This window comes from Citrobacter sp. VF227, from assembly GCF_052950715.1.
The window spans coordinates 746992-804662 of the sequence record NZ_JBRFVF010000001.1 but is presented as its reverse complement, the minus strand read 5'-3'; the positions used below and the strand labels follow the sequence as shown (position 1 = coordinate 804662).

At 52.4% G+C, this 57671-nt stretch carries 56 protein-coding genes (2 of these 56 only partly in view); 35 read left to right on the top strand and 21 right to left on the bottom strand.

Features of this window, described 5'->3' with window-relative positions:
* Window positions 1-125: the 3' end of a chemotaxis protein CheW gene (gene cheW / locus ACU8YC_RS03970; RefSeq protein WP_080858824.1), read on the top strand. It extends 379 nt beyond the left edge of the window; only the last 125 of its 504 coding nucleotides appear in the window; its start codon lies off the left edge, out of view; the stop codon is at window positions 123-125.
* 69 nt (window positions 126-194) lie between these two features.
* Here cheW and ACU8YC_RS03965 read toward each other — a convergent pair whose 3' ends face one another.
* Window positions 195-1454: a dicarboxylate/amino acid:cation symporter gene (locus tag ACU8YC_RS03965; protein WP_446895019.1), complete on the bottom strand. Its 1260-nt coding sequence runs from the start codon at window positions 1452-1454 to the stop codon at window positions 195-197.
* A gap of 404 nt (window positions 1455-1858) precedes the next feature.
* Here ACU8YC_RS03965 and tar point away from each other — a divergent pair, with 404 nt between their 5' ends.
* The 11 genes from tar (at window position 1859) to bglB (ending at window position 14926) form a co-directional block, all read left to right on the top strand.
* The gene (tar, locus tag ACU8YC_RS03960) at window positions 1859-3514 is read left to right on the top strand and encodes a methyl-accepting chemotaxis protein II (protein WP_151218860.1); all 1656 of its coding nucleotides are present in this window, start codon (window positions 1859-1861) and stop codon (window positions 3512-3514) included.
* 43 nt (window positions 3515-3557) lie between these two features.
* Window positions 3558-5159, top strand: a complete 1602-nt coding sequence (gene tap, locus ACU8YC_RS03955; protein WP_210905220.1) for a methyl-accepting chemotaxis protein IV — start codon at window positions 3558-3560, stop codon at window positions 5157-5159.
* 19 nt (window positions 5160-5178) lie between these two features.
* Window positions 5179-6051: a protein-glutamate O-methyltransferase CheR gene (gene cheR, locus ACU8YC_RS03950; protein WP_187252260.1), complete on the top strand. Its 873-nt coding sequence runs from the start codon at window positions 5179-5181 to the stop codon at window positions 6049-6051.
* Window positions 6048-7097 carry a protein-glutamate methylesterase/protein-glutamine glutaminase gene (locus ACU8YC_RS03945; protein WP_038641470.1) on the top strand — a complete coding sequence of 350 codons (1050 nt, stop codon included), beginning with the start codon at window positions 6048-6050 and terminating at the stop codon, window positions 7095-7097. The genes cheR and ACU8YC_RS03945 overlap by 4 nt, the downstream gene beginning before the upstream one ends.
* Before the next feature lie 19 nt (window positions 7098-7116).
* Window positions 7117-7506, top strand: coding sequence for a chemotaxis response regulator CheY (gene cheY, locus ACU8YC_RS03940; protein WP_042307777.1), 390 nt, complete (start codon window positions 7117-7119; stop codon window positions 7504-7506).
* Between the two features lie 13 nt (window positions 7507-7519).
* Window positions 7520-8164: a protein phosphatase CheZ gene (cheZ, locus tag ACU8YC_RS03935; protein ID WP_029139578.1), complete on the top strand. Its 645-nt coding sequence runs from the start codon at window positions 7520-7522 to the stop codon at window positions 8162-8164.
* 158 nt (window positions 8165-8322) lie between these two features.
* On the top strand, window positions 8323-9474 hold the full coding sequence (gene flhB, locus ACU8YC_RS03930; protein WP_446895018.1) for a flagellar biosynthesis protein FlhB: 1152 nt from the start codon (window positions 8323-8325) through the stop codon (window positions 9472-9474).
* On the top strand, window positions 9467-11545 hold the full coding sequence (flhA, locus tag ACU8YC_RS03925) for a flagellar biosynthesis protein FlhA (RefSeq protein ID WP_151225617.1): 2079 nt from the start codon (window positions 9467-9469) through the stop codon (window positions 11543-11545). Before flhB ends, flhA begins: the two co-directional genes overlap by 8 nt.
* Window positions 11545-11937, top strand: a complete 393-nt coding sequence (flhE, locus tag ACU8YC_RS03920; RefSeq protein WP_151218859.1) for a flagellar protein FlhE — start codon at window positions 11545-11547, stop codon at window positions 11935-11937. Before flhA ends, flhE begins: the two co-directional genes overlap by 1 nt.
* Before the next feature lie 262 nt (window positions 11938-12199).
* Window positions 12200-13786 carry an MFS transporter gene (locus tag ACU8YC_RS03915; RefSeq protein WP_370607488.1) on the top strand — a complete coding sequence of 529 codons (1587 nt, stop codon included), beginning with the start codon at window positions 12200-12202 and terminating at the stop codon, window positions 13784-13786.
* Window positions 13787-14926 carry a beta-galactosidase BglB gene (bglB, locus tag ACU8YC_RS03910; protein WP_151218858.1) on the top strand — a complete coding sequence of 380 codons (1140 nt, stop codon included), beginning with the start codon at window positions 13787-13789 and terminating at the stop codon, window positions 14924-14926.
* On the opposite strand, the gene mrdA is transcribed toward bglB, so the two are convergent.
* On the bottom strand, window positions 14898-16835 hold the full coding sequence (gene mrdA / locus ACU8YC_RS03905) for a penicillin-binding protein 2 (protein ID WP_151218857.1): 1938 nt from the start codon (window positions 16833-16835) through the stop codon (window positions 14898-14900). The genes bglB and mrdA overlap by 29 nt on opposite strands.
* 184 nt (window positions 16836-17019) lie before the next feature.
* On the bottom strand, window positions 17020-18753 hold the full coding sequence (gene argS, locus ACU8YC_RS03900) for an arginine--tRNA ligase (protein WP_101742217.1): 1734 nt from the start codon (window positions 18751-18753) through the stop codon (window positions 17020-17022).
* 238 nt (window positions 18754-18991) lie between these two features.
* On the opposite strand from argS, the gene ACU8YC_RS03895 reads away from it, so the two are divergent.
* Together ACU8YC_RS03895 and cutC are read left to right on the top strand one after the other, a co-directional pair.
* Window positions 18992-19558 carry a VOC family protein gene (locus ACU8YC_RS03895; protein ID WP_151225615.1) on the top strand — a complete coding sequence of 189 codons (567 nt, stop codon included), beginning with the start codon at window positions 18992-18994 and terminating at the stop codon, window positions 19556-19558.
* A 2-nt stretch (window positions 19559-19560) separates the two neighbouring features.
* Window positions 19561-20307 (top strand): copper homeostasis protein CutC, encoded by a 747-nt coding sequence (gene cutC, locus ACU8YC_RS03890; protein WP_446895017.1) that lies wholly within the window; start codon window positions 19561-19563, stop codon window positions 20305-20307.
* A gap of 181 nt (window positions 20308-20488) precedes the next feature.
* On the opposite strand, the gene cmoB is transcribed toward cutC, so the two are convergent.
* Genes cmoB through ACU8YC_RS03865 form a run of 5 tightly spaced genes read right to left on the bottom strand, consistent with a single transcriptional unit; the run spans window position 20489 to window position 24067 of the window.
* On the bottom strand, window positions 20489-21457 hold the full coding sequence (gene cmoB / locus ACU8YC_RS03885; RefSeq protein ID WP_151225614.1) for a tRNA 5-methoxyuridine(34)/uridine 5-oxyacetic acid(34) synthase CmoB: 969 nt from the start codon (window positions 21455-21457) through the stop codon (window positions 20489-20491).
* On the bottom strand, window positions 21454-22197 hold the full coding sequence (gene cmoA / locus ACU8YC_RS03880) for a carboxy-S-adenosyl-L-methionine synthase CmoA (protein WP_151218854.1): 744 nt from the start codon (window positions 22195-22197) through the stop codon (window positions 21454-21456). Before cmoA ends, cmoB begins: the two co-directional genes overlap by 4 nt.
* A 40-nt stretch (window positions 22198-22237) precedes the next feature.
* The gene (locus tag ACU8YC_RS03875; RefSeq protein WP_151218853.1) at window positions 22238-22633 is read right to left on the bottom strand and encodes an MAPEG family protein; all 396 of its coding nucleotides are present in this window, start codon (window positions 22631-22633) and stop codon (window positions 22238-22240) included.
* A gap of 52 nt (window positions 22634-22685) precedes the next feature.
* Window positions 22686-23504 (bottom strand): DUF72 domain-containing protein, encoded by an 819-nt coding sequence (locus ACU8YC_RS03870; RefSeq protein ID WP_210905213.1) that lies wholly within the window; start codon window positions 23502-23504, stop codon window positions 22686-22688.
* The gene (locus tag ACU8YC_RS03865; protein WP_187252267.1) at window positions 23501-24067 is read right to left on the bottom strand and encodes a hydrolase; all 567 of its coding nucleotides are present in this window, start codon (window positions 24065-24067) and stop codon (window positions 23501-23503) included. Before ACU8YC_RS03865 ends, ACU8YC_RS03870 begins: the two co-directional genes overlap by 4 nt.
* Before the next feature lie 263 nt (window positions 24068-24330).
* Between ACU8YC_RS03865 and aspS the strand changes: the two genes are divergently transcribed.
* The 6 genes from aspS (at window position 24331) to ruvB (ending at window position 29587) form a co-directional block, all read left to right on the top strand.
* Window positions 24331-26103 carry an aspartate--tRNA ligase gene (gene aspS, locus ACU8YC_RS03860; protein WP_151219489.1) on the top strand — a complete coding sequence of 591 codons (1773 nt, stop codon included), beginning with the start codon at window positions 24331-24333 and terminating at the stop codon, window positions 26101-26103.
* Window position 26104: 1 nt separating this feature from the next.
* Entirely contained in the window at window positions 26105-26548 is a 444-nt protein-coding gene (nudB, locus tag ACU8YC_RS03855) for a dihydroneopterin triphosphate diphosphatase (RefSeq protein ID WP_151219488.1), read from the top strand.
* 28 nt (window positions 26549-26576) lie between these two features.
* A complete protein-coding gene (locus ACU8YC_RS03850; protein WP_151219515.1) occupies window positions 26577-27320 on the top strand; it encodes a YebC/PmpR family DNA-binding transcriptional regulator in 744 nt (247 codons plus the stop codon).
* Between the two features lie 34 nt (window positions 27321-27354).
* Complete coding sequence (gene ruvC / locus ACU8YC_RS03845; protein ID WP_006176048.1) at window positions 27355-27876, top strand: crossover junction endodeoxyribonuclease RuvC; 522 nt, start codon at window positions 27355-27357, stop codon at window positions 27874-27876.
* 80 nt (window positions 27877-27956) lie between these two features.
* Complete coding sequence (gene ruvA / locus ACU8YC_RS03840) at window positions 27957-28568, top strand: Holliday junction branch migration protein RuvA (protein ID WP_005120694.1); 612 nt, start codon at window positions 27957-27959, stop codon at window positions 28566-28568.
* Between the two features lie 8 nt (window positions 28569-28576).
* The gene (gene ruvB, locus ACU8YC_RS03835) at window positions 28577-29587 is read left to right on the top strand and encodes a Holliday junction branch migration DNA helicase RuvB (protein ID WP_151219487.1); all 1011 of its coding nucleotides are present in this window, start codon (window positions 28577-28579) and stop codon (window positions 29585-29587) included.
* A gap of 44 nt (window positions 29588-29631) precedes the next feature.
* Here the strand turns inward: ruvB and znuB are convergent, their stop codons facing one another.
* Both znuB and znuC read right to left on the bottom strand, forming a co-directional pair.
* Entirely contained in the window at window positions 29632-30417 is a 786-nt protein-coding gene (gene znuB / locus ACU8YC_RS03830) for a zinc ABC transporter permease subunit ZnuB (RefSeq protein ID WP_003034874.1), read from the bottom strand.
* The gene (znuC, locus tag ACU8YC_RS03825; protein ID WP_006684140.1) at window positions 30414-31169 is read right to left on the bottom strand and encodes a zinc ABC transporter ATP-binding protein ZnuC; all 756 of its coding nucleotides are present in this window, start codon (window positions 31167-31169) and stop codon (window positions 30414-30416) included. Before znuC ends, znuB begins: the two co-directional genes overlap by 4 nt.
* A gap of 78 nt (window positions 31170-31247) precedes the next feature.
* Between znuC and znuA the strand changes: the two genes are divergently transcribed.
* From znuA to lpxM, 3 genes are all read left to right on the top strand, one after another.
* Window positions 31248-32192, top strand: coding sequence for a zinc ABC transporter substrate-binding protein ZnuA (gene znuA, locus ACU8YC_RS03820; RefSeq protein ID WP_151219486.1), 945 nt, complete (start codon window positions 31248-31250; stop codon window positions 32190-32192).
* 15 nt (window positions 32193-32207) lie between these two features.
* A complete protein-coding gene (mepM, locus tag ACU8YC_RS03815; protein ID WP_151219485.1) occupies window positions 32208-33527 on the top strand; it encodes a murein DD-endopeptidase MepM in 1320 nt (439 codons plus the stop codon).
* A 119-nt stretch (window positions 33528-33646) separates the two neighbouring features.
* The gene (gene lpxM, locus ACU8YC_RS03810) at window positions 33647-34618 is read left to right on the top strand and encodes a lauroyl-Kdo(2)-lipid IV(A) myristoyltransferase (protein ID WP_446895016.1); all 972 of its coding nucleotides are present in this window, start codon (window positions 33647-33649) and stop codon (window positions 34616-34618) included.
* Window positions 34619-34662: 44 nt separating this feature from the next.
* On the opposite strand, the gene pyk is transcribed toward lpxM, so the two are convergent.
* Complete coding sequence (pyk, locus tag ACU8YC_RS03805; RefSeq protein ID WP_003034890.1) at window positions 34663-36105, bottom strand: pyruvate kinase; 1443 nt, start codon at window positions 36103-36105, stop codon at window positions 34663-34665.
* Between the two features lie 119 nt (window positions 36106-36224).
* The gene (locus tag ACU8YC_RS03800) at window positions 36225-37094 is read right to left on the bottom strand and encodes a MurR/RpiR family transcriptional regulator (protein ID WP_151219514.1); all 870 of its coding nucleotides are present in this window, start codon (window positions 37092-37094) and stop codon (window positions 36225-36227) included.
* Window positions 37095-37461: 367 nt separating this feature from the next.
* Here ACU8YC_RS03800 and zwf point away from each other — a divergent pair, with 367 nt between their 5' ends.
* From zwf to kdgA, 3 genes are all read left to right on the top strand, one after another.
* Window positions 37462-38937: a glucose-6-phosphate dehydrogenase gene (gene zwf / locus ACU8YC_RS03795; protein ID WP_187252270.1), complete on the top strand. Its 1476-nt coding sequence runs from the start codon at window positions 37462-37464 to the stop codon at window positions 38935-38937.
* A 233-nt stretch (window positions 38938-39170) separates the two neighbouring features.
* Window positions 39171-40982, top strand: a complete 1812-nt coding sequence (gene edd / locus ACU8YC_RS03790; RefSeq protein ID WP_446895015.1) for a phosphogluconate dehydratase — start codon at window positions 39171-39173, stop codon at window positions 40980-40982.
* Between the two features lie 34 nt (window positions 40983-41016).
* Complete coding sequence (gene kdgA / locus ACU8YC_RS03785) at window positions 41017-41658, top strand: bifunctional 4-hydroxy-2-oxoglutarate aldolase/2-dehydro-3-deoxy-phosphogluconate aldolase (RefSeq protein WP_446895014.1); 642 nt, start codon at window positions 41017-41019, stop codon at window positions 41656-41658.
* A 67-nt stretch (window positions 41659-41725) separates the two neighbouring features.
* On the opposite strand, the gene purT is transcribed toward kdgA, so the two are convergent.
* Window positions 41726-42904: a formate-dependent phosphoribosylglycinamide formyltransferase gene (gene purT / locus ACU8YC_RS03780; protein ID WP_446895013.1), complete on the bottom strand. Its 1179-nt coding sequence runs from the start codon at window positions 42902-42904 to the stop codon at window positions 41726-41728.
* 132 nt (window positions 42905-43036) lie between these two features.
* Between purT and yebG the strand changes: the two genes are divergently transcribed.
* The 4 genes from yebG (at window position 43037) to ptrB (ending at window position 46691) form a co-directional block, all read left to right on the top strand.
* A complete protein-coding gene (yebG, locus tag ACU8YC_RS03775; protein ID WP_151219481.1) occupies window positions 43037-43327 on the top strand; it encodes a DNA damage-inducible protein YebG in 291 nt (96 codons plus the stop codon).
* 121 nt (window positions 43328-43448) lie between these two features.
* On the top strand, window positions 43449-43802 hold the full coding sequence (gene yebF, locus ACU8YC_RS03770; RefSeq protein ID WP_151219480.1) for a protein YebF: 354 nt from the start codon (window positions 43449-43451) through the stop codon (window positions 43800-43802).
* A gap of 94 nt (window positions 43803-43896) precedes the next feature.
* Complete coding sequence (locus ACU8YC_RS03765; protein WP_061068073.1) at window positions 43897-44556, top strand: tellurite resistance TerB family protein; 660 nt, start codon at window positions 43897-43899, stop codon at window positions 44554-44556.
* 86 nt (window positions 44557-44642) lie between these two features.
* Window positions 44643-46691: an oligopeptidase B gene (gene ptrB / locus ACU8YC_RS03760; RefSeq protein WP_446895012.1), complete on the top strand. Its 2049-nt coding sequence runs from the start codon at window positions 44643-44645 to the stop codon at window positions 46689-46691.
* A gap of 8 nt (window positions 46692-46699) precedes the next feature.
* On the opposite strand, the gene exoX is transcribed toward ptrB, so the two are convergent.
* From exoX to ACU8YC_RS03745, 3 genes are all read right to left on the bottom strand, one after another.
* Complete coding sequence (gene exoX, locus ACU8YC_RS03755) at window positions 46700-47362, bottom strand: exodeoxyribonuclease X (RefSeq protein WP_151225607.1); 663 nt, start codon at window positions 47360-47362, stop codon at window positions 46700-46702.
* A 23-nt stretch (window positions 47363-47385) separates the two neighbouring features.
* Entirely contained in the window at window positions 47386-48042 is a 657-nt protein-coding gene (locus ACU8YC_RS03750) for a nitrilase-related carbon-nitrogen hydrolase (protein WP_151225606.1), read from the bottom strand.
* A gap of 106 nt (window positions 48043-48148) precedes the next feature.
* Entirely contained in the window at window positions 48149-48379 is a 231-nt protein-coding gene (locus tag ACU8YC_RS03745; protein ID WP_003034925.1) for a DNA polymerase III subunit theta, read from the bottom strand.
* A 143-nt stretch (window positions 48380-48522) separates the two neighbouring features.
* On the opposite strand from ACU8YC_RS03745, the gene yobA reads away from it, so the two are divergent.
* The 4 genes from yobA to pphA all read left to right on the top strand — a co-directional run bounded on the left by yobA (window position 48523) and on the right by pphA (window position 51201).
* Window positions 48523-48897 carry a CopC domain-containing protein YobA gene (gene yobA, locus ACU8YC_RS03740; protein WP_151219475.1) on the top strand — a complete coding sequence of 125 codons (375 nt, stop codon included), beginning with the start codon at window positions 48523-48525 and terminating at the stop codon, window positions 48895-48897.
* Between the two features lie 3 nt (window positions 48898-48900).
* Window positions 48901-49773, top strand: coding sequence for a copper homeostasis membrane protein CopD (copD, locus tag ACU8YC_RS03735; RefSeq protein ID WP_370620127.1), 873 nt, complete (start codon window positions 48901-48903; stop codon window positions 49771-49773).
* Window positions 49774-49793: 20 nt separating this feature from the next.
* Window positions 49794-50132, top strand: coding sequence for a YebY family protein (locus tag ACU8YC_RS03730; protein WP_003833793.1), 339 nt, complete (start codon window positions 49794-49796; stop codon window positions 50130-50132).
* Window positions 50133-50559: 427 nt separating this feature from the next.
* Entirely contained in the window at window positions 50560-51201 is a 642-nt protein-coding gene (gene pphA / locus ACU8YC_RS03725) for a protein-serine/threonine phosphatase (protein WP_151219474.1), read from the top strand.
* Here the strand turns inward: pphA and ACU8YC_RS03720 are convergent, their stop codons facing one another.
* The 5 genes from ACU8YC_RS03720 to yebS all read right to left on the bottom strand — a co-directional run bounded on the left by ACU8YC_RS03720 (window position 51202) and on the right by yebS (window position 57315).
* Window positions 51202-51393, bottom strand: a complete 192-nt coding sequence (locus tag ACU8YC_RS03720) for a YdfD/YebW family protein (protein WP_151219473.1) — start codon at window positions 51391-51393, stop codon at window positions 51202-51204.
* A 102-nt stretch (window positions 51394-51495) separates the two neighbouring features.
* Window positions 51496-51732 (bottom strand): YebV family protein, encoded by a 237-nt coding sequence (locus ACU8YC_RS03715; RefSeq protein ID WP_029139506.1) that lies wholly within the window; start codon window positions 51730-51732, stop codon window positions 51496-51498.
* 100 nt (window positions 51733-51832) lie between these two features.
* The gene (gene rsmF, locus ACU8YC_RS03710; protein ID WP_151219472.1) at window positions 51833-53254 is read right to left on the bottom strand and encodes a 16S rRNA (cytosine(1407)-C(5))-methyltransferase RsmF; all 1422 of its coding nucleotides are present in this window, start codon (window positions 53252-53254) and stop codon (window positions 51833-51835) included.
* A gap of 175 nt (window positions 53255-53429) precedes the next feature.
* Entirely contained in the window at window positions 53430-56063 is a 2634-nt protein-coding gene (locus ACU8YC_RS03705) for an MlaD family protein (RefSeq protein ID WP_446895011.1), read from the bottom strand.
* Window positions 56032-57315 carry a membrane integrity lipid transport subunit YebS gene (gene yebS, locus ACU8YC_RS03700; protein ID WP_446895010.1) on the bottom strand — a complete coding sequence of 428 codons (1284 nt, stop codon included), beginning with the start codon at window positions 57313-57315 and terminating at the stop codon, window positions 56032-56034. The genes ACU8YC_RS03705 and yebS overlap by 32 nt, the downstream gene beginning before the upstream one ends.
* Before the next feature lie 128 nt (window positions 57316-57443).
* Between yebS and ACU8YC_RS03695 the strand changes: the two genes are divergently transcribed.
* Window positions 57444-57671, top strand: the 5' end (the start) of a protein-coding gene (locus ACU8YC_RS03695) for a GAF domain-containing protein (RefSeq protein WP_151225567.1). The gene runs 270 nt beyond the window's last position; 228 of the gene's 498 nt are visible here — the first part of the coding sequence; the start codon lies at window positions 57444-57446; its stop codon lies beyond the right edge, outside the window.

Below are 57671 nucleotides of genomic sequence, written 5' to 3'. Positions count from 1 at the left end.
CGACGGAATACCTGACGGGGCTGGGGGCGTTGGGTGACCGGATGCTGATTCTGGTCAATATTGAGAAATTGCTAAACAGCGAAGAAATGGCGCTGCTGGATATTGCCGCGAGTCACGTAGCGTAACCGCTTCCGGCCTACAACGACGAACTTTGTAGGCCGGATAAGCATCGCGCCATCCGGCATTATTATCTTTTACGCTTCCCGCTCGACCAGTTCCGGTTCTTCTTCCAGTAAACCCTCATCTTGTGCCAACATTGCCGTTGCAATCCCGTTACCTAATACGTTGATTGCTGAACGTCCCATATCCAGGAAGTGGTCAATCCCCATCAGTAGCAGAATTCCGGCAACCGGAATATTGAAGCTCGGGATGGTCGCCGCCAGTACCACCAGCGCTGAACGCGGCACACCTGCAATTCCTTTAGACGCCAGCATCAGCGTCAGCATCAGGACGGTAATTTCGGCAAAGGAGAGGTGAATATTATAGGCCTGCGCGATAAACATAGAGGCGAAGGAACAGTAGACCATCGAGCCGACCAAGTTAAACGAATAACCTATAGGTAATACGAATGACACGATGTTGGGCGAACAGCCAAATTTGGTTAATTGCTCCAGCGTTTTCGGATAAGCGGCTTCAGAGCTGCTGGTCGTGAATGCCACCAGAACTGGATCCTTCAGCATGCTCACGAGGCGAAAAACCTCTTTTTTCAGCATGATATAACCCACTGCCAGTAGAACCAGGCAGGTCAGCAAAATAGCCACATAGTAGCCGCCGATGAACGACGCATAGTTGAGCAGGATCCCCAGACCCTGGGTGGAGATAACTGAGGAAATGGCGGCAAAAATGGCCAGTGGCGCAACGTACATCACGTAACCCGTCACCTTCAGCATTATGTGGGAGACCACATCCAGCGCGGCAACCAGTGGCGCGTTGAATTTTTCACCAAGCGATGCTCCTCCAATACCGAAGAACATTGAGAACACCACAATTTGCAGGATCTCATTGTTGGCCATCGCCTCAGCTATGCTGGTTGGGATGGTGTGAGTCAGAAAACCTTTCAGGCTCATGCCGCCTACGGCCAGGCCGGTATCAGTGGCTTCCTGCGGGATCGCCAGATTCAGTCCGCTGCCGGGTTGCTCAAGAGAAACCACAAACAGACCGACCAGAATAGACAGTATGGAAGAGCTGATAAACCAGATCATCGCTTTCCCACCTACGCGCCCGATGGTGGATGTTTCTCCCAGGCGCATAATGCCGACGGTCAGGGTGCTGAATACTAAAGGTGCGATCACCATTTTTATCAGGCGCAAAAAGATGTCGGTGAGAAGCGTAATATTATCGGCCCAGGCGGTCACAACGCCGGGAGAGGCATAAGAGTGGATCACCGCACCTGACAGGATCCCTGCCAGCATGAAGATCACGATAAACAACGTGAGTTTGTTTGCATTTGCCACTAAAAAGCCCTCAGTAAGGATTTAACATTTATTGATCGGTTACTCATTTTTTATACTTATTAAGTGGTAACGAAATATTCATCATATAAATTGAATTAAAGCGCCACCTGATACAACTTTTTTTAATTTTTTATTCATTTTGTTGTGGTATTTACGATGTGTATGTGTGATCTCAATCACATAAGGGTGGCTATTTCATCCAATCTGGGCATGTTCACAAAGGAATGAGCATGTTATATACATGATAATCATGATGTTTTTATGTGAATAATTTGTGGTTACCAAACCCTGTCTTACCGTCCTTCCGCCAGGCTTCCCGTCTCTCAGGATTTCCTTTTCGCAAACGTAAAGTTATCTCAGCCACTGCCGATAACGTTGATAACTCGTTTTCAGGAAGGTGCCTTATGTTTAACCGTATCCGCGTTGTCACAATGCTGATGATGGTGCTGGGGGTTTTCGCACTGCTACAGCTTGTTTCCGGTGGTCTGTTGTTTTCTTCATTGCAGCAGAATCAACAAAGTTTTGTTATCTCTAACGATTTACGACAGCAGCAAAGTGAACTCACCTCAACATGGGATCTGATGCTGCAAACACGAATCAATTTAAGCCGTTCTTCTGCACGCATGATGATGGATGCGTCTAACCAGCAGAGCAGCGCGAAAAACGATCTGCTGAAGAATGCGAAAGCCTCTCTGGCGCAGGCGGATACGCATTACGCAAATTTTAAAAACATCACCCCGTTACCGGAGATGGCTGAAGCCAGCGGCAATGTTGAGGAGAAATATCAGCAATACCATGCGGCTTTGACAGAACTGATTCAGTTTCTGGAGAACGGCAATATGGATGCCTATTTCGCGCAACCAACTCAGGGAATGCAAAATGCGCTCGGCGAGGCGCTGGGCAAGTACGCCAGCGTGAGCGAGAAGCTTTATGCTCAGGCATTTGATCAAAGCGCACGGGATTACCACTTCGCCCAATGGCAGCTTGGCGTGCTGGCCGTCGTGTTGGTACTGATTCTGGTGGTGGTGTGGTATGGCATTCGTCATACCTTGCTTAATCCTCTGGCTCGCGTCATTGCCCATATTCGGGAAATCGCCAGCGGTAACCTGACCGCGACTCTGGCCGTCAGCGGTCGTAACGAAATCGGCGAGCTGGCCAGTACGGTTGATCATATGCAGCGTTCGCTGACGGAAACCGTCACCCTGGTGCGTGAAGGCTCTGATGCGATTTATTCCGGGACCAGCGAAATTGCCAGCGGCAACACCGATCTTTCATCTCGTACTGAGCAGCAGGCATCTGCGCTGGAAGAAACCGCCGCCAGCATGGAACAACTGACCGCAACCGTGAAGCAAAATGCGGACAACGCGCGTCAGGCCTCGCAACTGGCGAAAAGCGCCTCCGATACTGCGCAGCATGGCGGCAAAGTGGTTGATAGCGTGGTGAACACCATGCACGAAATCGCCGATAGCTCGAAGAAAATTGCCGACATCATCAGCGTCATTGATGGGATTGCCTTTCAGACCAACATTCTCGCACTGAACGCGGCGGTTGAAGCGGCACGTGCCGGTGAGCAAGGTCGTGGTTTTGCCGTAGTTGCGGGCGAAGTGCGTAATCTGGCAAGCCGCAGTGCGCAGGCGGCGAAAGAGATCAAAGCGTTGATTGAAGATTCTGTTTCCCGCGTGGATACCGGTTCCGTACTGGTAGAAAGCGCAGGAGAAACGATGAACGACATCGTGAATGCCGTGACGCGGGTGACTGACATTATGGGCGAGATTGCCTCGGCCTCCGACGAGCAAAGCCGGGGGATTGATCAGGTTGCGCTCGCAGTCTCTGAGATGGATCGCGTTACGCAGCAGAATGCTTCTTTAGTACAGGAATCGGCCGCTGCGGCCGCTGCTCTTGAAGAACAGGCCAGCCGTCTGACGCAGTCGGTGTCGACTTTCCGTCTTGCGTCACGCCCTGCGCCGTCTAAGCCGCGTGATGCTCGATTACCTGCGGCGGTGAGCGCTTCTAACCCACGCCAGAACATTGAACAAGATACGAATTGGGAAACATTTTGACTGATAGTTAAACCGCGGCCAGTGCCGCCCGATGGGAGCGTTGATGTTTAATCGTATTCGAATTTCGACCACGCTGTTTTTGATTTTAATCCTCTGCGGTGTTTTGCAGATTGGCAGTAATGGCTTGTCCTTCTGGGCATTTCGGGACGGTTTTCAGAACCTGAATCAGGTCGAACGGAGTAATCAGCAACGCGCTGCGCTGGCCCAAACCCGCGCTGTGTTATTACAGGCCAGTACGGCCCTTAATAAGGCAGGGACGCTGACCGCCCTGAGCTATCCGCCAGAGGACATCAAAACCCTGATGACCCTCGCGCGCGATAGCCTGGCGCAGTCTGAATTGATGTTTAAACGCTTTATGGCGACGTCGGATACGACGGAACAAGGCAAGGCGCTGTTTAGCGCGACGGAGAAAAGTTTCAATCAGTGGCACAGCGATCTCGCGCATCAGGCCACCTGGCTTGAAAACAATCAGTTGTCAGATTTTCTGACCGCACCGGTGCAGGCGGCTCAAGATGCTTTTGATGCGAATGTGAATGCATGGCAGAGCAACATCGACCGCGTGTTGCAAACGGCAGGAGAGCAGAGCCAGAGAAATTACCATATGTCGGGGGTGATTTTCGCCACGATGGTGATACTGGCGGCGCTGTTAACCAGTGCGGCGTTGTACTGGTCGCGCAAGATGATTGTCCAGCCGCTGGCGATTATTGGCAGTCATTTCGACAGCATTGCCGCGGGTAATCTGGCCCGCCCGGTGGCGGTTTATGGGCGCAATGAGATCTCGGCCATTTTTGCCAGCCTGAAGAAGATGCAGCAGGCACTGCGTGAAACGGTAAGCGAAGTTCGCCAGGGCAGCTCAGCCATGCATCGCGGCATTTCAGAAATCGCGATGGGCAACAACGATTTGTCCTCCCGGACTGAACAGCAGGCGGCGGCGCTGGCGCAAACGGCGGCCAGCATGGAACAACTGACCGCAACCGTCGGGCAGAATGCTGATAACGCGCGCCAGGCGTCAGGAATTGCCAAAAGTGCGGCCGATACCGCGCATAAAGGCGGCGAACAGACGTCCCGGGTCGCCAGCACCATGCATGAGATTTCCGCCAGCTCGCAGAAAATTGGCGACATTATCGGCGTGATTGACAGCATTGCCTTTCAGACCAATATCCTCGCGCTGAATGCGGCGGTCGAGGCCGCTCGCGCGGGTGAGCAGGGGCGCGGTTTTGCCGTCGTCGCCGGAGAGGTACGCAATCTGGCAAGTCGTAGCGCGCAGGCGGCGAAAGAAATAAAAGGGCTCATTGAGGAGTCTGTCACCCGAGTGCATCAGGGATCGCGGTTGGTTGATATGGCAGCGCGGACCATGACTGAAATCGTCAGCTCGATTACCCGGGTTAACGACATTATGGGCGAGATTGCCTCAGCTTCTGATGAACAGCGTAAAGGCATTGAGCAGGTGGCGCAGGCCGTCAGCCAGATGGACTCAGTGACGCAGCAAAACGCCGGGCTGGTGGAAGAAGCCGCGTCCGCCACCGGACAACTCGCCACCCAGGCCGATAATCTTTCAGCCTGTGTCGCATTTTTTAAGCTTGAAGAGCAAACCGTAGCAAAACAAGAATTGGCGCAGCCGCAGGTTGTGCCCGTTGTATCCTGAATGTGATTGAGAAGGCGCTATGACATCATCTCTGCCCTCCGGGCAAACGTCATTATTGTTACAGATGACCCAGCGCCTCGCGCTGTCTGACGCGCATTTTCGTCGGATATGTCAATTAATCTACCAGCGTGCGGGGATCGTACTGGCCGACCATAAGCGGGACATGGTTTATAACCGTCTTGTTCGTCGTCTGCGTACCCTGGGGCTGGATGACTTTGGTCGCTATCTCAGCATGCTGGAAGCTAACCAGAACAGTGCTGAGTGGCAGGCCTTTATTAACTCCCTGACTACCAACCTGACCGCGTTTTTTCGTGAAGGGCACCATTTTCCGGTGCTGTCAGATCATGCGCGTCGGCGTAGCGGTGAATACCGCGTCTGGAGCGCTGCGGCGTCAACCGGAGAAGAGCCGTACAGCATTGCGATTACGCTCGCCGATACCTTAGGTATGGCCCCGGGTCGCTGGCGTGTTTTTGCCAGCGACATTGATACCGAAGTGCTGGAAAAAGCCAGAGCCGGTATTTACCGCCTCGATGAGCTAAAAACGCTGTCACCCCAGCAGTTGCAGCGCTATTTCATGCGTGGCACCGGCCCGCATGAGGGACTGGTACGCGTTCGGCAGGAACTGGCGGGACATGTTGAATTTTCCAGCGTGAATTTACTGGATAAACAGTATAACGTGCCAGGGCCATTCGATGCCATATTCTGCCGCAACGTGATGATCTATTTCGATAAAACGACGCAGCAGGACATTTTGCACCGTTTTGTTCCACTTCTTAAACCCGATGGGCTGCTGTTTGCAGGTCATTCAGAAAACTTTAGCAACCTCGTGCGCGAGTTTAGCCTGCGTGGACAGACCGTGTATGCGCATGCGCCAGGTAAGGATAAAGCATGAGTAAAATCAGGGTGTTGTCTGTCGATGATTCCGCGCTGATGCGTCAGATCATGACCGAAATAATTAACAGCCACAGTGATATGGAAATGGTGGCAACGGCGCCAGATCCGTTAGTCGCCCGGGATTTAATCAAAAAATACAATCCCGACGTCCTGACGCTGGATGTGGAAATGCCGCGTATGGATGGACTCGACTTTCTTGAGAAACTGATGCGCCTGCGCCCGATGCCGGTGGTTATGGTCTCTTCGCTGACCGGTAAAGGTTCCGAGGTCACGCTGCGGGCGCTGGAACTGGGGGCGATTGATTTTGTCACCAAGCCACAACTGGGGATCCGTGAAGGAATGTTGGCCTACAGCGAGATGATCGCTGAGAAGATCCGCACCGCGTCACGGGCAAAACTGGCGGCCCATAAACCCATGGCGGCTCCGACGACCTTGAAAGCGGGACCGTTACTCAGTTCGGAAAAACTGCTGGTGATTGGTGCCTCAACCGGAGGAACAGAGGCAATTCGGCATGTACTCCAGCCATTGCCGCTTTCAAGTCCCGGTATTCTTATTACCCAGCATATGCCGCCAGGATTTACCCGTTCATTCGCCGAACGTCTGAACAAACTGTGTCAGATAACCGTGAAAGAGGCTGAGGACGGGGAGCGTGTGCTGCCAGGGCATGCGTATATCGCGCCTGGCGATAAGCATATGGAACTGGCGCGCAGCGGGGCGAACTACCAGATCAAAATTCATGATGGTCCGCCGGTTAACCGGCATCGACCTTCAGTGGATGTGCTGTTCCATTCGGTGGCAAAACATGCGGGGCGTAATGCCGTGGGTGTGATCCTGACGGGTATGGGCAACGATGGTGCCGCCGGAATGTTAGCGATGAATCAGGCGGGTGCCTGGACCATTGCGCAAAACGAAGCTAGTTGTGTGGTGTTCGGCATGCCGCGCGAGGCCATCAATATGGGTGGCGTAAGCGAAGTGGTCGATCTTAGCCAGGTAAGCCAGCAAATGCTGGCGAAAATCAGTGCCGGACAGGCAATACGTATTTGAATCAGGAGTTTATTTTTTTATGGCGGACAAAGAGCTTAAGTTTTTAGTTGTGGATGACTTTTCCACCATGCGTCGCATCGTGCGTAACCTGCTCAAAGAGCTGGGATTCAACAATGTTGAAGAGGCTGAAGATGGCGTGGACGCGCTGAATAAGCTGCAGGCAGGTGGATTTGGTTTTGTCATTTCCGACTGGAACATGCCGAACATGGATGGTCTGGAACTACTGAAAACCATTCGTGCCGATGGCGGAATGTCATCCCTGCCGGTGCTGATGGTTACGGCGGAAGCGAAAAAAGAGAACATCATTGCGGCAGCACAGGCAGGTGCCAGTGGGTATGTCGTGAAACCGTTCACGGCAGCGACGCTGGAAGAGAAACTCAATAAAATCTTTGAGAAACTGGGCATGTGAGGGTGTGATAATGATGATGCAACCACAAATTAAACCTGCTGACGAACACTCAGCAGGGGACATCATCGCGCGCATCGGCAGTTTGACCCGAATGCTGCGCGACAGCCTGCGTGAACTGGGGCTGGATCAGGCTATTGCCGAAGCGGCAGAAGCGATTCCCGATGCCCGCGATCGTCTCGATTACGTTGTGCAGATGACCGCACAGGCGGCAGAGCGGGCGCTGAACAGCGTGGAAGCTTCGCAGCCGCACCAGGATGCGATGGAAAAAGGGGCCAAAGACCTGACCAAACGCTGGGATGAGTGGTTCGAAAATCCGATCGAGCTGTCTGACGCCCGTGAACTGGTCACTGATACCCGCCAGTTTCTTGGCGATGTCCCCGGTCATACCAGCTTTACCAACGCCCAACTGCTGGACATCATGATGGCGCAGGATTTCCAGGACCTCACCGGTCAGGTCATCAAGCGTATGATGGATGTTATTCAGGAGATTGAACGTCAGCTGCTGATGGTTCTGCTGGAAAATATTCCGGAGCAGGGCGCTCGTCCAAAACGTGAAAACGAAAGCTTGCTGAACGGCCCGCAGGTTGACACCTCAAAAGCCGGCGTGGTGGCAAGCCAGGATCAGGTTGATGACCTGCTGGATAGCCTCGGATTCTGATGGCTATTTGCCGGATGTGGGGCGCTGGCCTCTCATCCGGTTCTTACGCAATTCTGCTTAAAGCTATAAATCCCGTCTTTTTTACCGCTTACTCTTCCCATTGCTGGATGGCTGTTCTGGCATCATTCTCGCCTATATCTCTATCCAGGGTCTGATGCGTGGCAGAAGAAAGCGACGACGACAAAACAGAAGCCCCCACACCCCACCGACTTGAAAAAGCACGGGAAGAAGGGCAGATCCCCCGATCCAAAGAGCTGACCTCACTGCTTATTTTGCTGGTGGGCGTGTGCATTATCTGGATTGGTGGGGAGTCGCTTGCCCGCAGACTGGCCGGCATGCTGTCGGCCGGATTACGTTTTGACCACAGTATGGTCAACGACCCAAATCTGATCCTCAGCCAAATCATCCTGCTGATCAAAGACGCGATGATTGCGCTGTTACCTTTGATTACCGGCGTTGTTCTGGTGGCATTAATCTCCCCGGTGATGCTTGGCGGCTTAATTTTCAGCGGTAAATCTCTGCAGCCTAAGTTCTCAAAGCTGAATCCGTTGCCGGGCATAAAACGCATGTTTTCAGCGCAAACCGGGGCGGAACTGCTCAAAGCGATACTGAAGTCTACGCTGGTAGGCAGCGTGGCTGGATTTTACCTCTGGCACAAGTGGCCGGAGATGATGCGGTTAATGGCAGAATCACCAATTACGGCGATGGGCAATGCCCTCGATTTAGTCGGCATGTGCGCGCTGTTAGTGGTGCTTGGCGTCATTCCGATGGTGGGATTTGACGTTTTTTTTCAGATTTACAGCCACCTGAAAAAGCTGCGCATGTCGCGCCAGGATATCCGGGACGAATTTAAGCAAAGCGAAGGTGACCCGCACGTTAAGGGCAAAATACGCCAAATGCAGCGTGCGGCGGCACAACGTCGCATGATGGCGGATGTGCCGAAAGCGGACGTTATTGTTACCAACCCTACGCACTATTCGGTGGCCTTGAAGTATGACGAGAACAAAATGAGCGCACCAAAAGTTGTTGCCAAAGGCGCGGGTCTGGTGGCGCTGCGCATTCGTGAGATTGGCGCCGAGCATCGGGTCCCTACGTTAGAAGCGCCGCCACTGGCGCGTGCGCTGTATCGTCATGCTGAGATTGGTCAGCAAATACCGGGTCAATTATATGCCGCCGTTGCCGAAGTTCTGGCATGGGTATGGCAGCTCAAACGTTGGCGTCTCGCCGGCGGGAAGCGTCCACCACAACCTGAAAACCTTTCGGTGCCTGAAGCACTGGATTTTATGAACGAGAAGACTACTGATGGCTAATCTGGTCGCGATGCTGCGTCTGCCCAGCAACCTGAAATCCACGCAATGGCAAATCCTTGCCGGACCGATCCTCATCCTGCTGATCCTGTCGATGATGGTGCTGCCGCTGCCGGCTTTCGTCCTCGATTTGCTGTTCACGTTTAACATCGCGCTGTCGATTATGGTGCTGCTGGTGGCCATGTTCACCCAGCGTACGCTGGAGTTTGCCGCATTCCCGACGATTTTGCTGTTTACCACCTTATTACGCCTCGCGCTGAACGTCGCGTCTACGCGTATCATTTTGATGGAAGGACACACCGGTGCGGCGGCGGCGGGGAAGGTGGTTGAAGCTTTTGGTCACTTCCTGGTGGGCGGTAACTTTGCGATCGGTATCGTGGTCTTCGTCATTCTCGTCATCATTAACTTTATGGTAATCACCAAAGGTGCCGGGCGTATCGCCGAGGTTGGCGCACGCTTCGTGCTGGATGGTATGCCCGGCAAGCAGATGGCGATTGATGCGGATTTGAATGCCGGTCTGATTGGTGAAGATGAAGCCAAAAAGCGACGCGCAGAAGTGACCCAGGAAGCGGATTTCTACGGCTCTATGGACGGTGCGAGTAAATTCGTACGTGGTGATGCCATCGCCGGTATTTTGATCATGGTGATCAACGTGGTCGGCGGACTGTTGGTCGGGGTATTGCAGCATGGCATGAGCATGGGTAGCGCAGCGGAAAGTTATACCCTGCTGACTATCGGTGACGGGCTGGTGGCTCAAATTCCTGCACTGGTTATCTCCACTGCGGCGGGGGTTATCGTGACCCGCGTGAGTACCGACCAGGACGTCGGCGAACAGATGGTGACCCAGTTGTTCAGTAATCCCAGCGTCATGCTGCTCAGCGCGGCGGTGCTTGGACTTTTGGGTCTGGTTCCGGGCATGCCGAACCTGGTGTTTCTGATGTTTACCGCCGCGTTACTGGCTCTGGCCTGGTGGATGCGAGGTCGTGAACAAAAGGCCCCGGATGAACCGCAGCCGGTGAAAATGCCGGAAAATAACTCCGTGGTTGAAGCCACATGGAACGACGTACAGCTGGAGGATTCCCTGGGTATGGAGGTGGGTTATCGCCTGATCCCGATGGTGGACTTTCAGCAGGATGGCGAGTTACTGGGGCGAATTCGCAGTATTCGTAAGAAATTTGCTCAGGATATGGGCTTCCTGCCGCCAGTGGTACACATCCGTGACAATATGGATCTGCAGCCGGCCCGCTATCGTATTTTGATGAAAGGGGTGGAAATTGGCAGCGGTGACGCCTATCCGGGGCGTTGGCTGGCCATTAACCCGGGTACCGCCGCCGGGTCGCTGCCGGGGGAGAAAACGGTTGATCCGGCTTTCGGTCTGGACGCTATCTGGATTGAAAGCGCATTGAAGGAACAGGCGCAAATTCAGGGCTTTACGGTAGTTGAAGCCAGTACCGTTGTCGCCACGCATTTGAATCACCTGATTGGACAGTTCGCCGCTGAGCTATTTGGCCGTCAGGAGGCGCAACAGCTTCTCGATCGCGTCTCGCAGGAAATGCCAAAACTGACGGAAGATTTGGTCCCTGGTGTCGTGACGCTCACTACGCTGCATAAAGTGCTGCAGAACTTACTGGACGAGAAAGTCCCGATTCGCGACATGCGTACCATTCTCGAAACGCTGGCTGAACATGCGCCGCTGCAAAACGATCCGCATGAGCTTACTGCGGTGGTGCGTGTGGCGTTAGGACGCGCTATCACTCAGCAGTGGTTCCCGGGTAATGAAGAAGTTCAGGTTATCGGTCTTGATACCCCGCTCGAACGTTTGTTACTACAGGCGCTGCAGGGCGGTGGTGGGCTGGAGCCAGGATTGGCAGACCGACTACTGGCCCAGACTCAGGAAGCGCTTGCCCGTCAGGAAATGTTGGGTGCGCCGCCGGTCTTGTTGGTTAATCATGCCTTGCGTCCATTACTGGCACGCTTTTTACGCCGCAGCATACCGCAACTGGTGGTGTTATCTAACATGGAGCTTTCCGACAACCGCCATATCCGCATGACGGCGACAATTGGAGGCAAATAATGCGTAATTTACTGTGGTTGTTGTTTTTTCCTCTGGTGGTGCAGGCTGCCGGAGAAGGGGCCTGGCAGGCCAGCGGAATGGGAATTACGTTAAACTACCGTGGTCAGTCAGCCTCGTCTGCGCCACTGGTTCCCAGTCAGCCAGTCTCGGGGTTGATGACGCTGGTGGCCTGGCGTTATGAGCTTAATGGTCCAACGCCCGCGGGTTTACGGGTGCGTTTATGTTCTCAATCCCGCTGTGTTGAGCTGGACGGGCAAAGCGGGACCACGAACGGATTCAATAATGTTCCCGCCATTGAACCGATGCACTTTGTCTGGGAAGTGCCAGGTGGTGGTCGCCTGATCCCTGCCTTACAAGTTCAGCGCAATCAGGTAATTGTGAACTATCGTTAACGCTTTCCTTTATTCATGCCAGCAGCAGAAACTGCTGGCTGCTTCGCAATTTTAGCCCGCCTCTTTGATTAAATAGAAACGCTGTTTTATAAAATAGGTGACATACGTTGCCGGACTCTTTGTGCTGTTGCCATTTTGCGAATCCCCCTGGCAGAAATAGAAAGGTTTCACTTGCTGTTAGCTTTTACTGTGGCCCTGTAAGGATGCCCTATGTCAAAGCGAGGATTGTGGGGCCTCCCAATAATGTGCAGGGGTAACGGCAATGAAGACACGAAAAATTGGCCTGGTTAACTATTTTGCCTACGGTTCTGGCGATTTTTTAGGCGCAGGCACCACGGCATTAACCGCGGCCTGGCTGCTCTATTTCTACACCACGTTCTGTGGTCTGACGCCTATCGAAGCGACCTTTATTTTCGCTACCGCCAGGGTGCTGGATGCCATCGTGAGTCCGTTAATGGGTTTTTTAACCGATAACTTTGGCTCAACCTGGCTCGGTAAACGCTTTGGGCGTCGTAAGTTTTTTATTCTGTTGGGGATCCCTTGTGTCTTTAGTTACTCGCTAATGTGGGTGGGGGATATGGGATTCTGGTACTACCTACTCACCTATCTGATTTTTGACGTGGTTTACACCATGATTCTGGTGCCATACGAAACTCTGGTGCCTGAAATGACCGATGACTTTAAACAGAAAACCAAATTCTCCGGCGCGCGTATTTCGATGGCGCAAATGTCAGCCATTCTGGCCTCATTCTTACCCGGTGTTCTGCTGACGCTGTTTGGCAAAGACAATCCGATGTCTTTTTTCTACGCCAGTCTGGTGTTCTCAGTGCTGTGCGCACTGATGCTGACTTTCGTCTGGTTCTTTACCTGGGAACGCCCGCGGGAAGAGTGGACCCAGGCGGCCCTGCAAGCTGAAGAAGAGAAGAAAAGCCTGACCTTTAGCCAGAGTATGAACCGCTTGCTTGTTGAACTGAGTTCAACGCTACGTATCCGTATCTTTCGCCAACATTTAGGTATGTATCTTGGCGGCTATATTGCGCAGGACGTTTTCAACGCCGTCTTTACTTATTATGTGGTGTTTGTGCTGATGCAGGAAGCATCGATGGCGTCAAATCTGCTGGGTACGATGGCTATTTTCCAGTTTATTGCCGTTATCGCCATGATCCCATTGTGCATCCGTTTCGGACCCGCGCCGTCTTATCGCATGGTGGTGGTCCTGTTTGGCCTCAGTTCACTCTCCTACGCGGGGCTGTATTACGCCGGGCTCAGCGATGTTTATTCTCTGTTACTGCTGGTATCCGCCGTGGCGGGTCTGGGACGTGGCGGCATCAATTACGTTCCCTGGAATATCTACACCTATATCGCCGACGTTGACGAAGTGATTACCGGCCAGCGTCGCGAAGGGATCTTCGCCGGCATTATGACGTTAACACGTAAAGCGTCGCAGGCGGGGGCTGTGATGCTGGTGGGGATTGTTATGCAGTTGTCCGGTTTTGTCTCCGGTCAGGGCATGCAGCCTGCGGCAGTCAGCCATACCATCCTGTTAATTCTGAGCTGCGGCACGCTGATTGTTCTGGCACTGGGCTTCCTGGTTTCCCTGCGCTTTAAACTGAACCTGCAAACACACAGTACCCTGCGTGAAGAGACGGCAAAAATGCGTGAGTCTGGGCGACCTGTGCTGGAAGGACTTTCCACGAAAGGACGCGCCACCGTAGAGATGCTGTCGGGCATGCCATATGAATCACTTTGGGGTAACAACAATATTGGTTACCTGAATCGTAATAAACCCGCGGCTCCGAAGCTGGAAAAGGGTGCCGCATTGAATTCGACATTGACAGAGGTTAAGTAAATGATTGTTTACCCGGTTAAACACAGCCCATTGTTGCGTCAGCCAGAACATTTTATTGCCAGGGATGAATTAAAAGCGTTGATCAAAAAGGTGACGCATAACCTGGTCAATATTCATGATGAGACTGGCGAGTTCTTGTTACGCCTGGATGACGGGCGTGTTATCGATACCAAGGGCTGGGCGGGATGGGAGTGGACGCACGGCGTCGGCTTGTACGGAATGTATCAGTATTATCAACAAACCGGCGATGCAACGATGCGCGATATCATCGACAGCTGGTTTGCCGATCGCTTTGCTGAAGGCGCAACAACCAAAAACGTTAACACCATGGCGCCGTTTTTAACGCTGGCGTATCGCTATGAAGAGACGCGTAATCCCGTGTATCTGCCGTGGCTCGACAGTTGGGCTGAGTGGGCAATGCATGATATGCCGCGCACTGATTTCGGCGGTATGCAACACATTACGCTGGCGGAAGAAAATCATCAGCAGATGTGGGATGACACGTTGATGATGACGGTTTTACCGCTGGCGAAGATTGGCAAGTTGCTTAACCGTCCCGAGTATATTGAAGAGGCAACCTATCAGTTCCTGCTGCACGTACAAAACCTGATGGATAAAGAAACGGGGTTGTGGTTCCACGGCTGGAGCTATGAAGGGCAGCATAACTTCGCCAACGCGCGTTGGGCGCGTGGCAACAGCTGGTTAACTATAGTTATTCCGGACTTCCTTGAGTTACTTGATTTGCCGGAAAACAATGCCGTGCATCGCTATCTGGTGCAGGTTCTGAATGCGCAAATCGCGGCGCTGGCGAAGTGCCAGGATGAAAGCGGACTGTGGCACACCTTGCTGGACGACCCGCAGTCGTATCTGGAAGCATCGGCTACCGCCGGATTTGCTTATGGGATCCTCAAGGCGGTACGTAAACGCTATGTCGGACAAGACTATGCAGCAGTAGCCGAAAAAGCCGTCAGAGGCATTGTGCAACATATTTCACCGGAAGGTGAATTGCTGCATACCTCGTTTGGGACCGGAATGGGTCACAATCTCGATTTCTACCGCAACATCCCGCGGACCTCCATGCCTTACGGACAAGCGATGGCGATGCTGTGCCTTACCGAATACTTGCGTAAGTATTTTTGATATCGGCGTCCGATAGTGCCGCTGCTATCGGACCTGCTTGTTCAGTTGTCTCTGTTGGTGCAACGTTGTCCTGCTGATCAAACAGATGATCCATTATTTGACGCATGACCGGCGCGGCGGTGACGCCATCGCTGCCGCCGTTTTCGAGAATTAACGCCACAGCGACTTTCGGGTTCTTATACGGCGCAAACGCGGTATAGAACACGTGGTCGCGCAGGCGTATCGGGATCATTTTCGCATTGTAGGTCTGGTTTTCTTTCAGGCTAAAGACCTGTGATGTGCCGCTTTTTGCGGCAATGCCATAAGGCGCGGTGTGAAAGAACTTATACCCCGTGCCGTTTGGTTCATTCGCCATGCCGAACATCGCCTGACGCACCAATCCCCAATAGGGTGATGAAGCAGAAGCAATTTGTGTGGGTGCTTCGGGAGCCTGATACGGCGTGATGGCTTTTCCACTTTCTTCATCAAGGAGCAGGTGAGGGGCGATAACCTTGCCGTTGTTAATCAGTGCGACCATGGCTTTTACCATCTGGATAGGCGTGGCAATCCAGTAGCCCTGACCGATACCAACCGAAATGGTATCTCCCTGATACCAGGCTTTTTTATGCACTTTCTGTTTCCATTCGCGACTCGGGAGCAGGCCGTTATACTCCTCATCAAGATCGATGCCGGTCGGTTTGCCATAGCCAAACTGGCTGAGCATGCTGTTAATCCGGTCAATTCCCATCATATACGCCACCTGGTAAAAGAACGTGTCGGCAGACTCTTCAATCGCTTTGGTGACATCCAACATACCGTGGCCGGTTTTTTTCCAGTCCCGGTAATGTCGATCGGTGCCAGGGAGGGTCCAGGTGGGCGCACCGAAGAAGCTGGTCTGCGGCGTAATCACGCCGTCCAGTAACGCTGACATCGCCATATACGGTTTGACCGTGGAGGCGGGAGGATACAATCCCTGGGTGACGCGGTTGATCAATGGCAGGTCTTTATCCTGAAGCAGCTTGTTGTAGTCCTGATAACTGATGCCTTTGACAAACGGGTTGGGGTCATAGCTGGGATTTGAGACCATTGCCAGCACGGAGCCGTCGTGCGGATCTTCAACCAAAACCGCGGCCCGCTGGCCCGCTAACAGGCTCTCAATGTATTGCTGCAAGTGCAGGTCCAGCGTCAGATGGATATCTTTTCCGGCAACGGGTGGCACATCTTTGATCAGACGCACGATGCGTCCGTGGTTATCAACTTCCACCTCCTGATAACCGGTTTTCCCATGCAGTTCATTTTCGTAATAATGCTCGATACCCTGTTTCCCGATGTTGTGATCGGCGGCGTAATTCTCTGCCAGACCTTTTTTATCCAGCGTTTTCAGATCGCTATCATTGATTTTTGAAACATAGCCAAGGACATGTGCCAGCGCCGCGCCATAAGGGTACTGGCGGTCTTCATAGCTGTTGATATTGACGCCGCTGAAACGAAACTGGTTAACCGAAAAACGGGCGATTTCCACATCGGTCAGCGCATTTTTTAGCACGACCGGGCGATAGCGGCTGCTGGTTTTCAATTCATGGCGAAACTGGTCAATATCGTCAGGGGTGAGATCAACGATGGGCGTGAGTTGCTCAATCAAGGCATTCATATCGCTGATTTTGTAAGGTGTAACGGAAATGTCATACCAGGTGACGTTACGCACCAGCGGGATGCCGTTGCGATCGTAAATCATGCCACGCGTTGGGGCCACGGGGAGCATTTTGATGTCGTTTGCGTTCGACCGGGTGGTGTAATACTGATGCTGACAGATTTGTAAGTTGTAGAGATTGTAAATCAGGATGCCAAAGCAGATGACCACCAGGCCAAAGGCTACCAATACACGCCGCTGGAAGAGTTTTTCTTCCGCCTCAAAATCTCTGAATGTCATTGAACCGTACCCGATTAATTCGCCGCCTAATAATACGGAGGCATAACCGGGATGACAGGCAAAAAATGTTCCATCTCTCTACGGAAATGTGTCATTCCTTGTGAGTTGTTACAGATAGCCCTTTACGGAAATAAAAAAGGCCTGAGTCCGACATCCGAACTCAGGCCTGATTTTTTTAGCACACTTACATACGTTCTACGGTTTCGATACCCAGTGTATCCAGACCCAGCTTCAGCGTTTTCGCCGTCAGCTGTGCCAGTTTCAGGCGGCTGTTACGAATTTCTTCGTTTTCAGCGCTAAGGATAGGGCAGTGCTCATAGAAACCGGAGAACAGACCGGCAACGTCGTACAGGTAAGCACACATCACGTGCGGTGTACCTTCACGTGCAACAACGGTCAGCGTTTCTTCAAACTGCAGCAGACGCGCAGCCAACTGAGCCTCGCGATCTTCGTTGATAATCACCTGCGCATTTGCCAGCGCGCTTTCGTCGATATCCGCTTTACGGAATACGGACAGTACGCGGGTGTAAGCATACTGCATGTACGGTGCGGTATTGCCTTCGAATGCCAGCATGTTGTCCCAGTCGAAGATGTAGTCGGTGGTACGGTTTTTCGACAGATCCGCATATTTCACCGCGCCGATACCGACCGCATTCGCCAGTTTTTCCAGCTCGTCGGCAGGCATGTCCGGGTTCTTCTCTGCCACCAAACGACGTGCGCGCTCCAGCGCTTCATCCAGCAGATCGGCCAGTTTTACCGTGCCGCCCGCACGTGTTTTGAACGGTTTACCATCTTTACCCAGCATCATACCGAACATGTGGTGTTCCAGCGGTACGGAGTCCGGCACATAACCTGCTTTACGCACGATGGTCCAGGCCTGCATTAAGTGTTGATGCTGACGGGAGTCGATGTAATACAGTACGCGATCGGCATGCAGCGTTTCATAACGATACTTGGCGCAGGCGATGTCGGTCGTGGTGTAGAGATAGCCGCCATCTTTCTTTTGAATGATAACGCCCATCGGTTCGCCTTCTTTGTTCTTATACTCATCAAGGAATACGACGGTAGCGCCTTCGCTTTCAACAGCCAGACCTTTCGCTTTGAGATCGGCCACAATGCCAGGCAACATCGGGTTGTACAGACTTTCACCCATGACGTCGTCACGGGTCAGGGTAACGTTAAGGCGATCGTAGGTTAACTGGTTTTGTGACATGGTAATGTCGACCAGTTTGCGCCACATTTCACGGAAGTACTCGTCGCCGCCTTGCAGCTTCACAACATAGCTACGGGCGCGTTCTGCGAAGGCTTCATCTTCGTCGTAATGTTTTTTCGCATCACGGTAGAAACCTTCCAGATCAGCCAGCGCCATCTCTCCGGCATTTTCCTGCTGCTGTTTTTCCAGCCACGCGATAAGCATACCGAATTGAGTGCCCCAGTCGCCGACGTGGTTAGCGCGGATAACATTGTGACCAAGGAACTCTAGCGTACGCACGGCAGCGTCACCGATGATGGTGGAACGCAGGTGACCAACGTGCATTTCTTTCGCGACGTTAGGTGCGGAGTAGTCAACCACAACGGTTTGTTTAGCCGGTTGGGTGACGCCCAGACGATCGGAGGTCAGCGCCTGCTGAACGTGCTGCGCCAGAAATGCCGGATCGAGAAAAATGTTAATAAAGCCCGGGCCCGCAATTTCTACTTTGCTGGCGATCCCGTTGAGATCCAGATGAGTCAGCACCTGCTCAGCCAGTTGTCGCGGCGCCATACCCAGTTTTTTCGCGACAGCCATCATGCCGTTAGCCTGATAGTCGCCGAACTGTACTTTTGCTGACTGACGAACCTGTGGTTCGCAATCTGCAGGCGCGCCTGCAGCAATCATGGCCTGACTGACTTTTTCTGAGAGAAGAGCCTGAATATTCACCGGAATACCTTACATTTATGAAGCGGCTTAAAATTGACCGCACCAGTTTAAGAATTAAGGGCGGGAGTATACTGCAAATGCCCGTTGCCGTCAGCATTGCGAGCACCGCCAGCAGCCTGAAATATAAACATTGAAACTACGTATAATTATTCATATCGTGCTTAAGAAAATCAGCAGTTGGTTGGGGCTGCGCAACAGGGTAAATTAGCCGCTTTGAACATGGATATGAGCTTTAATTATGGCGAACTGGCAAACAGTTGCAGAACTGCATGATATTTCCGCAGATTTACCGCATTTCATTCAGGCGTTAACGGATCTTTCCACTCGCCTTGGGCTGGATGTCTCATCGCTTGAAGCCGATCACATTTCTCTGCGCTGTCATCAAAATACCACCGCAGAGCGCTGGCGTCGTGGTTTTGAGCAGTGCGGCGAACTATTGTCAGAAAATATCATTAATGGCCGACCGATTTGTTTGTTCAAACTCAATGAGCCCGTCTGTGTGCAACACTGGCAATTTAGCATCGTAGAACTGCCATGGCCGGGCGAAAAACGCTATCCGCATGAAGGCTGGGAGCATGTTGAAATAGTTCTGCCGGGCGACGTGGAGACGTTGAATGCGCGAGCGCTGGCGCTGCTTTCAGATTCTGGACTAAGCCAGCCGGGCATATTTGTAAAAACAAGTTCACCAAAAGGCGAGCGCGAGCGTTTACCAAACCCTACGCTGGCGGTTAGCGACGGCAGCGTGACGATAAAATTTCATCCGTGGTCGATTGAAGCGATTGTGGCCAGCGAACGTCAGGAGTGAGTATGGCTTTACTGGAAATCTGCTGTTACAGCATGGAGTGCGCGCGTACGGCGCAACAAAATGGCGCGGATCGTATTGAGCTTTGTTCAGCGCCGAAAGAGGGGGGCTTAACGCCGTCGCTGGGCGTCTTGCGTTCTGTTCGCCAGCATATTTCGATTCCCGTCAATCCCATTATTCGCCCGCGTGGAGGCGACTTTTGTTACACCAACGGTGAATTTGCTGCAATGCTGGATGATATTGCGATGGTGAGGGAACTCGGGTTCTCAGGGGTGGTAACTGGCATTTTAGATGCGGATGGCGATGTTGATATGCCGCGCATGGAGAAAATAATGATCGCTGCCGGTCCGTTGTACGTCACTTTTCATCGGGCCTTTGATATGTGTGCTAACCCTCTCAATGCGCTAAAAAAATTAGCTGATTTGGGCGTCGCCAGAGTGCTGACTTCTGGGCAAAAATCAGATGCGGCGCAAGGTTTAACAAAAATAATGGAACTTATTGCGCAGGCAGGTGCTCCAATCATTATGGCCGGAGCGGGGGTTCGCGCCTCGAATTTGTCCCTGTTCCTTAATGCCGGAGTGCAGGAAGTCCACAGTTCTGCCGGAGTATGGCAGGCTTCACCCATGCGTTATCGCAATACGGGGTTGTCGATGTCTTCGGATTCGCAGGCGGATGAGTATTCTCGCTATGCGGTAGACGGGGTGGCGGTTGCGGAAATGAAAGCGATCATTGCACACCATCAGGCCAGCTGATTTTTACCGTTGCATCATGTCGCCCAATATGATGCTTGCTCGTACCAGGCCCCTGCAATTTCAACAGGGGCCTTTTTTTCTCCTTCATATTTCAAGCCGCAGCGGCGTTGGCCGCCTTGCTGCAACTTGAACTATTTTGGATAAATGGTGCTATACGTAACGGTCATCTGGCAAAAAGTGACTACGGCTTACGTGCAATCAATACCGCACGCAGTGGAGCAGGGTAGCCTTCCACCGTTTTGCTGTGGTCGTTCGGGTCGAGGAAATCGGCCAGCGATTCGGTTATCATCCATTCGGTGCGGCGCTGTTCTTCGGTAGTGGTCACACATACGTCGGCAATACGCACATCAACAAACCCGCATTTCTCCAGCCAGTTTTTTAGCGCCAGCGCAGACGGAATAAAGTAAACGTTACGCATCTGGGCGTAGCGATCGCCTGGCACCAGTACGGTATTTTCGTCGCCTTCAACCACCAGCGTTTCCAGTACCAGTTCGCCATCTTTAACCAATTGATCCTTCAACTGCCAGAGATGTTCCAACGGTGAACGGCGGTGGTAAAGCACTCCCATGGAGAATACGGTATCAAAGGCGTTGAGTGCCGGAAGCTGTTCAATACCCAGCGGCAGCAGATGCGCGCGCTGATCATTGCCCAGCAGTTTACGCACTGCCTCAAACTGGCACAGGAACAGCTGGGTCGGATCGATACCGACCGCCAGATGTGCGCCCGCGCCAATCATGCGCCACATGTGATAGCCACTGCCGCAACCGACATCAAGAATGGTGCGTCCGGTGAGGTCAGACAAGTGCGGCAGAACGCGATCCCACTTCCAGTCTGAGCGCCACTCGGTATCAATATTGACGCCGTACAATGAGTACGGCCCTTTACGCCATGGCATCAGGTTACGCATCAGGGTGTCGATACGTTTGAGCTGACCGTCGCTGAGCGGCTCTTCGCTTTCTGCGGTGACGCTATGCAGTAAATCCAGACGATACGGCTTCAGCTCGGGCAGAAACTCTACCGCGTTCGACCACTGCTTAAACAAGCCGTGTTGATCGCGCTGCCAGGTCGCGATTTGCGCTGGCAGCGTTTCCAGCCAATGAGAAAGATGATTTTTGGCAATCAGCTGATAAAAGTTACCAAAGTCGATCATGCGCTAGCCTCATCTTTCAATGCCACCAGAGAACCAAAGTTAAAGCACTGGAACCACAATTCACTGTGTTCAAAACCAGCCTGATGCAGACGCGCTTTGTGCGTTTCGACAGAGTCGGTCAGCATCACGTTCTCCAGCATGCTGCGCTTCTGGCTGATTTCCAGTTCGCTATAGCCATTTGCTCGTTTGAAGTCGTGGTGCATGTTGAACAGCAACTCGCCTACGTTCGCGTCTTCGAAGCTGAATTTTTCAGATAGCACCAGCGCGCCGCCGGGATTCAGCCCCTGATAAATCTTATCCAACAATGCCTGGCGCTCGGGTGGCTCAAGGAATTGCAGGGTAAAATTCAGCACCACCATCGAGGCGTTTTCGATAGTAATGTTGCGAATATCGCCTTCGACAACCTCAACCGGAGTCGGTGCTTTATAAGCATCAATGTGACGACGACAGCGTTCAACCATAGCCGGAGAGTTGTCGACAGCAATAATTTTGCAATTCTCGTGATGAATATTGCGACGCACCGAGAGCGTCGCCGCGCCCAGAGAGCAGCCAAGATCGTAGACCTGCGTGTTGGGTTGCACGAAACGTTCGGCCAGCATGCCAATCATAGAAATGATGTTGGAGTAGCCGGGAACGGAACGCTGGATCATATCCGGGAAGACTTCAGCTACCCGTTCATCAAAGGTCCAGTCACCCAGACTGGCGATAGGCGCAGAAAAAAGCGTGTCGCGGTGAGACATAACGTAAAAATCCGGGAAAAATAAAGTGGCGTATTGTGCGCTAATGCAGGGAGAAAACCAACTCCCAGGGCATATACCAAAGATTCGCCAGCACCATTAGCAACAGCGAACACCAGGTTGCGCTCATGCCTGAACGTCGCCAGCGGAAAAGCCGGTGGTGGAATCCGTAATAATGCATCAGTCGTCCGGCAATCAACATCAGCCCGCAAATATGCACCATCCACGTTTCTGCGCCGTTCATTTCCATAAATAACAGCAGCACCAGTGCAATGGGAATATATTCCACCGCATTACCGTGAATGCGGATAGCGCTTTGTAGTTCGCTAAAACCTCCGTCGCCGTAAGCAACGCGGTATTGCATACGCAGGCGAACGACGTCAAAAGAGAACTTTATTAACAATAACGCACCCAATACGGCATAAAGCGCGCTTACCATACAAACTCCCTTTTAAAATGGCTGATGGCCTTGACTATGATAGGTGGCATTGTCAGAAAAGAGAAGATTGCTGTGGAATAGAAGGTGCTGATCCGATCTCTGGCAGGGCGCTGTGTAAATCTGCCCATAGCGTATCGACAAGCTGCGGGGCCTGTGCGATATCCGGCGTATGTAGAAACAGATACGGCGTTGAGGTTTGCTGCCATAGCGACAGCTTGGTCAGCCAGACGGCGAAAAGTGCGCTGTTTTGTGCCATATCATCGCTGCCGATAAAACGTACCATCGGATGATTTGCCGTCACCACCGCATGCACCGGAACCTTTGGTTTCTTACGCTGAGCGTCACGTATCGCTTCAGTATGCGGGATTGCGGCATGCACCGGACGGCTGTCCAGAATCACCCGGTTTACCCCGCGCTCGTGTAAACCACGATTGAATAGCTGCTCTGCTTCGCCTTTGGCAAAGAATTCAGGATGGCGAACTTCTACACCGTAGGTAAATGATTTAGGGAGCACATCGAGAAACTGCCATAAGGCAGGCAAGTCGCGTGGGCCAAAAGTCGCGGGTAATTGCAGCCAGTATTGTCCAATGCGTGATTCCAGCGGCGACATGCGCGCGAAAAATTCCTGCACCAGGTTATCGCAATTACGCAGCGCAGCCTGATGCGAAATGGTGGCCGGAAACTTAAAACAAAATCGAAACGCATCGGTGGTCTGTGCATGCCAGCGCGCAACAATCTCGGCTTTTGGCAGTGCGTACAGCGTGGTGTTGCCCTCCACACAGTTAAAATGGCGGGCATATTCTTCCAGACTGGTGATCCCCAGACGCACCCACTTTGGGTGCGACCATTGGGGTAAACCGATATAAATCATAGCGCGTGCAGGATCTCGTCCACGCTGCGTACGCGGGCAATGCGCGGGAATATGTGCGTCATGCTGCCCTGATGTTGCTCAGCGCTGGCGGCGCTACAGGCGTTTTCTGCAACGATCAGATTAAAACCCAGCTCCCATGCATTTCGCGCCGTGGACTCCACGCCAATATTAGTGGATATACCGCACAGGACGATGGTATCGATACCCCGGCGACGCAGTTGTAATTCCAGATCGGTGCCATAGAACGCACCCCATTGGCGTTTGGTTACTTCAAGGTCGCTGGCACATTTCCCCAGAGCAGTCGGGTAATCCCACCAGTTTTCAGGTAATGCTTTGGCCGGAGTCTGAGCATCAACCGGTTGTTTCAGCGCTTCGGCATAATTGTCAGACCAGCCGACGCGCACCATCACAACCGGGGAACCATGGGCACGGAATTTTTCCGCCAACTGCGCAGCGCGGGCAACCACATCATTTGCCGAGTGTGGGCCGCCAGCGAAAGGTAGGATCCCTTCCTGTAGATCGATAACGACAAGGGCGGTTGTTTTTGCGTTCAGTTCCAGCATGCTTACTCCAGTAAAAAAGAATTCCGTTACACCTTAATCGCGAATCAGTGTGAAAGGGGCGACAATTTTTGTTATTTTTTGTGAGATTACGCAATGCCCGTCCAGGAAACAGGCGTACAGTCAGTACCGGACTTATCGTGCGGCAGAATTTCCAGTATAATAGCCGCCTTTTTTCATTCAGTTGTGACATTCAGCTAAAGCTGCGACTTCGTCATCTGCGAGACAGGTGACAATCTGCCTGCGGCAAAGTTAAGGGATATCTCATGCGTACAGAATATTGCGGACAGCTACGTCTGTCCCACGAGGGGCAGCAGGTGACTCTGTGTGGTTGGGTCAACCGTCGTCGTGATCTTGGTAGCCTGATCTTTATCGATATGCGCGACCGCGAAGGTATCGTGCAGGTATTTTTCGATCCGGACCGTGCGGACGCGTTAAAGCTGGCCTCCGAACTGCGTAATGAGTTCTGCATCCAGGTTACGGGCACCGTGCGTGCGCGTGATGCGAAAAACGTCAACGCTGATATGGCGACGGGCGAAATTGAAGTGCTGGCTTCCGATCTGACCATCATTAACCGTTCAGATTCGCTGCCGCTGGACTCTAACCACGTAAATACCGAAGAAGCGCGGCTGAAGTATCGCTACCTGGATCTGCGTCGTCCTGAAATGGCGCAGCGCCTGAAAACGCGCGCCAAAATCACCAGTCTGGTACGTCGTTTTATGGACGACCACGGTTTCCTCGACATCGAAACGCCAATGCTGACCAAAGCGACGCCGGAAGGTGCGCGTGATTACCTGGTTCCTTCTCGCGTACACAAAGGTAAGTTCTACGCGCTGCCGCAGTCTCCTCAACTGTTTAAACAGCTGCTGATGATGTCTGGTTTTGACCGCTATTATCAGATCGTAAAATGCTTCCGTGATGAAGACTTACGTGCTGACCGTCAGCCTGAATTTACCCAGATCGACGTTGAGACGTCCTTCATGACCGCACCGCAGGTGCGTGAAGTGATGGAAGCGCTGGTACGTAATCTGTGGCTGGAAGTGAAAGGTGTGGATCTGGGTGATTTCCCGATCATGACCTTCGCCGAAGCTGAGCGTCGTTACGGCTCTGATAAACCAGACTTGCGTAACCCGATGGAGCTGGTTGACGTTGCCGACCTGGTGAAAGGCGTTGAGTTCGCCGTATTCTCTGGTCCGGCGAACGATCCGAAAGGCCGTGTGGCTGCCCTGCGCGTACCGGGCGGCGCGAGCTTAAGCCGTAAGCAGATCGACGATTACGGTAACTTTATTAAGATTTACGGCGCGAAAGGTCTGGCTTACATCAAAGTCACCGAGCGTGCGAAAGGCCTGGAAGGTATCACCAGCCCGGTTGCCAAGTTCCTGAACGCAGAAATCGTGGAAGCGATTCTGGAACGTACCGCTGCGCAAGACGGCGACATGATCTTCTTCGGTGCTGACAACAAGAAAGTGGTTGCCGACGCGATGGGCGCACTGCGTCTGAAACTGGGTAAAGACCTGAACCTGACCGACGAATCCAAATGGGCGCCGCTGTGGGTTATCGACTTCCCAATGTTTGAAGACGATGGTGAAGGTGGTCTGACCGCAATGCACCACCCGTTCACCGCACCAAAAGATATGACTGCCGCCGAGCTGAAAGCTGCGCCGGAAGATGCAGTCGCCAACGCCTATGATATGGTCATCAACGGCTATGAAGTGGGTGGTGGTTCCGTGCGTATCCACAATGGTGATATGCAGCAGACCGTATTCGGTATTCTGGGCATTAACGAGCAAGAGCAGCGCGAGAAGTTCGGCTTCCTGCTGGATGCGCTAAAATACGGTACACCGCCGCATGCAGGCCTGGCGTTTGGTCTGGATCGCCTGACGATGCTGCTGACCGGTACCGACAATATTCGTGATGTTATTGCGTTCCCGAAAACCACGGCTGCAGCGTGTCTGATGACTGAAGCGCCAAGCTTTGCCAACGAAGCTGCACTGGCGGAACTGAGCATTCAGGTTGTTAAGAAGGCCGAGAATAACTGATATGACATATAAACAGCCTGTCTCGGTGTTAGTCGTGATTTATGCAAAGGACACCGGGAGAGTGCTGATGTTACAGCGACGCGACGATCCTGATTTCTGGCAGTCGGTCACCGGCAGCCTCGAAGAGGGAGAAACCGCGTCGCAAGCCGCCATGCGCGAAGTAAAGGAAGAGGTCGCCATTGATGTTGCGACTGAGCAACTGACCTTAATTGACTGCCAGCGCACGGTGGAGTTTGAGATTTTTAGCCATTTACGTCATCGCTACGCGCCGGGAATTGAGCGTAATACTGAATCCTGGTTTTGCCTGGCACTTCCCTCTGAACGAGAGATCGTGTTCACCGAACATCTGACCTACCGTTGGGTTAATGCGTTCGAAGCCGCGCAGTTAACCAAGTCGTGGAGTAACCGGCAGGCGATTGAAGAGTTTGTAATTAACGTCGCCTGAGAAGGCGCGCTTTTTGGAGAGATTATTTATGGCAGGTCATAGTAAATGGGCCAACACCAGACATCGTAAAGCAGCGCAAGATGCTAAGCGTGGTAAAATTTTCACCAAAATCATTCGTGAGCTGGTGACGGCAGCCAAACTGGGTGGCGGCGATCCGGACGCTAACCCACGTCTGCGCGCCGCGATTGATAAAGCACTGGCTAACAACATGACCCGCGACACCCTGAACCGTGCAATCGCGCGTGGTGTGGGTGGCGACGATGATGCGAACATGGAAACCATCATCTATGAAGGTTACGGTCCTGGCGGCACAGCCGTGATGATCGAATGTCTGTCTGACAACCGTAACCGCACCGTTGCGGAAGTGCGTCACGCATTCACGAAAACGGGCGGCAATCTCGGTACTGACGGTTCCGTATCTTACCTGTTCAGCAAAAAAGGCGTGATATCCTTTGAACAAGGTGATGAAGACGCCATTATGGAAGCAGCGCTGGAAGCGGGTGCTGAAGACGTTGTGACCTTCGACGACGGCGCGATTGACGTTTATACCGCGTGGGAAGAGATGGGCAAAGTGCGTGATGCGCTGGAAGCGGCTGGTCTGAAAGCGGACGCGGCTGAAGTGTCGATGATCCCCTCCACCAAAGCGGATATGGATGCAGAAACAGCACCGAAGCTGATGCGTCTGATCGATATGCTGGAAGACTGTGACGACGTGCAGGAAGTTTACCACAACGGCGAAATCTCAGATGAGGTTGCTGCAACGCTGGAATGATGTGGTTAAGCCATAAATTAACAGGAGATGCGTGATGTCTATCATTCTCGGCATTGACCCGGGGTCGCGCATCACCGGTTATGGCGTAATCCGTCAGGTCGGTCGACAGTTGACCTATCTGGGAAGTGGATGCATTCGAACGAAAGTGGATGATTTACCATCGCGCCTGAAGCTGATTTATGCGGGCGTATCAGAAATCATCACCCAGTTTCAGCCGGACTACTTTGCCATTGAACAGGTCTTTATGGCGAAAAACGCCGATTCGGCGCTCAAGCTGGGGCAGGCGCGCGGCGTGGCAATCGTTGCTGCCGTTAACCAGGATCTTCCGGTGTTTGAATATGCGGCCCGTCAGGTAAAACAGACAGTGGTGGGGATCGGTAGCGCGGAAAAAAGTCAGGTTCAGCATATGGTACGCACGCTGCTAAAACTCCCGGCGAACCCGCAGGCGGATGCTGCGGATGCGCTGGCGATTGCCATAACCCACTGCCACGTCAGTCAGAACGCCATGCAAATGAGCGAATCGAGGCTGAATCTGGCGCGAGGTCGGTTACGTTAGTGATAAATGAGGCTGGATATCTATCCAGCCTTTTTTTATGATAGCGCATTACCTTTTAGCCCTTAACGCAGGAGCGTCACGTGATAGGCAGACTCAGAGGCATCATTCTTGAAAAACAACCCCCGCTGGTCCTTCTGGAGACAGGTGGGGTAGGCTATGAAGTTCATATGCCGATGACCTGTTTCTACGAGTTGCCGGAAGCCGGGCAAGAGGCCATCATCTTCACCCATTTTGTCGTGCGTGAAGATGCTCAGTTGCTATATGGCTTTAACAACAAGCAGGAGCGCACGCTGTTTAAAGAGTTAATCAAAACTAACGGTGTGGGACCGAAGCTGGCGCTGGCTATCCTCTCCGGTATGTCTGCGCAACAGTTTGTTAATGCCGTTGAACGCGAAGAGCTTGGCGCACTGGTGAAATTACCAGGCATTGGTAAGAAAACCGCAGAGCGTTTGATTGTTGAAATGAAAGACCGCTTTAAAGGTCTGCATGGCGACCTCTTCACCCCGGCGGCGGATTTGGTACTGACCTCGCCGGCAAGTCCGGTAACGGACGACGCCGAGCAGGAAGCGGTTGCTGCGCTGGTGGCGTTGGGCTATAAACCACAGGAAGCCAGCCGAATGGTGAGCAAGATTGCCCGCCCTGATGCCAGCAGTGAAACCCTGATTCGTGAAGCGCTTCGCGCTGCGCTGTGAGGTAGAGGATGATTGAAGCAGACCGTCTGATTTCGGCTGTCAGCACGACCCCTGAAGATCTGGTGGATCGGGCGATCCGCCCTAAATTGCTGGAAGAGTACATTGGTCAGCCGCAGGTGCGTTCGCAAATGGAGATTTTTATCCAGGCGGCGAAGCTGCGCGGTGACGCGCTTGACCATCTGCTGATTTTCGGTCCTCCTGGCCTCGGTAAAACCACGCTTGCCAATATTGTTGCCAATGAAATGGGTGTTAATCTGCGTACCACGTCCGGTCCGGTACTGGAAAAAGCGGGCGACCTGGCGGCAATGCTTACCAACCTTGAACCCCACGATGTGCTGTTTATCGATGAAATCCATCGTCTGTCACCGGTGGTGGAAGAGGTATTGTATCCGGCGATGGAAGATTATCAGTTGGATATCATGATTGGTGAAGGGCCGGCTGCACGTTCGATTAAGATTGATCTGCCGCCGTTTACGCTAATCGGGGCGACAACGCGCGCCGGGTCGTTAACGTCACCGTTACGTGACCGCTTCGGTATTGTCCAGCGCCTGGAGTTCTATCAGGTGGCTGACCTGCAGCACATTGTTGGGCGCAGCGCCCGCTTTATGGGGCTGGAAATGAGCGAAGAAGGCGCGCTGGAAGTGGCTCGCCGCGCCCGCGGTACGCCGCGTATCGCCAACCGGTTATTGCGCCGGGTACGCGATTTCGCCGAAGTGAAGCATGACGGCACAATTTCGGCAGATATCGCCGCTCAGGCACTGGATATGCTTAATGTGGATGCGGAAGGATTCGATTATATGGACCGTAAGCTGCTGCTGGCGGTTATCGATAAATTCTTCGGTGGACCGGTAGGACTGGATAACCTGGCGGCGGCGATTGGGGAAGAGCGGGAAACCATTGAGGACGTGCTGGAACCGTATCTGATTCAGCAAGGTTTTCTGCAACGTACGCCGCGTGGACGTATGGCAACTGTGCGTGCCTGGAACCATTTCGGGATCACGCCGCCGGCAATGCCTTAACAATGCAACGCCCGGTAAGCGAAACGCCACCGGGCAGCACACATTCAGCTCGCCTGCTTTTTCATCATGCTGAAAATAAACAGCAGTGCAGCACACAGCACCACAGATGGCCCTGCTGGCGTATCATAGAACGCTGAGAACGTCAGACCGCCTGTAACCGCTATCATTCCAACGCCCACGGCAACGCCGGCCATCTGCTCTGGCGTACGTGCAAAACGGCGTGCGGTGGCCGCAGGGATAATCAGCAATGATGTGATAATCAACGCCCCAACAAATTTCATCGCCACGCCAATCGTTAACGCCGTAACCAGCATCAGCAGTAGCTTTACGCGTTGCAGCTTCACGCCATCGACAAATGCCAGATCCGGGCTGATGGTCATCGACAACAGGTTACGCCACTGCCAGAACAAAATCGCCAGAACGATAACCACGCCAATGGCGATGGAGATGAGATCTTCTGGCGTCACGGCGAGCAAATCACCAAACAGGTAGGCCATCAGATCCACTCGGATGTTGGACATCAGGCTAACGACAACCAGCCCTAATGACAGCGCACTGTGGGCCATAATGCCCAGTAAGGTATCAATCGCGAGGTGAGGGCGTTTCTCCAGCCATACCAGACCGCCAGCCAACAACAAAGTGACGGCGATTACCGCATAGAAAGGGTTTACATCCAAAAGCAGGCCAAAGGCGACCCCCAGCAGCGACGCGTGGGCCAGTGTATCACCGAAATAAGACATTCGACGCCAGACCACAAACGAGCCAAGCGGGCCAGCGGCACAGGCCAGCATGATCCCGGCTAACCAACCGGGTAATAACAATTCAATCATGAGTGACCATTTCCCCGGCGTAAGACAATACGACCCTGTAAATCGTGGCGGTGATTATGATTATGACGGTATATTCCGAGTTGTTCGGCGCCGCGTTGTCCGAACATTGAGATGAATTCCGGATGCATGGAAACCACTTCCGGCGCGCCGGAACAACAAATATGATGGTTCAGGCACAGTACCTCATCGGTTTTTGCCATCACCAAATGCAGATCATGGGAAACCATCAGTACGGCGCAATCCAGTTCACGTCGCAATTGGTCGATAAGATCGTAAAGTGCGACTTGCCCATTGACATCCACACCCTGGGTTGGCTCGTCAAGCACCAATAACTGAGGCTTATTCAATAAAGCACGAGCCAGCAGGACGCGTTGCGTTTCTCCACCAGAGAGTTTTTGCATCGGCGCATTCATCAGATGCCCAGCCTGAACGCGCTTCAGCGCCGGAAGAATATCCTCTTTTTTGGTGCCGGGACGTAAGCGCAAAAAGCGACTTACCGTCAGCGGAAGCGTAGTATCGAGGTACAGTTTTTGCGGCACATAGCCAATCCGCAGTTGTCCATTACGCTTGATAACTCCCTCATCAGCCGCTACCAGCCCTAATACAACGCGCACCAGCGTAGACTTCCCTGCTCCATTAGGGCCGAGAAGCGTCAAAATTTTACCGGGTCGAAGTTCAAGCGAAACGTCAGAAAGGACGCGGCGTTGACCATAAGAGACCGAGACATTTTCCAGTGAAACCAAAGTCGTCATATCAATTTTAGTCTTGCAGAAGTTATAGAATGTTATAATATCACATTTCTTACATTCATTACGATGATTGGTCGCATTATGTTACATAAAAATACGCTTCTTTTCGCAGCATTATCTGCTGCTCTTTGGGGTAGTGCAACACAGGCAGCAAATGCCACTGTCGTGGCTTCTCTTAAGCCGCTGGGGTTTATCGCTTCAGCCATTGCAGACGGGGTTACTGACACCCAGGTTTTGCTACCTGACGGGGCGTCCGAACACGATTATTCATTGCGTCCTTCAGACGTAAAACGCTTACAGGGCGCGGACTTAGTCGTTTGGATTGGGCCTGAGATGGAAGCGTTTATGGAAAAATCAGTCAAGAATATTCCTAACGCAAAACAGGTAACGATTGCGCAGCTCAATGACGTGAAACCGTTACTCATGAAAGGTGCCGATGACGACGATGACGATCATGGACACAATGATGCTGGCGGCGAAAAAAGTGACGAGCATCACCATCATGGCGATTACAACATGCATCTTTGGCTTTCCCCAGAGATAGCGCGGGCCTCAGCGGTTGCAATCCATGAAAAATTAGTGGAACTTATGCCGCAAAGTCGAGCCAAACTTGACGCCAACCTGAAGGATTTTGAGGCACAATTAGCCGCAACCGATAAGCAGGTAGGTAACGAGCTCGCGCCGCTCAAGGGGAAAGGTTACTTCGTTTTTCATGACGCCTATGGCTATTACGAAAAACACTACGGATTAACACCGCTTGGTCACTTTACCGTGAACCCTGAGATTCAACCTGGTGCGCAGCGTTTACATGAAATAAGAACACAGTTGGTTGAGCAAAAAGCAACCTGCGTTTTTGCTGAGCCACAGTTCAGGCCAGCGGTCGTTGAAGCTGTTGCGAGAGGGACATCCGTTCGAATGGGAACGTTGGATCCGCTCGGAACGAATATCAAACTGGGTAAAACAAGCTATTCAGCGTTTTTGAACCAATTAGCCAACCAGTATGCGAGCTGCCTGAAAGGAGATTAATGAGGAAGTGAATACGTGCAACAGATAGCCCGCTCTGTCGCCCTGGCATTTAATAATCTGCCGCGACCCCATCGCGTTATGCTGGGGTCGCTTACCGTACTGACATTGGCTGTCGCCGTCTGGCGACCCTATGTTTACCATCCCGATTCAGCCCCCATCGTCAAAACAATCGAGCTGGAAAAAAGCGAGATTCGATCGTTGTTGCCTGAGGCCAGTGAACCTATCGACCAGGCCGCTCAGGAAGACGAAGCCATCCCACAGGATGAACTGGATGACAAAACGTCTGGTGAAGCTGGCGTGCATGAGTATGTCGTCTCCACGGGTGATACGCTGAGCAGCATTCTGAATCAGTACGGCATCGATATGGGAGACATCAGCCAGCTCGCAGCGTCCGACAAAGAACTGCGAAACCTGAAAATTGGTCAGCAGCTTTCCTGGACGTTAAGCGCAGAAGGTGAGTTGCAGCGTCTGACCTGGGAAGTTTCCCGCCGCGAAACCCGTACTTACGATCGCACCGCGACGGGTTTCAAAATGAGCAGTGAAATGCAGCAGGGCGATTGGGTTAACAGCCGAATCAAAGGCACGGTGGGCGGAAGTTTTGTCGCCAGCGCCAAAGAAGCCGGGCTGACCAGCTCTGAAATCAGCGCAGTCATTAAGGCCATGCAGTGGCAGATGGATTTCCGCAAGCTGAAAAAAGGCGATGAGTTCTCGGTACTGATGTCGCGCGAAATGCTTGACGGTAAACGTGAGCAAAGCCAGCTGCTGGGCGTGCGTTTACGTTCTGAAGGCAAAGATTATTACGCCATCCGTGCGGAAGACGGTAAATTTTATGATCGCAACGGTACCGGTCTGGCGAAAGGTTTCATGCGTTTCCCTACGGCGAAGCAGTTCCGCATCTCCTCAAACTTTAACCCGCGTCGCCTGAACCCGGTGACAGGGCGTGTTGCGCCGCACAAAGGCGTCGACTTTGCGATGCCGCAAGGGACGCCGGTGCTGTCGGTAGGTGATGGCGAAGTGGTGGTGGCCAAACGCAGTGGTGCAGCCGGATATTATGTTGCCGTGCGTCATGGTCGCACCTATACCACGCGCTATATGCACTTACGTAAGCTGTTGGTCAAACCAGGACAAAAAGTGAAACGTGGCGATCGTATCGCACTGTCAGGCAATACGGGGCGTTCAACGGGTCCGCATCTGCACTACGAAGTTTGGGTTAACCAACAGGCTGTTAACCCGCTGACGGCGAAACTGCCGCGTACAGAAGGGCTGACCGGTTCAGATCGTACCGATTACCTGGCACAGGTGAAAGAGGTTGTGCCTCAGTTGCGTTTCGATTAATTACTACACTGAAAAAGCCGGTACGCATAGCGTGCCGGCTTTTTTATTTTGTACGGCGCACGGTGCGCCGCTACACTATCAGCAGATTTACTTTTCGCGGCACCAGACACTGGAAGAGCATGGAAACGAGAAAAAAGAACATTGAGTATATCCCTGAGTTTCACAAATCATTTCGCCATCCGCGCTACTGGGGCGCCTGGCTGGGTGTGGCGGCGATAGCTGGCATTGCGTTAACGCCAGCATCATTTCGTGATCCTATTCTGGCAAAGCTCGGACGGCTTGCCGGAAGACTGGGAAAAAGCTCGCGTCGCAGAGCATTGATCAATTTATCTCTCTGCTTTCCTGAACGTAGCGAAGCTGAGCGTCAAGCCATTGTTGATGAGATGTATGCAACTGCGCCTCAGGCGATGGTCATGATGGCAGAACTGGCGATACGTGGCCCGGAGAAAATTCAGAATCGGGTTGACTGGCAGGGGCTGGAAATCATTGAAGAGATGCGTCGCAACGATGAAAAGGTGATCTTTCTGGTTCCTCATGGTTGGGGCGTAGATATCCCGGCGATGTTGATGGCGTCCCAGGGTCAGAAAATGGCTGCGATGTTTCACAACCAGGGAAATCCGGTATTCGATTATGTCTGGAACACGGTGCGCCGACGCTTTGGTGGTCGTTTGCATGCGCGAAATGATGGCATCAAACCATTTATCCAGTCCGTGCGTCAGGGATATTGGGGTTACTATCTGCCGGATCAGGATCATGGTCCTGAGCATAGCGAGTTTGTCGATTTTTTTGCTACCTATAAAGCCACGTTGCCGGCGATTGGTCGCCTGATGAAGGTCTGTCACGCCCGCGTCGTGCCACTGTTTCCGGTGTACGATGGTAAAACGCATCGGCTGACGATTCATGTTCGTCCACCGATGGATGACATCCTGACCGCGGATGACCACACCATTGCCAGACGAATGAACGAAGAGGTGGAGATTTTTGTCACGCCACATGTCGAACAATACACCTGGATTTTGAAACTGCTTAAGACACGTAAACCTGGCGAGATTGAGCCCTATAAGCGCAAAGATCTCTATCCGAAGAAATAAAAAAAAAGCCTCTCAAACGAGAGGCTTTTTTATATTTGAGCCACTTATTCTACGGTCAGAATACGTGTGGTATTGGTTGAGCCTATAGTGCTCATCACATCGCCCTGGGTCACGATCACCAGATCACCCGAAACCAGATAGCCTTTATCGCGCAGCAAGTTCACCGCTTCATTAGCAGCAACGACACCGTCTGTTTCGCTGTCGAAGTGAACCGGGGTAACGCCGCGGTACAGGGAGGTCAGATTCAGCGTACGCTCATGACGAGACATCGCGAAAATCGGCAGACCAGAGCTGATACGAGAGGTCATCAGAGCGGTACGACCAGATTCCGTCATCGCGATGATAGCGGTAACCCCTTTAAGGTGGTTAGCGGCGTACATCGCTGACATAGCAATGGCTTCTTCAACGTTATCAAACTGCACGTCAAGGCGGTGTTTAGAGACATTGATGCTTGGGATTTTCTCCGCGCCCAGACAAACGCGGGCCATTGCCGCGACGGTTTCCGCCGGATACTGACCTGCTGCTGTTTCTGCAGAGAGCATAACGGCATCGGTACCATCAAGGACGGCGTTCGCCACGTCCATTACTTCTGCACGGGTCGGCATTGGGTTGGTGATCATCGACTCCATCATCTGGGTAGCGGTGATAACTGCCCGATTCAGCTGACGCGCGCGACGAATTAATGCTTTCTGAATGCCTACCAGCTCAGGATCGCCAATTTCAACGCCCAGGTCGCCACGCGCCACCATTACTACGTCGGAAGCCAGAATGATGTCATCCATCGCATTCTGGTCGCAGACGGCTTCTGCACGTTCTACTTTGGCGACGATTTTCGCATCGCAGCCAGCGTCGCGCGCCAGACGGCGGGCATAGTTCAGATCCTCGCCGCAGCGTGGGAAGGAGACGGCCAGATAGTCAACGCTGATTTGCGCGGCGGTGATAATGTCGGCTTTGTCTTTTTCGGTCAGAGCTTCAGCAGAGAGGCCGCCGCCCAGTTTGTTGATGCCCTTGTTATTAGACAGCGGGCCACCAACGGTCACTTCGGTGAAGACTTTCATGCCCTGAACTTCGAGCACCTTGAGCTGAACGCGACCGTCATCAAGCAGCAGGATATCACCAGGCACGACGTCAGCAGGCAGCCCTTTATAATCAATGCCGACTTTTTCTTTGTCGCCTTCGCCTTTGCCAAGGTTGGCGTCTAACAGAAACTTGTCGCCAACATTAAGGAATACTTTACCTTCTTTAAAGGTAGAAACGCGGATTTTAGGTCCCTGCAGGTCACCCAATATAGCTACATGACGTCCCAGTTTTGCGGCAATTTCACGGACCTTATCCGCCCGCAATTTGTGATCTTCTGGAGAGCCGTGAGAAAAGTTCATACGTACAACGTTCGCACCCGCGGCGATAATCTTTTCAAGGTTGTTATCGCGGTCAGTTGCCGGGCCTAACGTGGTAACGATTTTGGTTCTGCGAAGCCTTCTGGACATGTAATACTCCGTTGACTGAAACAACTTGGTGTTGCGTGAACATTAATCCGGCCGTTCTCAAACATTAACGGTAAAATGAACAACCCGGATGATAAAAGGGTAGAACATTGTTATTGCTTTTAGCGGTCATCACTCTTGATGAGTAATTCTTTATCAAAACGCGATTCCTTGAGCGCTTCCTTGACACGCTTCAAGTTATCTCTAAATTTTGCCCCACGGCGCAAAGTAAATCCTGTAGCCAGCACATCTATCACGGTCAGTTGAGCAAGTCGAGAGACCATGGGCATATAAATGTCAGTATCTTCCGGTACATCGAGGGTAATTGCCAGCGTTGCTTCACGCGCCAGCGGCGTGCCGGGAGATGTGAGGGCGATAACCATCGCGTCGTTTTCCCTGGCCAACTGCGCCAGCTCAACCAGACTTTTGGTTCTTCCGGTGTGAGAAATAAGCACAATGACGTCGTCGTCGCTACAATTCATACAGCTCATGCGTTGCAGAACAATATCGTCGGAATAGATTACCGGTACGTTAAATCGGAAAAATTTATTCATCGCGTCATGCGCGACTGCAGCGGAAGAACCCAGGCCAAAGAAGGCAATTTTTTTCGCCTGGGTTAACAAATCTACCGCCCGGTTTACCGCCGCGTTATCCAGCGACTGGCGGACGTGGTCGAGACTTGCCATCGCTGACTCGAAGATTTTCCCCGTGTAACATTCTACGCTGTCATCCTCATCCACATTGCGATTAACATAAGGAGTGCCATTGGCCAGACTTTGCGCCAGATGCAGTTTAAAATCAGGGAAGCCGCGTGTGTCCATACTGCGACAGAAACGGTTAACCGTCGGCTCGCTGACATCGGCCTCAGCGGCAAGCGCCGCGATGCTTGAATGGATTGCCCGCTCGGGAAAGGCAATAATGATATCGGCGACTTTACGCTCTGACTTGCTCAAATGTTCCAGTTTTAACTGGATTTTTTCCAGCATATTCATGATGTAGGTAGACTCATGGGTCATGGACAAAACGATTTCAGCAATAAGGGGAAATCGGGGCATAATTCAGTGTATAGATATTACCCCTGCTGATGCGGCAACGGGGCAAAATGGACAGGATAGTTGTTGTTTTTTTTCATTACATGATCGGAGTCTGGTTTTCTTACTTCGTCATGGGTACGAAAAAAGGCGACTTTTTTGTCCATTTTGCTGCGGTAAACGACAATTAAGCGTCTGTTCGCGGTAACAGCACGGCTGGATAAGCGTTTACGGTTTCCGGATTCACGTAAAAGCAGTACAGTGCACTGTAATAAAATTACAACCAGTGTCTGGCAGAAGCACCAGGTACTTAATTGAGGAGAATGACATGGCGGTAACGCAAACAGCCCAGGCATGTGACCTGGTCATTTTCGGCGCGAAGGGCGACCTGGCGCGGCGGAAATTGCTGCCTTCCCTGTATCAACTGGAAAAGGCCGGTCAGATTAACCCGGAAACCCGTATCATCGGGGTAGGGCGTGCCGACTGGGACAAAGCAGCCTATACCAAGGTTGTGCGCGAAGCGCTCGAAACCTTCATGAAAGAAAAGATCGATGAAGGTTTATGGGAAACCCTCAGTGGTCGTCTGGAGTTTTGTAATCTGGACGTCAATGACACTGCCGCGTTCAAACGTCTGGGCAAAATGCTGGATCAAAAATCGCGTACCACCATTAACTATTTTGCGATGCCGCCGAGCACCTTTGGCGCGATCTGCAAAGGCCTGGGTGAAGCAAAGCTGAATGCTAAACCCGCCCGCGTGGTGATGGAAAAACCGCTGGGCACGTCGCTGGCGACATCCAGGGAGATCAACGATCAGGTTGGCGAGTACTTCGAAGAGTGTCAGGTTTATCGTATTGACCACTATCTCGGCAAAGAGACGGTTCTGAACCTGCTGGCACTGCGTTTTGCTAACTCCCTGTTTGTGAACAACTGGGATAACCGCACTATTGATCACGTAGAAATTACCGTGGCTGAAGAAGTCGGTATTGAAGGTCGCTGGGGCTATTTTGACCAGGCAGGTCAAATGCGCGACATGATTCAGAACCACCTGCTACAAATTCTGTGCATGATCGCGATGTCTCCACCGTCCGATCTGAGCGCCGACAGCATCCGTGACGAAAAAGTGAAGGTGCTGAAATCGCTGCGTCGCATCGATCGTTCGAACGTACGTGAAAAAACGGTTCGCGGTCAGTACACCGCAGGCTTTGCCCAGGGCAAAAAAGTGCCGGGATACCTGGAAGAAGAAGGCGCGAACAAGAGCAGCAATACGGAAACGTTTGTGGCGATCCGTGTGGATATCGATAACTGGCGCTGGGCGGGCGTTCCGTTCTATCTGCGTACCGGTAAACGTTTACCGACGAAGTGCTCAGAAGTCGTGGTTTACTTCAAAACGCCTGGGCTGAATCTGTTCAGAGAGTCCTGGCAGGATCTGCCGCAGAACAAGCTGACCATTCGTTTGCAGCCTGATGAAGGTGTTGATATCCAGGTACTTAACAAAGTGCCTGGTCTGGATCATAAACATAATCTGCAAATTACCAAGCTTGATCTGAGCTATTCCGAAACCTTCAATCAGACGCACCTTGCTGATGCCTATGAGCGCCTGCTGCTCGAGACGATGCGTGGTATCCAGGCGCTGTTTGTGCGTCGTGATGAAGTTGAAGAAGCATGGAAGTGGGTCGACTCGATTACTGAAGCCTGGGCGATGGACAACGACGCGCCGAAGCCGTATCAGGCAGGTACCTGGGGACCGGTTGCTTCTGTGGCCATGATCACCCGTGATGGTCGTTCCTGGAACGAATTCGAGTAAAATGTCATCTAGCCCATTGGTGTTATTTTACCGGTAACATGATCTAACACAGATTGTAGAATAATTTTTGCACTTTTAAGCTCCGCGTGGATTCACCCGCGGGGCTTTTTTTATTACACTGCCTGAAACGATTTTGCCCTTGAGCTACGGCTAACAAGCGATTCAGCTGTTTTTAACCCATCTGAAGCACATTGTTAATCCAACGCTCTGACAGATAAATTTCAGGAGCCTCTATGAATCCGAATTTGTTACGCGTAACACAACGTATCGTCGAACGTTCTCGTGACACACGTTCCGCCTACCTCGCCCGTATTGAACAAGCGAAATCAACTACCGTTCATCGCTCACAGCTGGCATGCGGTAACCTTGCCCATGGTTTTGCCGCGTGTCAGCCGGACGACAAAGCTTCGCTGAAAAGCATGCTGCGTAACAATATCGCGATTATTACCTCCTATAACGACATGCTTTCCGCGCATCAACCGTATGAACACTATCCGGCCATCATTCGTAAAGCGCTGCATGAAGCCAATGCGGTAGGCCAGGTCGCAGGCGGTGTGCCGGCTATGTGTGATGGTGTGACCCAGGGACAGGATGGGATGGAACTGTCCCTGCTGAGTCGTGAAGTGATTGCGATGTCGGCTGCGGTGGGCCTTTCCCACAATATGTTCGACGGCGCGTTGTTCCTCGGCGTGTGCGACAAAATTGTTCCAGGTCTGGTGATGGCGGCACTGTCATTTGGGCATCTGCCTTCAATATTTATCCCTTCCGGTCCTATGGCGAGCGGTCTGGCGAACAAAGAAAAAGTGCGTATCCGTCAGCTGTATGCTGAAGGTAAAGTCGATCGTATGGCGCTTCTTGAATCCGAGGCGGCGTCTTATCACGCACCGGGAACCTGTACGTTCTACGGCACAGCAAATACCAACCAGATGGTGGTGGAGTTTATGGGGATGCAATTGCCAGGCTCCTCATTTGTGCACCCAGATGCGCCGCTGCGTGAAGCGCTGACCGCAGCAGCAGCCCGTCAGGTGACGCGCCTGACCGGCAACGGCAATGAATGGATGCCGATCGGTAAAATGATCGATGAAAAAGTGGTAGTGAACGGGATTGTCGCGCTGCTGGCGACCGGGGGCTCAACCAACCATACGATGCACCTGGTGGCCATGGCGCGCGCAGCCGGTATTCTCATTAACTGGGACGACTTCTCCGATCTGTCCGATATCGTGCCGCTGATGGCGCGTCTGTACCCGAATGGACCGGCAGACATTAACCACTTCCAGGCTGCGGGTGGGGTACCGGTATTAATGCGTGAGCTGCTTAACGCGGGTCTGCTGCATGAAGATGTGAACACCGTCGCTGGATTCGGTTTATCACGCTACACCATGGAGCCGTGGCTTAACAATGGTGAACTGGAGTGGCGTGAAGGGGCGGCGAAGTCGCTGGACAGCAACGTGATTGCCACCTTTGACCAACCTTTCTCTCATCATGGCGGCACCAAAGTGCTGAGCGGAAACCTTGGCCGAGCGGTGATGAAAACATCGGCGGTTCCGGTAGAAAACCAGATCATCGAAGCACCGGCGGTTGTCTTTGAAAGTCAGCACGATGTGTTACCGGCGTTTGATGCGGGTCTGCTTGACCGGGATTGCGTGGTGGTTGTGCGTCATCAGGGACCAAAAGCGAAAGGAATGCCAGAATTACATAAACTCATGCCGCCACTTGGTGTATTATTGGACCGTTGTTTCAAAATAGCGTTAGTTACTGATGGACGACTTTCAGGTGCTTCAGGTAAAGTGCCTTCAGCAATCCATGTAACTCCGGAAGCCTATGATGGCGGGCTGCTGGCAAAAGTACGCGATGGCGACATCATTCGTGTGAATGGACAAACAGGTGAATTAACGCTGCTGGTTGATGAAGAGGAACTTGCTTCTCGTCAGCCTCACATTCCTGACCTCAGCGCATCGCGCGTGGGTACTGGCCGTGAAATGTTCAGCGCGTTGCGTGAAAAGCTGTCCGGTGCGGAGCAGGGCGCAACCTGTATCACTTTTTAAGACTTATTTTGTAATCAGGCGAGAGAAAACTCTGATGAAAAACTGGAAGACAAGTGCAGAAGCAATCCTGACCACTGGCCCGGTTGTACCGGTTATCGTGGTTAATAAACTGGAGCACGCGGTGCCAATGGCAAAAGCGCTGGTTGCAGGGGGCGTGCGCGTTCTGGAAGTGACCTTACGTACCGCATGTGCGATGGATGCCATTCGCGCGATCGCCAAAGAAGTTCCGGACGCTATCGTTGGTGCGGGTACCGTACTGAATCCACAACAGCTTGCTGAAGTTACCGAAGCGGGGGCGCAATTTGCTATTAGCCCTGGCCTGACCGAACCGCTGCTGAAAGCCGCAACCGAAGGCACTATTCCGTTAATCCCGGGTATCAGCACCGTTTCTGAACTGATGCTGGGTATGGATTACGGTTTGAAAGAGTTCAAATTCTTCCCGGCGGAAGCGAACGGCGGTACTAAAGCGCTGCAGGCGATTGCGGGTCCGTTCTCACAGGTCCGTTTCTGCCCAACCGGTGGTATCTCTCCGGCGAATTACCGTGATTATCTGGCACTGAAAAGCGTACTGTGCATCGGCGGTTCCTGGCTGGTTCCGGCAGATGCGCTGGAAGAGGGTGATTACGATCGCATAACCAAACTAGCTCGTGAGGCTGTTGAAGGCGCGAAGCAGTAATTGCGCAAAATGCCCGGTAATCACTACCGGGCCTGCGAGTCTGTAACGGGCCATTCGGCCCGTTTTTTTATCCTTTTACCTTCACCTGTGCGGCCGCATTTTTTGCCCGAATCACCGCGTCCTCAATATTCTGCGCGGTAGTCAGCACCACGCCCAGACGACGGCTACCGTCGATTTCCGGTTTGCCGAAGAATCTAACTTGCATACCTGCGCCCACGGCGGCCTGAACGTTATCAAATGTCACATTCTGACTGGTAAGCTGCGGCAGAATAACGGCGGAAGCTGAAGGTCCATACTGGCGGATTGCGTCAACGGGCAGACCGAGGAATGCGCGAACGTGCAGGGCAAACTCGGACAGATCCTGCGAAATTAAGGTCACCATACCCGTATCGTGAGGGCGAGGGGAAACTTCGCTGAAAATTACCTCATCACCGCAGACGAACAGTTCGACCCCAAACAGTCCGTAGCCGCCCAGCGCCAGCACCACCTTACGGGCAATCTCCTGCGCGCGTGCCAGTGCCAGTTCACTCATTTGCTGTGGCTGCCAGGATTCACGATAATCGCCATCCTCCTGACGATGTCCAACCGGCGCGCAGAAATGCACGCCATCAACGGCACTGACGGTAAGCAGGGTGATTTCAAAATCAAAATTCACTACGCCTTCGACGATAACGCGCCCGGCACCAGCCCGGCCACCCTGTTGAGCATAATCCCAGGCTGTAGTGAGCTGATCGGCTGAACGGATAAAACTCTGTCCTTTACCAGATGAACTCATTACTGGTTTCACGATGCAGGGATAGCCGATTTCAGTGGCGGCTTCGCGAAAGCGGGCCTCGCTGTCAGCAAAGCGGTAAGAAGAGGTTGGTAGAGACAATTCTTCGGCGGCGAGTCGACGGATCCCTTCGCGGTTCATGGTCAGTTGCGTAGCCCTGGCGCACGGCACGACACGCTGGCCTTCCTGTTCCAGTTTGACCAGCATATCCGTAGCAATCGCCTCGATTTCCGGCACGATATAATGTGGTTTTTCACGCTCTACGAGTTGGCGTAATGCTTCGCCGTCCAGCATGTTGATTACGTACGAGCGGTGGGCAACGTGCATGGCTGGTGCGTCGGGGTAACGATCCACGGCAATGACTTCCACACCCAGGCGTTGACATTCAATTGCCACCTCTTTACCTAGTTCACCCGAACCTAATAACATCACTCGCGTTGCTGCGGGACGCAGCGCTGTGCCTAATAACGTCATAAATTAATCCCCTGTTTTATCTGGGCGCAGTATAAACGAAAACGTTTGCGTCTGTCTTTATTACCAGGTTGATTTCGAGGTGCAAAAAGAATATACTGTACATAAGTACAGGTAATTTAAGAGGCTGCAAAAATGGCGGTTGAAGTTAAATACGTAGTCATTCGGGAAGGTGAGGAAAAAATGTCGTTTACCAGCAAAAAGGAAGCCGATGCGTATGACAAAATGCTTGATACAGCGGATTTGCTCGACACATGGCTGGAGCAATCGCCGGTAGCGCTTGAAGACGAGCAGCGCGAAGCGCTTTCCCTGTGGCTGGCTGAGCAAAAAGATGTACTAAGCACCATTCTGAAAAATGGCAAATTGCCATCGCCACAGGCGGTCGAAAACGACGCGCACGGTGAAGATGATACTCAGGCTGCCTGAAACGACTTGCGCTCCTGACGTTTTGTACCATGCTTTTCCCTGAATCATTGTGCAATCCCTGACGTCATTTCTCATTGCTACAAGCAATCTGAAGGACGAAGGGGAGTTTAAGGAGAAAAGAATGTATAAAAAAAGAGCGTTGTTGAGCCTGCTGCTGCTGTCTGCCAGCGCATCTGTATTTGCGGCAAATATGGAAAGTAAAAATGTCCAGTTCCCTAAGTGTGAGGGACTGGACGCTAAGGGTATTGCGGCGAGCGTGAAACGTGATTATCAACAAAATCGCATCGCGCGCTGGGCTGACGATCAAAAACGCGTCGGGCAAGCCGATCCTGTCGCCTGGGTCAACACACCCGATATTACGGGCAAAGACGGTAAATGGTCTGTTCCTCTGACGGTTCGCGGTAAAAGCGCGGATATTCACTATCAGGTAAAAGTCGATTGCAAAGCCGGAACGGCGGAATATCAGCCGCAGTAACGGAGGTATTTGCACATCTTTTGATGACCAGGACACTTCCTGACATCCCCTCGGGTACGCTTTGATGATTATTCGTCTGTACTTGAGGGGCAAAATGGCTAATTGGCTGAATCAACTACAATCTCTTCTTGGGCAAAAAGGATCCTCCGCGTCATCTTCTGGCGAGCAAGGGCTGAGTAAACTTCTGGTTCCGGGCGCGTTAGGCGGTCTGGCTGGATTACTGGTTGCCAACAAATCTTCACGTAAATTACTGAGTAAATACGGCACCAGCGCACTTCTGGTGGGGGGCGGTGCGGTTGCCGGGACTGTATTATGGAACAAATACAAGGATAAAGTCCGCGCAGCGCATCAGGATGAGCCGCAGTTTGGTGCACAAAGCTCTCCGCTGGATGAGCGAACCGAACGTCTGATTCTGGCGCTGGTTTTTGCGGCGAAAAGCGATGGCCATATTGATGCCAAAGAACGTAGCGCTATTGAGCAGCAGCTCCGTGAAGCGGGCGTGGAAGAGCAGGGCCGCGTTTTGATTGAGCGCGCCATCGAACAACCGTTAGATCCTCAGCGCCTGGCGCAAGGTATCCGCAATGAAGAAGAAGCGCTGGAAATTTACTTCCTGAGCTGTGCGGCGATCGATATCGACCACTTTATGGAGCGTAGTTATCTGAATGCGCTGGGCGATGCGTTGAAGATCCCGCAGGATGTTCGTGAGGGCATTGAACAGGATCTCAAGGAACAAAAACAGGCTTTACCGGGTTAAATACTTACCGCTAAGGTGCATGTTTCGCTTGCATCATTGCTGTCTTTTGCCACCCTTATAGGATGATTAAGCAAAAGAACAATGACATGCTACCAACAGCTTCTCGTATTCCCCACGCCATGACTCAGCATGGCGACACCCGCGTTGATAATTATTACTGGCTGCGAGATGACACCCGCTCGCAGCCAGAAGTGCTGAATTATCTGCAACAAGAAAATGCGTATGGCCGCCAGATTATGGCCTCGCAGCAGGCCTTGCAGGATCGCGTCCTGAAAGAGATTATCGACCGAATCCCGCCTCAGGACGCTTCCGCCCCCTATGTGAAGAATGGTTATCGCTACCGGCATATTTATGAACCGGGGTGCGAATATGCCATTTATCAGCGTCAGTCTGCCTTGAGTGAAGAGTGGGATGAATGGGACACGCTGTTGGATGGTAATCAGCGTGCGGCCCACAGTGAGTTTTATACGCTGGGCGGGCTGGCGATATCTCCGGATAACACCATCATGGCGCTGGCCGAAGATTATCTTTCTCGTCGGCAATATGGTGTGCGGTTTCGCAATCTGCAAAGCGGGAACTGGTATCCGGAAGTTCTGGAAAACGTTGAACCGGACCTGATCTGGGCGAATGACTCGCAGACCTTCTATTATGTGCGCAAACATGCAACCACTCTGCTCCCGTATCAGGTCTGGCGGCATACTGTCGGCTCGCCATCATCCCTGGATGAGCTGGTGTATGAAGAGGCTGATGACATGTTTTATGTCAGCCTGCATAAAACCACATCGTTACACTATGTCGTTATTCATGTCGCCAGCGCGACCACAAGTGAGGTTTTGCTGCTTGACGCGGAGCTGGCGGATGCCGAACCGTTGGTATTTTTAGCTCGGCGTAAAGATCACGAGTACAGCCTCGATCACTATCAGCATACGTTTTATTTGCGTTCCAACCGCAAGGGTAAAAATTTCGGCCTGTATCGCACCCGGGTACGTGATGAACAAGCCTGGGAGGCGCTGATCCCGCCGCGCGACAATATTATGCTGGAGGGCTTTACGCTGTTCACAGACTGGTTGGTGGTGGAAGAGCGCCAGCGGGGCTTAACCAGCCTACGCCAGATCAATCGTAAAACGCGTGAAGTGGTCGGTATCGCCTTTGACGATCCGGCTTATGTGACCTGGCTTGCCTATAACCCTGAGCCGGAGACATCGCGCCTGCGTTATGGCTATTCCTCCATGACCACCCCGGACACGCTGTTTGAACTGGATATGGACACCGGGGAACGTCGCGTGCTCAAGCAGACGGAGGTCCCCGGATTTGATGCGGCGAACTATCGCAGCGAACACCTATGGATCACTGTGCGTGATGGTACAGAGGTTCCGGTTTCGCTGGTTTACCATCAAAAGTACTTCCTGAAAGGGAAAAATCCGTTACTGGTTTATGGCTATGGCTCGTATGGCGCCAGCATGGACGCCGATTTCAGCAGCAGTCGCTTGAGCCTACTGGATCGCGGCTTTGTGTATGCCATTGCCCATGTGCGTGGCGGCGGTGAGTTAGGGCAACAATGGTACGAAGACGGTAAGTTTCTGCAGAAGAAGAATACCTTCAATGATTACCTCGACGTCTGCGATGCACTGCTAAAAATGGGCTATGGCGCACCTTCGCTATGTTATGGCATGGGGGGAAGCGCCGGAGGAATGTTAATGGGTGTCGCCATCAATGAGCGCCCCGAACTGTTTCATGGCGTCATTGCACAGGTGCCATTTGTCGATGTGCTGACCACAATGCTGGATGAGTCAATTCCATTGACGACCGGTGAGTTTGAAGAGTGGGGTAATCCGCAGGAGGAAGAGTATTACACCTACATGAAAGGCTACAGTCCGTATGACAATGTTACCGCGCAGGCTTATCCGCATCTGCTGGTAACGACGGGCTTGCACGACTCTCAGGTGCAATACTGGGAACCGGCAAAGTGGGTGGCAAAACTGCGTGAGCTGAAAACGGACGACCATCTGCTGTTACTCTGCACAGATATGGATTCCGGGCACGGCGGTAAATCCGGACGTTATAAATCTTACGAAGGCGTGGCCCTGGAATACGCTTTTTTGATTGGGCTGGCGCAGGGAACACTGCCTGGATAAGCCTAAACTCAGGCGTTATCCAGATAGTGTTTCAGCGTTAAGCGCAGCTCCGGGCTCATGCTGTCGAGGTTATTAAATAACCAACGCAGATAGCCTGGATCGCGTTCAGCCACTTCTGACACCGGTTTTCCACGGTACTTACCAAAAGTGAAAGTGGTCAGTAATGCGGGGCGGCCGGTAATATCCACCATCTGTTCTGTTGTCCAGCCTGACGTCTGCATAATGTCGATCAGGAGTGCGGCGGTGATATAACAATCGTACAGGGCGCGGTGATGATGCAGGCCCGCTGGCGTCTGGACGCTCAGCTTGCGCGATTTATACAGCGCCATATTGCTGTATTTTATTCCCGGCCACAAACGCCGGGAGAGTTTCATGGTGCAAATCCACTCTCCCGGCATGTCGGGTAATACGCGGCGGTCAAAGCTGGCATTGTGCGCCACGTACCACTCGCTGCCGTAATACTGCGGGATGATATCTTCAATCCACGGTTTATCGGCCACCATCGCTTCTGTAATGCGATGGATAGCCATCGCCTGGGGGCTGATTGGGCGGTCAGGACGCACCAGATGGCTCATTGGATTAACTATTTTTCCGTCAACCACGTCGACAGAAGCAATCTCAACAATGCCTCCCTGCAGACCACAGGTTTCTGTATCTATTATGCGCAACATACCATGCTCCTGACCCAAAACGACTAGCGTAATGGAATGATATCACCTTGCCAACCCCGTGGCGTGCGTTGACCGGTTAAGAGCAAAGAACCGCTATCTGCGCGAACAATCAATCGACCGCGCTCATCCCATAACGCGCTGCTGCCACGCGCATTGGCCATTAATACCGCAATGGCAAACTTGTGCGAGAAACACTGTAGACGAGATGTGGAAGAGAGCAGCTCAGGTTCACTGACGGACTGAGAACTGGTGAACAGTGAGTAAGCAGGGTCGATATCGCTTCCTTCTGGCTGGCTATCCACAACGCTGATGGCATTTTGCTGTCGGGCGATACAGGCTCCGTGACTATGATGAAACATTAAGGGCGAGGTCATCCTGGGAGAGAAAAGCGCGATGCCTTTTACGAACCGGTTGTTATGTTCCACCGGTAGTCCTGCAATGATCGTCATACGATAAGTCACAGCGGCATGGGCGAGAGGTTCTAACAGCGCTTTATCGGGTGGGGCAGGCAGCGCGTCATGTTCATCGACACAACCTAACAAGGAGAGGGAAGGGAATACCAGCAATTCACATTGGCATTGAGCGGCTGCCTGAATGAATTGCAGGTGATGTGCGACATGCTCGGTAACTGAGGTATGAAGAGGTTCGTACTGTGCTGCTGCGATTTTCCAGTGTGACATAATGATTTCCTTTTCATAGTGTCTACAATCATCCTTAAAGTATAGATTAAGAATATGCTTATACTGTAGCAGCCATCATGTAAGGAATCGTAACGTAATATAAGTTTTATTTAACTTTAGGCTCGTAAGGTAAACGGGAAAGGGAAACGGATGCCAGTCGGTGCGCGATGAGCCTTTCGCGAAACCAGTCGCGTAAATGTTCGGGCTGTTCACGTTCAACAACTTCAGCAACAACAGGCATGTTGTATCGCTCCTTAAACGCAACACCCGCAGCGGCCAGGTCAACATTGACCTTATCCATCTCCGCCTGCTCAAGTTTGGCCAGATTGATGTTCATGGGCTTCTCCTTTTCTCTGTCTTTCTGCGCGCAAAGTTACTAAGAGTGTGCATTAATGGCAAGACCGAAATGATGATTCTCGACTCGATCATTGTAGAAGGTTATTCTCTATAGATTAGACATAACAAAAAGGAATAGTTGAAATGGCTTCATCTGCATCTCTGCTTCGCAACGCTCTCATCGTACTCGCCAGCGTGCTGGCAACGCCCGCCGCCCTGGCGCATGCTCATCTGACAAAACAAAACCCGGCTGCGAATGCTGAGGTTACGACATCTCCTCAGGCGTTGACGCTGAATTTTTCTGAAGGCGTGGAACCCGGATTTAGCGGAGCAACGCTGACAGGCCCAAATAAAGAACAGATCAAAACGGGCAAGGCGTCTCGCAGTGAACAGGATAAAACGCAATTGATTGTTCCGCTTGCTCAAACGCTTGAGGCCGGGAAATACACGGTCGACTGGCACGTCGTCTCCGTGGATGGTCATAAGACAAAGGGGCAATATACCTTTAGCGTGAAATAACCAATGCTGGCATTTACCTGGGTTGCACTGCGTTTTATCCATTTTACCACGCTGATGCTGGTGTTTGGCTGTGCGCTTTACGGCGCATGGCTGGCTCCCGTTTCGGTTCGTCGTTTAATGATGCGTCGTTTTTTGCGTCTGCAACAGCATGCCGCAGCGTGGAGCTTCATCAGCGCGACGCTGATGCTGGCGATCCAGGGGGGGTTAATGGGATCAGGCTGGCGGGATGTTGCCTCTACTGACGTTTGGGGTGCCGTGCTGCAAACGCAGTTTGGTGGCGTATGGCTATGGCAAATTATCCTCGCGCTGGTTACGTTGGTGATAACAATTATGGTCCCGCGCAACATGCCGCGACTGCTGTTAATGTTGACGATTGCGCAGTTTATTTTGCTAGCTGGCGTCGGACATGCAACGCTGCACAGCGGTATCGTTGGGGCATTCCAGCAGGTTAACCACGCCCTGCATCTGGTATGCGCTGCCGCCTGGTTCGGCGGTTTGCTGCCCGTACTTTACTGTATGCGAATGGCGCATAGCCGCTGGCGGGAACAGGCCATCAGTACCATGATGCGCTTTTCCCGCTTTGGGCATCTTTTCGTTATCGGTGTTTTACTTACTGGTATCATGAATGCGCTGTTTATTGTCGGTTTTTCCATTCCCTGGCACATGGCTTACGGGCAACTGCTTTTGTTAAAAGGTGCTCTGGTGATGCTAATGGTGGCGATTGCGCTGGCGAATCGGTATGTTTTGGTACCACGCATGCGGCAGGATAACCGCAGTATGACTCTCTATTTTATTTGGATGACTAAGCTGGAATGGGGAATTGGGGCGGTTGTGCTGGCGATAGTCAGCCTGTTTGCCACTCTCGAACCTTTCTGATTGATGGACTGGCGAAACGCATGAAAAAAATCATTATCTCGTTATTACTACTGGCAAGCTCTGGGGCCGCGCTGGCTGCGCCACAGGTCATTACCGTCAGCCGTTTTGAGGTTGGCAAAGATAAGTGGGCGTTTAATCGGGAAGAGGTGATGCTGACCTGCCGTCCAGGAAACGCACTGTATGTCATCAACCCCAGTACGCTGGTGCAATACCCGTTGAATGATGTCGCCAGACAGCAAGTAGAAAGCGGGAAAACCACGGCGAAGCCGATCGAGATTATCCAGATTGATGACCCGGCGAAACCGGGTGAAAAAATGAGCCTGGCGCCGTTTGTGGAGCGTGCAGAAAAGCTCTGTTAATTGCCAGATGTAGCGCTCTGATTTCCAATAAAAAACCGCAAGGATCTCGCAGGAGAACTTGCGGTTTTAGCGTTTGGATGCGTGACGATCGCCCTTTTTTTCCGGCCACTTTAGTCGCGGACTGGAAAACCTGGCGCTGTCATCTATTCTTAAATAGCAGGGTAAGTTAGCCTGCATTAATGCCAACTTTTAGCGCACGGCTCTCTCCCAAGAGCCATTTCCCTGGACCGAATACAGGAATCGTATTCGGTCTCTTTTTATGTGGCGAATGCGTTGCCATCCAATGCGTTGCCATCCTGGGCTGAACACTGCGTGTCGCATGTTACATTCTTCGTAAACCATACCATACTCCAGCCCATGATCGTCCAGGCTTTTTTGCCGCCATTGCTAAAATTATAACCAGGTACCATTGAACTCAGGAGGCGGCATGGGACGACCAGATAATATCTATCAACGAATTGAAGGTTCGCACTGGCGTCACGTCTGGGTAGTCGGAGATATTCACGGCTGTTTCTCATTGTTGATGGCACACTTGCACCAGCACCGTTTTGATCCGTGGCAGGATCTGCTGGTTTCGGTGGGGGATGTTATCGACCGTGGGCCTGATAGTTTGCGTTGCCTGAAACTACTACGTGAGAGCTGGATTGTGGCGGTCAGGGGTAATCATGAACAGATGGCGCTGGACGCGCTGGCGACGGGGGAGCCCTTCCACTGGTTTATGAATGGTGGTTCATGGTTTGCACAGGCAGAGCAGCCAGCGGCGAGATCCTCGCTTGAAGAGTGTCGGGATTTACCCTGGATTCTGGAGCTGCGTTGCCAGAACGGCATACATGTTATTGCCCACGCTGATTACCCTGATGAAGATTATCAGTGGCAAAAAGAGGTCGACTTACGGCGGGTGCTGTGGGATCGCTCAAGGCTGATGAGTAAAGGCAACGGCATTCGCGGGGCGGATCACTTTTGGTTTGGTCATACGCCGCTGCGCCAACGGCTGGATCGCGATAATCTGCACTATATTGATACCGGTGCGGTGTTTGGCGGCGAATTAACGCTGGTGCAACTGCAATAATCAAAAATCGCTGTATTCCTGGGCCGGATGCCAGAAGCTGTCAATATAGTCATCCGCAGGTAAACATCCGCCGTTACGAATACGCTGATCGTCCATCGATATCAGGCACTGCTGCTCAGTTTTGTAGACATCCACCACGATATCTTCACAACCGCCCTCCAGGTAGCACACAAAAAGAACCAGCGTGAACATTCCATCCTCATATGGTAAAGCCATACCTGTAGTGTAGAGGATGTTGATAGATGAGGGAAATTAAGCAAGAAATAACCCGTCTGGCGACGGGTTCTTTTTGAATCAGGCAAGGCGCATGATCCAGGCATCTGACTTACGATCGTAGTGCTCGCGAAATAGTACCGAATGTTCTCCGTTCAGAAGAGCCGGGACGCTGGTGTCGGCATCCCAGGCGTCCAGTTGCATACATAAATCCGGATCAGATTTACACGGAATGGTTAACGTTCGGTCTCCTGGCGACTCGCCATGTAACTCGGCGTCGTCGATTTCAAAAGCGCCAATGCGCACACTGGTTTTCATCATCGTGCTCTCCGTTGATTTGTTGGTTGTGGTACGACCAGTTAAGCCGTCCATTTTTCAGCGTAGTCAACGTTAGCAAAAGCGCCAGTAAAAACGTGCGTTACCTTGTAAAGAGTTTGCCATCCCGGACAAGATCGCGTGGATAGCTATTCTTTAATCGCGAACCAATACGTTTTGCCAGACCGATTGGTTGGTGCTGGAATGTAACCAGTACGTCGTCACTCGTTGGTGCGGTTTGTGGGTAGACATCCCGGCCGCGGTACCACTCTTCAGCTTCGGTAAGGGTCAGTTCAAACGCATGGCTATGATTTGGGTTGGCGAGCGCGATGACGGCTTCATGCTGCCAGCGGTAACCTTTATTGTGTGTTTCAGCCAGTTTGACGCCGAGTCGGGAAAAACGAACTTTGCCGATCAGTGGTTCAATGTCTGTTGGAAACAGCCAAATCTCTTTATCACGCTGCCACAGACGCAAAGTGCCTCCCCACTGCAATCCACAGGCGTTAGCGGCCTGAGTAACAAGCGCGGATTCACGTCCTTTAAGTGGGCTGAAAGGGAAGTTACCCACTTTGTACTTTGGCGTCGGTAATGGAGGGATGGCGGCTGTTTTGCGCAAACGTGCAACGAAGAAACCTTCGCAATCGTAGATTTGCGGGAACACGTGCAGAAAGCCTTCCGGCGTCAGGGCGCGTTCGGCTTCCGGGAATAAATCGCCCAGTGGCAAAAATTCGACTGCATCCGGGTAAGTCTCAATCAACCACTGCATGACGTTTTCATTTTCGTCACGGTTAAGCGTACAGGTGGAATAAACCAGCGTGCCGCCGGGCCGCAGAGCGTGAAAGGCGCTGTCGAGCAGTTCGCGCTGAGTCGCGGCAATTTCCAGATTACTTTCTGGCGACCAGTTTTTCAGCGCATCGGGGTCTTTACGCATCACGCCTTCGCCGGAACATGGGGCGTCCAGCAAAATGGCATCAAAGGATTCAGGCAACGCTGCGCCAAATACGCGGCCGTCAAAATGGGTGAGCGCGACATTGGCTATCCCACAACGGCTGATATTGGCATGCAGGACTTTGACGCGACTGGCGGAAAACTCATTCGCAAGAATCGCGCCCTGATTATTCATTTTTGCGGCAATTTGCGTGGTTTTAGAACCTGGCGCTGCCGCAACATCCATAACTCGTTCCGGGGTGTTGCCTTCGGCAAACAGCGCGGCGACCGGCAGCATTGAGCTGGCTTCCTGAATATAAAACAGACCGCTTAAATGCTCTGCGGTGCTACCGAGCGGCAGTGACTCTTCATCATCGCGTTCAATCCAGAAACCTTCAGCACACCAAGGAACCGGAGTGAGCGACCAGTTGTAAGGCGCGGTCAGCGTGAGGAAATCGGCAACGGAAATTTTCAGCGTGTTGACGCGGATACTACGGCGCAGCGGGCGCTGGCAGGCAGCGAGAAAATCATCGAATGACAGCGTGGAAGGCATTGCTTCACGCATTTGGGTCAGAAAGGCGTCGGGAAAATAAGCCACTTGGTACCACCGGCAAAAAAACAGGTGCGCAGTGTAGCATATACCCTAAATAATTCGAGTTGCAGGAATCTGGTAAGTGACTGGGGTAAACGAGAGTACCTAACGCATATGCAACTTGAAGTATGATGTGTAGAAGTGCTCCGGCGCGAGTATTTACGCCGGAGCAGAGGAGAGATTAACGTGGCAGGGCGGTTCCCCAGTCACGCCACTCTTTCGGTTCGCTTTCGAGCAGCAGGAAGTGTTTACCCGACTGCGCTTTCGGGGCGAGTGGCGTACCCGGTGGCGTGGCGAAGGCGATACCACCGCGAATGAACTGGTTGAACGTACCGGTTTTCACGACGCCGCCGGTCAAACCGAAGTCGAGATTGTATCCGGATGCCAGCCAGAACACGGAATTGTTGCGCACCAGGTGCTGATAGCGCTGGCTAATGCGCATGGCAACCATCACACGGTCAGAAAGAGAACCCAGCGTCAGCCCGGTGACGGTCCCCACTTCAATGCCTCTGAACAGCACTGGCGTACCGATATTCAGCGAACCGGCTTCCGGCGCTTCCACCACAATACTCAGACCATCGAGGTAACGAGAGTCGGTAATCGTGGCTTCCTGTAGCTCAAAATCACGGCGCGGGTTGCCGCGTCCTGGTTCAACGTTGATATACGGCTGCAGGATGGTATCCAGATGCTCCACGCCCGCCGCCGAAATTTGCGGCGTGATCACGGAGAAGCGCGTACCGCTTCGGGCAAAGGTCTGCACATATTCCGGATACAGAACCGCTTTTGCCTGAACTTCGTTACGGGCGGTGATGAGCTCAAGCGTCTGGATCTGACCAATATCGATCCCAAGATAGCGAATCGGCATGCCGGCCGCGAGTTTACCGGCATCGAACGCGTGCAGGGTTATCTGACCGCCCACCGCACGCGCGGCGGTTTCGGAAGCATACAAGATACGCTTGTCGCCTTTGCGTTGACTGGCGCTGGCGCCACTTAAGTTATCAAAGCTGATAGCCCCTTTGAGTGCGCGCGACAGGGGAGATGCTTGTACGGTTAAACCGCTGCCGTTGAGCTGAACCTTTGCACCGCCTTCGGCCCAGAACACGCTGTTGCTGGTCAACAAATTGCGATATTCCGGTTTGATATGCAGATCGATATCAAACGCATCGGCGCGCGGACGAACGCTAATCACTTCACCGACCTCAAATTTGCGGTAGAGCACCACCGAACCGGCCTGCACATCCGGCAGCGTTTCGGCGCTCAGGCTGACCGTGGTGGTTGGCAGATCGCTCAGGCTGTTTTCAATTGCTTTTTCCAGGTTGGCATACAGCGGGTAGCTTTTTTGCATTTCGCCTTTGGTGCCTGGCAAAATGCGAATGCCGCCGCTGAGCCACTCACTGGCGCTGGCACCAAGGAATTCCACACCATCCAGCCCGACTTTGACATCCACCCGGCTGTTGACCACGAATTTACTGTCGCCTTGCACCAGCGAGCGATGCTGCGGTTCGATGGCAACGATAAATGAGACGCCTTTGCTGGAAAGCGTACGCTCAATAACCTGACCGACCTGTACGCCGTGGAGGATCAGCGGCTGGCCGGCTTCAATACCGTAACTCTCCGGTGCGGTCAGCGTAAATGTCATGACACCTGGATCGTGTAACAACGACTTCTCTGCGGGAATAACAGTAAAATGGCTACGCGGCTCGCCTTCGCCGGGGACCAGTTCAAACGTTTTACCCGTCAGCAGTGAGCTGAGATTGGCATCGTTTAACGATAATTTAGGACTGTGTAATTCGATCCGCGTGTTGTCGCGCAGCAGCGTTACGACGCTGGGGTCGACCGTCATTTCGCCGGTGACTTTCCCGCCCGGATTTAAATCCAGTTTGGTAAGCTGACCGACCTCTAATCCTTGATACATCAGTGACGTTGAGCCTGCCTTGAGTCCGTCTCCGCTGGGTAAATCAAGTTTGACAATTACCCCGCGCTGGCTGTGCGCGAGATCCTGATATAAACCAAACGTGTCGTCGGCAGCCGCGGGTTTTGAGTCTTCCGGCGAATCAAAAGCAATCGCACCATTGACCAGCGCGGCCAGACTTTCCAGTTTTACCTTTGCGCCACTGAGGCTGACATCCGCATTCACGCCGGATACGTTCCAGAAGCGGCTGCCTTTTTTCACCAGGTTGGTAAAGCGACGTTCAATCAACACGTCGATGGTTACCCCCTGATGATTGGGGTTAATGGCGTAGTCATACACCCGACCGACCGGAATCTTACGGAAATAAACCAGTGAACCGCTATTGAGCGAACCGAGGTCAGGCGCCCGCAGATGCAGCATCAAATCGCCATTATCAAGACGATATTTGGGCTGCGTATCGAGGGCGACGAAATGATCTTCTTCCTCGCCGGTTCCGGGCATCATGCCGATATAGTTACCACCAACCAACGCATCCAGACCTGAAACCCCAGCCAGCGACGCTTTCGGTGTAACAAGCCAGAACTGAGTATCTTTGCGCAGTGCATCTTTCATGCTCGATTTGATGCTGACGCGGACTTCAATTTTACGCAGATCTTTGCTGAGGTTGATATCTTGTACTGTGCCCACTTCAACGCCCTGATAACGAACGGGCGTGCGTCCTGGCACAATGCCGTCCGCAGACATGAAGTCAATGGTCACGGTATTGCCGCGATCTTCATAGCTCCCCCAGATCAGCCAACCTGCAATCATCAATGCGATCAACGGCAGCAGCCAGAACGGAGAGATACGACGTTTTGTTTTAATCTGCGCTTCAGTCTGCGAAGCGGGCGTTTCCTGACTCATGTGCATCCCAAAGTAATCGGCTGTCCAGCCATTCCACAGCAAGAATAGTCAATATTACCGCCGCGCCGAAATAAAACGCAGCCGGTCCCATAGTAAAAGCAAGAATCTGATCGCGATTAATCAGTGACATGGTTAACGCGATAACAAAGAGGTCCAACATCGACCAGCGACCAATCCAGGTCACCATGCGCAGCAGTTTGATGCGGGTACGCAATCCTTGCTCGCAGTTAAAATGAATGCTGATGAGCAACGTAAACATCACAATCACTTTGGTGAATGGCACCAGAATACTGGCGATAAAAACGATCGCCGCCACGCCGACGTTACTGTTTGCCAAAGACATTATGCCTGACAGGATGGTGTCTTCCTGTCGACCACCGTTGACATATATTACCGAGATGGGCAGCAGATTAGCAGGCAAAAGCAGGACAATCGAGGCCAGAAGAGCCGCCCAACACTTTTGAATACTTTGGTTCCTGCGCCAACGCAACGGGATATGGCAACGAGGGCAGCGACCTCGCGCGTCCGAATAACCTGTAAAGTGACAACCGAGGCAGACGCGGAGCTTTTCATCAGGGCGACGGGCCGGTCTTTGCGGATAAAATCGGTCCCAAAGCTGCTCTACGTTGAGGTGCGACAACGTCAAAATACTGAGGATCACCAGCGCGATAAAAGCAAACAGCCCCACACCGGGTTGCAAAAAAGCATAGTCCTGAACTTTGATTGATGCGACGCCAATACCCACAAGATAGATATCGAGCATCACCCACTCTTTAAGCCTTTCCAGCATCAACAGTACCGGGCGCAGGTTCATCCCGAGAATATTGCCAAACCACAGATAAGCAATTGAGGTCACGAGAATTAGCGGCGCACCAGCCACGCAAAATAGCACGAAGGATGCGGTGAGTGGATCGCCCTGACGGGTCATTTGCCAGATGCCCTGCAGCACATTGGCGTCAATGCGTACACCTAACAGATAGATGTGCAGGAGCGGCTCTCCCCAGGCAAAGGGCATCAGCAGCAGCATGGCGAAAGCCATTGCCGCCAGCCGCGTTAGTGACCAGTCGCGTCCGTCACGAATTCTTGCCTGACAGCGTGGGCAAAATGCACTTTGGTGTGAACGCATTTTAGGCAAACTAAAGATCAGGTCACATTCAGGGCAGCGATGGTAATTCGCACGAGGAAGTGCATCACCAATGGACCTGATGGCTATTTTTTTAGTCGGCGTGATGCGTGGTGTCGTTAAGGCCATGTATCGCGAATCAAATTGTTGAAGTAATGTTATCTTAACTCATGACGGGAATGATCTTGAGCATTAACGCATTTAATGTTTATTTTAGTAGGCTGCAGTTTTAGGTAAGACAACTAAGTGATTACATAATGAACAAAATAGAGCTATACACGGATCTGAACCGTGATTTTCAGGCATTAATGGCAGGTGAGACTAGTTTTCTGGCAACGCTGGCAAATACCAGCGCGTTGTTGTTCGAGCGTCTTGCAGAAGTAAATTGGGCCGGTTTTTATCTGCTCGAAAACGATACGCTGGTGCTGGGGCCTTTCCAGGGGAAAATCGCCTGTGTGCGGATTCCGGTGGGGCGCGGAGTATGT

What these genes read in the sequence shown, in the direction of transcription:
- ruvC (WP_006176048.1), top strand. Translation starts at nt 27,355, where the DNA reads ATGTCTATCATTCTCGGCATTGACCCGGGGTCGCGCATCACCGGTTAT.
- yebG (WP_151219481.1), top strand. Translation starts at nt 43,037, where the DNA reads ATGGCGGTTGAAGTTAAATACGTAGTCATTCGGGAAGGTGAGGAAAAA.
- pyk (WP_003034890.1), bottom strand. Translation starts at nt 36,105, where the DNA reads ATGTCCAGAAGGCTTCGCAGAACCAAAATCGTTACCACGTTAGGCCCG.
- ACU8YC_RS03705 (WP_446895011.1), bottom strand. Translation starts at nt 56,063, where the DNA reads ATGAGTCAGGAAACGCCCGCTTCGCAGACTGAAGCGCAGATTAAAACA.
- yebF (WP_151219480.1), top strand. Translation starts at nt 43,449, where the DNA reads ATGTATAAAAAAAGAGCGTTGTTGAGCCTGCTGCTGCTGTCTGCCAGC.
- yobA (WP_151219475.1), top strand. Translation starts at nt 48,523, where the DNA reads ATGGCTTCATCTGCATCTCTGCTTCGCAACGCTCTCATCGTACTCGCC.
- ACU8YC_RS03915 (WP_370607488.1), top strand. Translation starts at nt 12,200, where the DNA reads ATGAAGACACGAAAAATTGGCCTGGTTAACTATTTTGCCTACGGTTCT.
- bglB (WP_151218858.1), top strand. Translation starts at nt 13,787, where the DNA reads ATGATTGTTTACCCGGTTAAACACAGCCCATTGTTGCGTCAGCCAGAA.
- mrdA (WP_151218857.1), bottom strand. Translation starts at nt 16,835, where the DNA reads ATGACATTCAGAGATTTTGAGGCGGAAGAAAAACTCTTCCAGCGGCGT.
- cheY (WP_042307777.1), top strand. Translation starts at nt 7,117, where the DNA reads ATGGCGGACAAAGAGCTTAAGTTTTTAGTTGTGGATGACTTTTCCACC.
- ACU8YC_RS03945 (WP_038641470.1), top strand. Translation starts at nt 6,048, where the DNA reads ATGAGTAAAATCAGGGTGTTGTCTGTCGATGATTCCGCGCTGATGCGT.
- pphA (WP_151219474.1), top strand. Translation starts at nt 50,560, where the DNA reads ATGGGACGACCAGATAATATCTATCAACGAATTGAAGGTTCGCACTGG.
- exoX (WP_151225607.1), bottom strand. Translation starts at nt 47,362, where the DNA reads ATGTTGCGCATAATAGATACAGAAACCTGTGGTCTGCAGGGAGGCATT.
- cheR (WP_187252260.1), top strand. Translation starts at nt 5,179, where the DNA reads ATGACATCATCTCTGCCCTCCGGGCAAACGTCATTATTGTTACAGATG.
- nudB (WP_151219488.1), top strand. Translation starts at nt 26,105, where the DNA reads ATGACATATAAACAGCCTGTCTCGGTGTTAGTCGTGATTTATGCAAAG.
- znuC (WP_006684140.1), bottom strand. Translation starts at nt 31,169, where the DNA reads ATGACGACTTTGGTTTCACTGGAAAATGTCTCGGTCTCTTATGGTCAA.
- lpxM (WP_446895016.1), top strand. Translation starts at nt 33,647, where the DNA reads ATGGAAACGAGAAAAAAGAACATTGAGTATATCCCTGAGTTTCACAAA.
- ACU8YC_RS03745 (WP_003034925.1), bottom strand. Translation starts at nt 48,379, where the DNA reads ATGAACATCAATCTGGCCAAACTTGAGCAGGCGGAGATGGATAAGGTC.
- ACU8YC_RS03730 (WP_003833793.1), top strand. Translation starts at nt 49,794, where the DNA reads ATGAAAAAAATCATTATCTCGTTATTACTACTGGCAAGCTCTGGGGCC.
- znuA (WP_151219486.1), top strand. Translation starts at nt 31,248, where the DNA reads ATGTTACATAAAAATACGCTTCTTTTCGCAGCATTATCTGCTGCTCTT.
- cmoB (WP_151225614.1), bottom strand. Translation starts at nt 21,457, where the DNA reads ATGATCGACTTTGGTAACTTTTATCAGCTGATTGCCAAAAATCATCTT.
- zwf (WP_187252270.1), top strand. Translation starts at nt 37,462, where the DNA reads ATGGCGGTAACGCAAACAGCCCAGGCATGTGACCTGGTCATTTTCGGC.
- yebS (WP_446895010.1), bottom strand. Translation starts at nt 57,315, where the DNA reads ATGGCCTTAACGACACCACGCATCACGCCGACTAAAAAAATAGCCATC.
- cutC (WP_446895017.1), top strand. Translation starts at nt 19,561, where the DNA reads ATGGCTTTACTGGAAATCTGCTGTTACAGCATGGAGTGCGCGCGTACG.
- flhE (WP_151218859.1), top strand. Translation starts at nt 11,545, where the DNA reads ATGCGTAATTTACTGTGGTTGTTGTTTTTTCCTCTGGTGGTGCAGGCT.
- znuB (WP_003034874.1), bottom strand. Translation starts at nt 30,417, where the DNA reads ATGATTGAATTGTTATTACCCGGTTGGTTAGCCGGGATCATGCTGGCC.
- ACU8YC_RS03715 (WP_029139506.1), bottom strand. Translation starts at nt 51,732, where the DNA reads ATGAAAACCAGTGTGCGCATTGGCGCTTTTGAAATCGACGACGCCGAG.
- kdgA (WP_446895014.1), top strand. Translation starts at nt 41,017, where the DNA reads ATGAAAAACTGGAAGACAAGTGCAGAAGCAATCCTGACCACTGGCCCG.
- ACU8YC_RS03895 (WP_151225615.1), top strand. Translation starts at nt 18,992, where the DNA reads ATGGCGAACTGGCAAACAGTTGCAGAACTGCATGATATTTCCGCAGAT.
- ACU8YC_RS03765 (WP_061068073.1), top strand. Translation starts at nt 43,897, where the DNA reads ATGGCTAATTGGCTGAATCAACTACAATCTCTTCTTGGGCAAAAAGGA.
- ACU8YC_RS03870 (WP_210905213.1), bottom strand. Translation starts at nt 23,504, where the DNA reads ATGATTTATATCGGTTTACCCCAATGGTCGCACCCAAAGTGGGTGCGT.
- ACU8YC_RS03865 (WP_187252267.1), bottom strand. Translation starts at nt 24,067, where the DNA reads ATGCTGGAACTGAACGCAAAAACAACCGCCCTTGTCGTTATCGATCTA.
- ptrB (WP_446895012.1), top strand. Translation starts at nt 44,643, where the DNA reads ATGCTACCAACAGCTTCTCGTATTCCCCACGCCATGACTCAGCATGGC.
- ACU8YC_RS03750 (WP_151225606.1), bottom strand. Translation starts at nt 48,042, where the DNA reads ATGTCACACTGGAAAATCGCAGCAGCACAGTACGAACCTCTTCATACC.
- tap (WP_210905220.1), top strand. Translation starts at nt 3,558, where the DNA reads ATGTTTAATCGTATTCGAATTTCGACCACGCTGTTTTTGATTTTAATC.
- ACU8YC_RS03800 (WP_151219514.1), bottom strand. Translation starts at nt 37,094, where the DNA reads ATGAATATGCTGGAAAAAATCCAGTTAAAACTGGAACATTTGAGCAAG.
- flhA (WP_151225617.1), top strand. Translation starts at nt 9,467, where the DNA reads ATGGCTAATCTGGTCGCGATGCTGCGTCTGCCCAGCAACCTGAAATCC.
- ACU8YC_RS03720 (WP_151219473.1), bottom strand. Translation starts at nt 51,393, where the DNA reads ATGTTCACGCTGGTTCTTTTTGTGTGCTACCTGGAGGGCGGTTGTGAA.
- ACU8YC_RS03850 (WP_151219515.1), top strand. Translation starts at nt 26,577, where the DNA reads ATGGCAGGTCATAGTAAATGGGCCAACACCAGACATCGTAAAGCAGCG.
- edd (WP_446895015.1), top strand. Translation starts at nt 39,171, where the DNA reads ATGAATCCGAATTTGTTACGCGTAACACAACGTATCGTCGAACGTTCT.
- cheZ (WP_029139578.1), top strand. Translation starts at nt 7,520, where the DNA reads ATGATGCAACCACAAATTAAACCTGCTGACGAACACTCAGCAGGGGAC.
- ACU8YC_RS03875 (WP_151218853.1), bottom strand. Translation starts at nt 22,633, where the DNA reads ATGGTAAGCGCGCTTTATGCCGTATTGGGTGCGTTATTGTTAATAAAG.
- cmoA (WP_151218854.1), bottom strand. Translation starts at nt 22,197, where the DNA reads ATGTCTCACCGCGACACGCTTTTTTCTGCGCCTATCGCCAGTCTGGGT.
- tar (WP_151218860.1), top strand. Translation starts at nt 1,859, where the DNA reads ATGTTTAACCGTATCCGCGTTGTCACAATGCTGATGATGGTGCTGGGG.
- purT (WP_446895013.1), bottom strand. Translation starts at nt 42,904, where the DNA reads ATGACGTTATTAGGCACAGCGCTGCGTCCCGCAGCAACGCGAGTGATG.
- copD (WP_370620127.1), top strand. Translation starts at nt 48,901, where the DNA reads ATGCTGGCATTTACCTGGGTTGCACTGCGTTTTATCCATTTTACCACG.
- ruvB (WP_151219487.1), top strand. Translation starts at nt 28,577, where the DNA reads ATGATTGAAGCAGACCGTCTGATTTCGGCTGTCAGCACGACCCCTGAA.
- aspS (WP_151219489.1), top strand. Translation starts at nt 24,331, where the DNA reads ATGCGTACAGAATATTGCGGACAGCTACGTCTGTCCCACGAGGGGCAG.